At 47.2% G+C, this 57,671-nt stretch carries 47 protein-coding genes and 7 pseudogenes (1 of these 54 running past the window's edge); 29 read left to right on the top strand and 25 right to left on the bottom strand.

Features of this window, described 5'->3' with window-relative positions; all coding sequences use genetic code 11:
* The 6 genes and pseudogenes from phaC to CS022_RS15080 all read right to left on the bottom strand — a co-directional run.
* On the bottom strand, nucleotides 1-1,739 hold the 5' portion of the coding sequence (gene phaC / locus CS022_RS15105) for a class I poly(R)-hydroxyalkanoic acid synthase (protein ID WP_129122996.1). Its footprint begins 73 nt before the window's first position; only the first 1,739 of its 1,812 coding nucleotides appear in the window; its start codon is at nucleotides 1,737-1,739; the stop codon falls past the left edge of the window.
* 60 nt (nucleotides 1,740-1,799) lie between these two features.
* Nucleotides 1,800-2,147 carry a phasin family protein gene (locus tag CS022_RS15100; RefSeq protein ID WP_129122995.1) on the bottom strand — a complete coding sequence of 116 codons (348 nt, stop codon included), beginning with the start codon at nucleotides 2,145-2,147 and terminating at the stop codon, nucleotides 1,800-1,802.
* A gap of 56 nt (nucleotides 2,148-2,203) precedes the next feature.
* A pseudogene (locus CS022_RS15095) lies at nucleotides 2,204-3,417 on the bottom strand (acetyl-CoA C-acetyltransferase).
* An 11-nt stretch (nucleotides 3,418-3,428) separates the two neighbouring features.
* Nucleotides 3,429-4,169: an SDR family oxidoreductase gene (locus CS022_RS15090; protein WP_129122994.1), complete on the bottom strand. Its 741-nt coding sequence runs from the start codon at nucleotides 4,167-4,169 to the stop codon at nucleotides 3,429-3,431.
* A 538-nt stretch (nucleotides 4,170-4,707) separates the two neighbouring features.
* A complete protein-coding gene (gene csdE / locus CS022_RS15085) occupies nucleotides 4,708-5,130 on the bottom strand; it encodes a cysteine desulfurase sulfur acceptor subunit CsdE (protein WP_129122993.1) in 423 nt (140 codons plus the stop codon).
* A gap of 26 nt (nucleotides 5,131-5,156) precedes the next feature.
* A complete protein-coding gene (locus tag CS022_RS15080) occupies nucleotides 5,157-6,377 on the bottom strand; it encodes an aminotransferase class V-fold PLP-dependent enzyme (RefSeq protein WP_129122992.1) in 1,221 nt (406 codons plus the stop codon).
* 379 nt (nucleotides 6,378-6,756) lie between these two features.
* Here CS022_RS15080 and CS022_RS15075 point away from each other — a divergent pair, with 379 nt between their 5' ends.
* The 4 genes and pseudogenes from CS022_RS15075 to rlmM all read left to right on the top strand — a co-directional run bounded on the left by CS022_RS15075 (nucleotide 6,757) and on the right by rlmM (nucleotide 9,871).
* Complete coding sequence (locus CS022_RS15075) at nucleotides 6,757-7,662, top strand: transcriptional regulator GcvA (protein ID WP_129122991.1); 906 nt, start codon at nucleotides 6,757-6,759, stop codon at nucleotides 7,660-7,662.
* 96 nt (nucleotides 7,663-7,758) lie between these two features.
* Nucleotides 7,759-8,302 (top strand): annotated as a pseudogene (locus CS022_RS15070) (alpha/beta family hydrolase).
* A complete protein-coding gene (locus CS022_RS15065; protein WP_129122990.1) occupies nucleotides 8,302-8,676 on the top strand; it encodes a DUF423 domain-containing protein in 375 nt (124 codons plus the stop codon). Before CS022_RS15070 ends, CS022_RS15065 begins: the two are co-directional and overlap by 1 nt.
* 127 nt (nucleotides 8,677-8,803) lie before the next feature.
* Nucleotides 8,804-9,871: a 23S rRNA (cytidine(2498)-2'-O)-methyltransferase RlmM gene (gene rlmM / locus CS022_RS15060; RefSeq protein WP_129122989.1), complete on the top strand. Its 1,068-nt coding sequence runs from the start codon at nucleotides 8,804-8,806 to the stop codon at nucleotides 9,869-9,871.
* 48 nt (nucleotides 9,872-9,919) lie between these two features.
* On the opposite strand, the gene CS022_RS15055 is transcribed toward rlmM, so the two are convergent.
* The 8 genes from CS022_RS15055 to CS022_RS15020 form a co-directional block, all read right to left on the bottom strand.
* Nucleotides 9,920-10,381, bottom strand: coding sequence for a hypothetical protein (locus CS022_RS15055; RefSeq protein ID WP_129122988.1), 462 nt, complete (start codon nucleotides 10,379-10,381; stop codon nucleotides 9,920-9,922).
* Nucleotides 10,382-10,416: 35 nt separating this feature from the next.
* Nucleotides 10,417-11,196, bottom strand: coding sequence for a flap endonuclease Xni (gene xni / locus CS022_RS15050; protein WP_129122987.1), 780 nt, complete (start codon nucleotides 11,194-11,196; stop codon nucleotides 10,417-10,419).
* 69 nt (nucleotides 11,197-11,265) lie between these two features.
* A complete protein-coding gene (gene ppnN, locus CS022_RS15045; protein ID WP_129122986.1) occupies nucleotides 11,266-12,636 on the bottom strand; it encodes a nucleotide 5'-monophosphate nucleosidase PpnN in 1,371 nt (456 codons plus the stop codon).
* 179 nt (nucleotides 12,637-12,815) lie between these two features.
* Nucleotides 12,816-14,384 carry a GGDEF domain-containing protein gene (locus CS022_RS15040; protein ID WP_235869534.1) on the bottom strand — a complete coding sequence of 523 codons (1,569 nt, stop codon included), beginning with the start codon at nucleotides 14,382-14,384 and terminating at the stop codon, nucleotides 12,816-12,818.
* 109 nt (nucleotides 14,385-14,493) lie between these two features.
* Nucleotides 14,494-16,764: a tetratricopeptide repeat-containing diguanylate cyclase gene (locus CS022_RS15035; protein ID WP_129122985.1), complete on the bottom strand. Its 2,271-nt coding sequence runs from the start codon at nucleotides 16,762-16,764 to the stop codon at nucleotides 14,494-14,496.
* 66 nt (nucleotides 16,765-16,830) lie between these two features.
* Nucleotides 16,831-17,676, bottom strand: coding sequence for an NADPH-dependent 7-cyano-7-deazaguanine reductase QueF (gene queF, locus CS022_RS15030; RefSeq protein ID WP_129122984.1), 846 nt, complete (start codon nucleotides 17,674-17,676; stop codon nucleotides 16,831-16,833).
* 221 nt (nucleotides 17,677-17,897) lie between these two features.
* Entirely contained in the window at nucleotides 17,898-18,194 is a 297-nt protein-coding gene (locus CS022_RS15025) for a hypothetical protein (RefSeq protein WP_129122983.1), read from the bottom strand.
* A 28-nt stretch (nucleotides 18,195-18,222) separates the two neighbouring features.
* Nucleotides 18,223-18,456 (bottom strand): DUF2789 family protein, encoded by a 234-nt coding sequence (locus CS022_RS15020; RefSeq protein WP_129122982.1) that lies wholly within the window; start codon nucleotides 18,454-18,456, stop codon nucleotides 18,223-18,225.
* A 255-nt stretch (nucleotides 18,457-18,711) separates the two neighbouring features.
* Here CS022_RS15020 and CS022_RS15015 point away from each other — a divergent pair.
* A pseudogene (locus tag CS022_RS15015) lies at nucleotides 18,712-19,484 on the top strand (Zn-ribbon-containing protein).
* A 1,275-nt stretch (nucleotides 19,485-20,759) separates the two neighbouring features.
* Here the strand turns inward: CS022_RS15015 and CS022_RS15010 are convergent.
* Both CS022_RS15010 and CS022_RS15005 read right to left on the bottom strand, forming a co-directional pair.
* Nucleotides 20,760-21,068: a DUF3301 domain-containing protein gene (locus tag CS022_RS15010; protein WP_129122981.1), complete on the bottom strand. Its 309-nt coding sequence runs from the start codon at nucleotides 21,066-21,068 to the stop codon at nucleotides 20,760-20,762.
* The gene (locus tag CS022_RS15005) at nucleotides 21,061-22,107 is read right to left on the bottom strand and encodes a DUF3549 family protein (RefSeq protein WP_129122980.1); all 1,047 of its coding nucleotides are present in this window, start codon (nucleotides 22,105-22,107) and stop codon (nucleotides 21,061-21,063) included. The genes CS022_RS15010 and CS022_RS15005 overlap by 8 nt, the downstream gene beginning before the upstream one ends.
* 282 nt (nucleotides 22,108-22,389) lie before the next feature.
* Here CS022_RS15005 and CS022_RS15000 point away from each other — a divergent pair, with 282 nt between their 5' ends.
* Together CS022_RS15000 and truC are read left to right on the top strand one after the other, a co-directional pair.
* On the top strand, nucleotides 22,390-22,713 hold the full coding sequence (locus CS022_RS15000) for a YqcC family protein (RefSeq protein WP_235869533.1): 324 nt from the start codon (nucleotides 22,390-22,392) through the stop codon (nucleotides 22,711-22,713).
* Nucleotides 22,713-23,474, top strand: a complete 762-nt coding sequence (gene truC, locus CS022_RS14995) for a tRNA pseudouridine(65) synthase TruC (protein ID WP_268967904.1) — start codon at nucleotides 22,713-22,715, stop codon at nucleotides 23,472-23,474. Before CS022_RS15000 ends, truC begins: the two co-directional genes overlap by 1 nt.
* A gap of 45 nt (nucleotides 23,475-23,519) precedes the next feature.
* Here truC and CS022_RS14990 read toward each other — a convergent pair whose 3' ends face one another.
* From CS022_RS14990 to map, 3 genes are all read right to left on the bottom strand, one after another.
* The gene (locus CS022_RS14990) at nucleotides 23,520-23,897 is read right to left on the bottom strand and encodes a DUF3461 family protein (RefSeq protein WP_129122978.1); all 378 of its coding nucleotides are present in this window, start codon (nucleotides 23,895-23,897) and stop codon (nucleotides 23,520-23,522) included.
* A 61-nt stretch (nucleotides 23,898-23,958) separates the two neighbouring features.
* Nucleotides 23,959-26,580 (bottom strand): bifunctional uridylyltransferase/uridylyl-removing protein GlnD, encoded by a 2,622-nt coding sequence (glnD, locus tag CS022_RS14985; RefSeq protein WP_129122977.1) that lies wholly within the window; start codon nucleotides 26,578-26,580, stop codon nucleotides 23,959-23,961.
* 69 nt (nucleotides 26,581-26,649) lie between these two features.
* On the bottom strand, nucleotides 26,650-27,447 hold the full coding sequence (map, locus tag CS022_RS14980; protein WP_129122976.1) for a type I methionyl aminopeptidase: 798 nt from the start codon (nucleotides 27,445-27,447) through the stop codon (nucleotides 26,650-26,652).
* Nucleotides 27,448-27,763: 316 nt separating this feature from the next.
* Here map and rpsB point away from each other — a divergent pair, with 316 nt between their 5' ends.
* From rpsB to CS022_RS14875, 21 genes and pseudogenes are all read left to right on the top strand, one after another.
* Nucleotides 27,764-28,492: a 30S ribosomal protein S2 gene (rpsB, locus tag CS022_RS14975; RefSeq protein ID WP_129122975.1), complete on the top strand. Its 729-nt coding sequence runs from the start codon at nucleotides 27,764-27,766 to the stop codon at nucleotides 28,490-28,492.
* Between the two features lie 131 nt (nucleotides 28,493-28,623).
* Entirely contained in the window at nucleotides 28,624-29,463 is an 840-nt protein-coding gene (tsf, locus tag CS022_RS14970) for a translation elongation factor Ts (protein ID WP_129122974.1), read from the top strand.
* A gap of 87 nt (nucleotides 29,464-29,550) precedes the next feature.
* A complete protein-coding gene (pyrH, locus tag CS022_RS14965; RefSeq protein ID WP_129122973.1) occupies nucleotides 29,551-30,279 on the top strand; it encodes a UMP kinase in 729 nt (242 codons plus the stop codon).
* Nucleotides 30,280-30,335: 56 nt separating this feature from the next.
* The gene (gene frr, locus CS022_RS14960) at nucleotides 30,336-30,893 is read left to right on the top strand and encodes a ribosome recycling factor (RefSeq protein ID WP_129122972.1); all 558 of its coding nucleotides are present in this window, start codon (nucleotides 30,336-30,338) and stop codon (nucleotides 30,891-30,893) included.
* Nucleotides 30,894-30,967: 74 nt separating this feature from the next.
* Nucleotides 30,968-31,737 (top strand): annotated as a pseudogene (locus tag CS022_RS14955) (isoprenyl transferase).
* A gap of 9 nt (nucleotides 31,738-31,746) precedes the next feature.
* The gene (locus CS022_RS14950) at nucleotides 31,747-32,595 is read left to right on the top strand and encodes a phosphatidate cytidylyltransferase (protein ID WP_129122971.1); all 849 of its coding nucleotides are present in this window, start codon (nucleotides 31,747-31,749) and stop codon (nucleotides 32,593-32,595) included.
* 55 nt (nucleotides 32,596-32,650) lie between these two features.
* Nucleotides 32,651-33,846 (top strand): annotated as a pseudogene (ispC, locus tag CS022_RS14945) (1-deoxy-D-xylulose-5-phosphate reductoisomerase).
* Nucleotides 33,843-35,198, top strand: a complete 1,356-nt coding sequence (gene rseP / locus CS022_RS14940) for a sigma E protease regulator RseP (protein ID WP_129122970.1) — start codon at nucleotides 33,843-33,845, stop codon at nucleotides 35,196-35,198. The pseudogene ispC and the gene rseP overlap by 4 nt, the downstream one beginning before the upstream one ends.
* A gap of 57 nt (nucleotides 35,199-35,255) precedes the next feature.
* Nucleotides 35,256-37,633: pseudogene (bamA, locus tag CS022_RS14935) on the top strand (outer membrane protein assembly factor BamA).
* A 21-nt stretch (nucleotides 37,634-37,654) separates the two neighbouring features.
* Complete coding sequence (locus tag CS022_RS14930; protein ID WP_235869532.1) at nucleotides 37,655-38,164, top strand: OmpH family outer membrane protein; 510 nt, start codon at nucleotides 37,655-37,657, stop codon at nucleotides 38,162-38,164.
* Between the two features lie 11 nt (nucleotides 38,165-38,175).
* Nucleotides 38,176-39,201, top strand: coding sequence for a UDP-3-O-(3-hydroxymyristoyl)glucosamine N-acyltransferase (lpxD, locus tag CS022_RS14925; protein WP_129122969.1), 1,026 nt, complete (start codon nucleotides 38,176-38,178; stop codon nucleotides 39,199-39,201).
* Nucleotides 39,202-39,298: 97 nt separating this feature from the next.
* Nucleotides 39,299-39,751 (top strand): 3-hydroxyacyl-ACP dehydratase FabZ, encoded by a 453-nt coding sequence (gene fabZ, locus CS022_RS14920; protein ID WP_129122968.1) that lies wholly within the window; start codon nucleotides 39,299-39,301, stop codon nucleotides 39,749-39,751.
* A gap of 2 nt (nucleotides 39,752-39,753) precedes the next feature.
* Nucleotides 39,754-40,542: an acyl-ACP--UDP-N-acetylglucosamine O-acyltransferase gene (gene lpxA, locus CS022_RS14915; protein ID WP_129122967.1), complete on the top strand. Its 789-nt coding sequence runs from the start codon at nucleotides 39,754-39,756 to the stop codon at nucleotides 40,540-40,542.
* Nucleotides 40,542-41,699, top strand: coding sequence for a lipid-A-disaccharide synthase (lpxB, locus tag CS022_RS14910; RefSeq protein ID WP_129122966.1), 1,158 nt, complete (start codon nucleotides 40,542-40,544; stop codon nucleotides 41,697-41,699). Before lpxA ends, lpxB begins: the two co-directional genes overlap by 1 nt.
* Nucleotides 41,700-41,703: 4 nt before the next feature.
* A complete protein-coding gene (rnhB, locus tag CS022_RS14905; RefSeq protein ID WP_129122965.1) occupies nucleotides 41,704-42,303 on the top strand; it encodes a ribonuclease HII in 600 nt (199 codons plus the stop codon).
* A gap of 78 nt (nucleotides 42,304-42,381) precedes the next feature.
* A pseudogene (gene dnaE / locus CS022_RS14900) lies at nucleotides 42,382-45,860 on the top strand (DNA polymerase III subunit alpha).
* Between the two features lie 57 nt (nucleotides 45,861-45,917).
* Entirely contained in the window at nucleotides 45,918-46,880 is a 963-nt protein-coding gene (gene accA, locus CS022_RS14895) for an acetyl-CoA carboxylase carboxyl transferase subunit alpha (protein WP_129122964.1), read from the top strand.
* Nucleotides 46,881-46,957: 77 nt separating this feature from the next.
* Nucleotides 46,958-48,268, top strand: coding sequence for a tRNA lysidine(34) synthetase TilS (tilS, locus tag CS022_RS14890; RefSeq protein ID WP_129122963.1), 1,311 nt, complete (start codon nucleotides 46,958-46,960; stop codon nucleotides 48,266-48,268).
* Between the two features lie 134 nt (nucleotides 48,269-48,402).
* Nucleotides 48,403-49,293, top strand: coding sequence for an alpha/beta hydrolase (locus CS022_RS14885; RefSeq protein WP_161569650.1), 891 nt, complete (start codon nucleotides 48,403-48,405; stop codon nucleotides 49,291-49,293).
* A gap of 186 nt (nucleotides 49,294-49,479) precedes the next feature.
* Nucleotides 49,480-49,791 carry a c-type cytochrome gene (locus CS022_RS14880; protein ID WP_129122961.1) on the top strand — a complete coding sequence of 104 codons (312 nt, stop codon included), beginning with the start codon at nucleotides 49,480-49,482 and terminating at the stop codon, nucleotides 49,789-49,791.
* Nucleotides 49,792-49,958: 167 nt separating this feature from the next.
* Nucleotides 49,959-51,305, top strand: a complete 1,347-nt coding sequence (locus CS022_RS14875; protein WP_129122960.1) for a sodium-dependent transporter — start codon at nucleotides 49,959-49,961, stop codon at nucleotides 51,303-51,305.
* Between the two features lie 52 nt (nucleotides 51,306-51,357).
* Here CS022_RS14875 and CS022_RS14870 read toward each other — a convergent pair whose 3' ends face one another.
* The 6 genes from CS022_RS14870 to tsaA form a co-directional block, all read right to left on the bottom strand.
* The gene (locus CS022_RS14870; protein ID WP_129122959.1) at nucleotides 51,358-51,546 is read right to left on the bottom strand and encodes a DUF4250 domain-containing protein; all 189 of its coding nucleotides are present in this window, start codon (nucleotides 51,544-51,546) and stop codon (nucleotides 51,358-51,360) included.
* Nucleotides 51,547-51,657: 111 nt separating this feature from the next.
* On the bottom strand, nucleotides 51,658-51,999 hold the full coding sequence (locus CS022_RS14865) for a GGDEF domain-containing protein (RefSeq protein WP_129122958.1): 342 nt from the start codon (nucleotides 51,997-51,999) through the stop codon (nucleotides 51,658-51,660).
* Entirely contained in the window at nucleotides 51,897-52,517 is a 621-nt protein-coding gene (locus tag CS022_RS14860) for a GGDEF domain-containing protein (protein WP_129122957.1), read from the bottom strand. The genes CS022_RS14865 and CS022_RS14860 overlap by 103 nt, the downstream gene beginning before the upstream one ends.
* A 91-nt stretch (nucleotides 52,518-52,608) precedes the next feature.
* Nucleotides 52,609-53,709 (bottom strand): patatin-like phospholipase family protein, encoded by a 1,101-nt coding sequence (locus CS022_RS14855; protein WP_235869539.1) that lies wholly within the window; start codon nucleotides 53,707-53,709, stop codon nucleotides 52,609-52,611.
* 233 nt (nucleotides 53,710-53,942) lie between these two features.
* Nucleotides 53,943-55,688: a proline--tRNA ligase gene (locus CS022_RS14850; protein WP_129122955.1), complete on the bottom strand. Its 1,746-nt coding sequence runs from the start codon at nucleotides 55,686-55,688 to the stop codon at nucleotides 53,943-53,945.
* A 66-nt stretch (nucleotides 55,689-55,754) separates the two neighbouring features.
* A complete protein-coding gene (gene tsaA, locus CS022_RS14845) occupies nucleotides 55,755-56,459 on the bottom strand; it encodes a tRNA (N6-threonylcarbamoyladenosine(37)-N6)-methyltransferase TrmO (RefSeq protein WP_129122954.1) in 705 nt (234 codons plus the stop codon).
* Between the two features lie 161 nt (nucleotides 56,460-56,620).
* On the opposite strand from tsaA, the gene gmhB reads away from it, so the two are divergent.
* Nucleotides 56,621-57,172 (top strand): D-glycero-beta-D-manno-heptose 1,7-bisphosphate 7-phosphatase, encoded by a 552-nt coding sequence (gene gmhB, locus CS022_RS14840; protein WP_129122953.1) that lies wholly within the window; start codon nucleotides 56,621-56,623, stop codon nucleotides 57,170-57,172.
* Nucleotides 57,173-57,671: the final 499 nt, after the last annotated feature.

Below are 57,671 nucleotides of genomic sequence, written 5' to 3'. Positions count from 1 at the left end.
TCACCTGGCGCATTGCAAAGCACCGGCAGTGCTGCCGAACCTTGTTGGTAAGGATCAACTTTCTCTTTCGGGTTATATGCCGACAACCATTTGTCCCAGTGCGACCACCAAGACCCCTGATTGTGCTCAGCGCCTTCGAACCACTCTTCAGCTGTATCGGACAGGGTTTCATTTACCCAATATCCGTACTTACCTTTCGCAGGGTGGTTAACGATACCAGCAATGTGGCCTGACTCGCCAAGAACAAATGTCTTATTACCGCCGAGGTTTTGCGCACCACGGTATGTGCCTTGCCAAAGTGCGATGTGATCTTCCTTGGTCGAAATAAAGTAGCTAGGTACTTTAATCTTGTTCAAGTCAATCCAAACACCGCCCACTTTTACCCCTTTTTCGCGAACCAGTTTGTTCTTGAGGTAAAGTTCACGCAACAGGAAGTTGTGGCAGCTAGATGTCACGTTTGTGCTGTCACTGTTCCAATACAGAAGATCGAAGTCTACCGGGCTGTTGCCCTTGAGGTAGTTATCGATGTAGTAGTTCCAGTAAAGGCTATTCTCTCGCAGCAAGCTGAAAGTGACACTCAGAGAGCGGCCATCCATGTAGCCTTTCGCTTCGTTTTGAAGCGTCATGGCGTCTACAACGTTCTCGTTGATGTAGGCTCCGACTTCGCCTGGCTGACTGAAGTCCAGCAGTGTTGTGAAGAACGACGCTGATTTGATGCGTGCTTTCATGCGCTTCGCTGCATAGTAAGCAATCGTTGTTGCCAGTGCAGTACCACCGATGCAATAACCCGCAGCATTAATTTGCTGTTGGCCAGTGATGTCTTCAATCGCATTGACGGCTTTTACCACGCCTTCTGTCACGTAATGTTCGAAGTCAATGTGGCGCTGTTCTGCAGACGGGTTTCTCCATGACATCATGAATACGCAGTGGCCTTGTTCAACCAGCCAGCGAACCATGGAGTTCTTCTCGCGTAAATCGAGAATATAGTATTTGTTGATGAACGGAGGAACAATTAACAGTGGCGTTGCATTGACCTTTTTGGTCAGTGGACGGTATTGAATGAGCTCAAACAGCTCATTGCGAAATACAACGTCACCCGCCGTGTTCGCCACGTCTTCACCAACGCGAAATGCGTTATTGTTTGTCATACGGACTTTAAGAATGTCCGCACTTGACTCCATATCTTCATGGAGTGTCTCGAGGCCTCTCAGCAAGTTCTCGCCGTTCTTCTCGAGTGTTAGCTTCAGAAGCTCAGGGTTGGTGCCAATGAAATTACTTGGCGACATTGCATTGATAGCCTGACGTGAGAAAAACACGAGGCGTTCTTTTGCTTTATCGTCGAGCCCTTCAACGGCATTGATGGTATCCAGGAAGCTGCGTCCGAATAGGAGATAAGACTGCTTGATGAAATTATAGAATGCATCATCTTGCCAGCTCTTGTCCTGAAAGCGTTTGTCATCTTTCTCGGGACTGACAATATCTTGTTGGTTGGCTTGCAGTGCAACGTTTTGCCATATTTCGAGTTGTTTTTGCCACCACTGCATTTGTACTTCGAGCATGGCCGCAGGCTGCTTAGCTGCATTTTCCATGAGTTTGGCAGTATCTTCGATACTGATCTCTTGCATCGCTTTGCTAAGCGGTGAGTTTACGGCTGCCTTGCCCTGCTCAAGATCCAGCCACCATTGCTGGTTACCCTCTTGGAGTTTTACAAGGTAGTCCGAGAAGAAGTTTTGAAACATGAGTAAACCCTCTTGATCGGAAACTAAACCACCCTGCGGGCGCAGGGTGGTGGACCTAAATTATGCCGGAGTAGCAGCCTTCAGGTTTTCAGTAGTCATGTGATCAAGTTCGTCTTTGAACTCTTTAGCAACGTTTTGCAGCTTGTTGCTGTCGTCGATCAGCTGTTGAGAAAGCTGAGTCATTGCAGCCATTTGTTGACCAGTGAATGCAGTTAAAGACGTCACATCTTTAACATCGCTTGCAGCTTTCAGCTGAGCCAGGCCCATTTCGCTGTAAGTGCGCATTGCATTCAGTTGAAGTTCAGTCAGTGTTTCAACGTTCTTAGTAACCAGCTTGTTGAATTTAACAAATGGTGCCAGGTTCTTTTCAGTTTGCTCTGAAAATGTTTTGAACATTTCTGTGTACATGGTGTTTCTCCTGAGTATTTGTATTGCGTGCAAGGGATAATTGGTAAAGCTTCGTTTTACTGATCTTCTACACGTTTAAGGACAACGGCTGTTCCCATACCACCACCGATACACAGTGATGCGACGCCATAAGTGCCTTGGCGTTTCTCCAGCTCGTGGACAAGGGAAACAAGAATACGGTTGCCTGACGCACCCAGTGGGTGACCCAGAGCGATAGCGCCGCCATTAACGTTTGCTTTTTCTAGGATGCTGTCTGGTGATACGCTGTGCGTGTCAGCCAGTTGATGAACAACGCCCAATGCTTGCGCAGCGAAAGCTTCATTCAGTTCGAAAAGATCCATGTCACCGATAGCGAGTTCCGCTTTTTCAAGTGCTTTGGTTACTGCGCCAACTGGCCCCAGTCCCATGATTTTTGGATCCAAGCCAACTTGTGCATAGCTGGTGATTTCAGCAACAGGCTTCAGTCCAAGACGCTTAACCGCAGATTCTGATGCCACAACAACAGCACTCGCACCGTCGTTCAGGCAGATGCATTACCTGCAGTGACTGTGCCTTCACGGTCAAATGCTGGACGCAGTTTTGCCAGACCTTCAACAGTACAATCTGCTTTCGGGTACTCGTCGGTATCGAAAACAAAAGACTTACGACGTTGCTGAACTTCAACTGGGATGATTTCGTCTTGGAAGCGACCCGCTTCAACGGCTGCAACGGCTTTTTGTTGGCTGTTACGCGCGTATTCATCTTGCTGATCGCGGTTCAGGCCCACTAATTCAGCAACGTTTTCGGCTGTCACACCCATGTGGAAGTTGTTGTAAACATCGGTCAGACCATCAGCAATCAGCAGGTCTTTCATTGCTACATCACCCATTTTCTGTCCCTGACGCATAGAGCCAGATACTGCAAATGGAATCTGTGACATGTTTTCAACACCAGCAGCAACGACAAGCTCAGCATCACCACTACGGATGTGTGAAACCGCGTCCATCACTGCTTTCATACCACTACCGCAAACCATGTTGATGCTGTATGCAGGCACGGTTTCTGGCAAGTCTGCAAAGATAGCGGCCTGACGACCAATACCCATGCCTTGACCAGCACTTACGACGTTACCAAGGATCACTTCCTCAACGTCATTGCCTGATACATTGGCTGCTTCTAGTGCACCTTTAATTGCCACAGCGGCAAGCTTGCCCGCTGGTACGTCTTTCAGAGAACCTGTGAATGCGCCGATTGGGGTGCGTTTAGCGGCAACGATATAAACCTTTTCCATTTCCATACTCCTTAGTTCATGTACAAGCCGCCGTTGACAGAAAGCGTCTCGCCTGAAATGTACGCGCCTGCGTCACTTGCCAGGTAAGACACCGCTGAAGCAATTTCATCTGGGCGAGCCAGTCGCTTCATTGGGATCTCGCTTTTGATAGATTCCAGAACCTCTGGGCGCATCGCTTCAACCATTGGGGTTGCTGTATAACCCGGCGCAACCACGTTACACGTTACACCTGAGCGCGCACCTTCGAATGCCAGTGCTTTCGTGAAACCAATCATCCCTGCTTTGGCGGCAGAGTAGTTAGTTTGCCCGAATTGACCTTTAAGTCCATTAACTGAAGAGATGTTGATCACGCGGCAGTTGCCTTTCTCGCACATTGCTGCAAAAAGAGGCTGAGTTACGTTGAAAAGGCTGTTGAGGTTGGTGTCAATAACGGCACGCCAGTTCTCTGGAGCCATTTTTTTGAACAGGCCGTCACGGGTGATGCCAGCATTGTTGACCAGAACGTCGATGGTGCCTTCTTCTTCGAGAAGTTTTGGTAGTTTAGCCAGACATTCTTCAGTGTTGGTGACATCCAGTTCGAACAGTTTTACATCATCATGCGAAAACTGCTTTTCTTCGAACCATTGCTCAGCACATACGAGGTTACCAGTGAAATAGGTAGCGATGACACGATAGCCGTCTTTGACTAACTGCTCAGTGATTGCAGAACCGATTCCACCTTTAGAACCAGTGATGAGCGCGAGTTTTTTCATTTTTGACTCCATTCTTAGACAACAAGCGTTAGTAAGTTGACCGAACCGATATATCCAAAAAATTAGACATATTTCAGCAAAAAAATTTTGGGTATTTCGAGGTCTGTCACCTTAATTGTTATTGGGGAATAACTTAATTCTTTTCTGTTATGGTTGTGTGACTGGCTGATAAAGATACTGAAATTTTTTTTTCAAGGCAAAAGGAAAGGGGAGTAATTACCAGAAACAAGACATAGATCGTTTTATGACCACTCATTGTTAACTTGTTGTTAAATGCTGGATCTTAAAAGGTTTTTTAGCTTTCGAGTTGCTGGGAATTGATCGGTATGAATATTTTAGGCCTTTTGAAATAAAGCCTGTAGGGAGGTTTGTTCGTATTTTGGCAGGTTGGATTAAAAAAGGAAGTTTAAGCGTTTTTTATTTGTATCTACACTGTTTATTCGGGTTTAAGGTGGAAATTAAAATATAAATATGTGTATTGTTAATTATCCACCTCGTGAAGTTCACTCGTTGTTTTATTAATAAGGTGGTGCCGAATTTATAGACTTTTTATGAACTGGACAATGGCGTTTAATCCATTGCTTCTGGATTCACTAAGGTGGCTGAGCAGGCCCAGTTGATGGAAGTAGCTCTGAAAATCAAACGATGATAACTCTTGTGATGACTTTCCTTCACTTGCAGCCAACACGACAGCCAGCAAGCCTTTAACAATCCTCGCATCAGAGTCGGCGGTAAAGTGATAAACGCCATTTTGTTCTGTGTGTAGCAGCCATACTTGGCTTTCACAGCCTGGAATCGGAACACTGGATGACTTCGCGTTGTCATCCAACGAGGGTAGACGTTTTCCCCACTTGATGAGTGTGCGATATCGGTCTTCCCAGCCTGCTGTTTTTGACAGAGTTTCAATTACGTCATCAGACGATATTTCACTTCCAAAAGGATGTGAGGGTAATACGGTCATAAAGATCTCTTTCGATTGTTTCTGGGTTACAGTATGTCGCACGCTTTTTCTAGCGCCTCTAAACACTGTGTTACTTCTTCGGCGGTGTTGTATATCGCCAACGATATACGGACGGTACCAGAGAGGTTTAGTGCATCCATCAATGGGTGAGCGCAGTGATGACCAGAGCGGGCCGCAATTCCTTGTTGATCAAGCAACGTAGCAATATCAGATGGGTGCACACCGTCCATGACAAACGATAAAATGCTGCTGCCCGGCTGGTACCCAATAATGCGGATGTCTTCGAGCTTACTCAGTCCTTCATATAACTGTCGTTGGAGATTAGATATGTGTAGTTCTGCGTGTTTTAGATCAATTGCTTGATACCACGTAATTGCCTCGGCCAATGCAATTGCGCCAGCAACATTGGGTGTACCTGCTTCAAACTTGGCGGGTGAGCTGGCGAAATCTGTTCCTTCAAAAGACACTTTCTCGACCATTTTGCCACCGCCATGCCAAGGAGGCATGGCATCAAGTAATGCTTTTTTGCCATACAGCACACCGATTCCAGCTGGTGCAAAGAGTTTATGGCCAGAGAATACATAAAAATCAGCGCCAAGATCTGTAAGATCGGGTGTTTCATGCACGATGCCCTGCGCGCCATCGATGACGGTAATTGCCCCAATGCGATGTGCTGATTGAATGATCTCTTCGATAGGGTTGCGTGTGCCCGTGACGTTATTGATATGGCAGACGGCAACCAGTTTGGTTTTGTCTGAGAGCCTTTCGTAAAAAGCCTGCATATCGAGCTGACAGGTCTCGCGAACAACGGGGATTTTTACCACTTCAGCACCGGTTTGCTCTGCCACGAGTTGCCACGGCACAATGTTCGCGTGATGCTCCATTTCACTCACCAGTATTTCATCCCCCGGTTGCAATGAGTTTCTGGCGCAGCTCTGGGCGATCAGATTCAATGCTTCAGTGGCGCCCCGAGTCCAGACAATGGTGTCTTTACTAACGTTGAGAAAATCAGCAACTGTCTGTCTGGCATTTTCAAAACGTTGGGTTGAGGCACTGGTAAGCGAGTGACTACCGCGGTGAACGTTTGCTTGTCCCCCTGAGTAGTGGTTATTAATTGCGTCGATAACACAAGCTGGCTTTTGAGAAGTTGCCGCGCTGTCGAAGTAGATCAATGGCCTGTCGTTGACGGTGAGTTGCAACGAGGGAAACTGAGAGCGGATCAAATCGACATCAAAGGGCTGACTCATGGTGCTAACGCTTTACACTTTTTGTTATAGATTACGCGATGATCTCTCTTATATCGCGCTAACTCAAGTAAATTGTCGATACTGGGATGATTGCGGAGAGGGGGATAATTTTTACTAAAAGAAAAAAGCACCGAACAAAGGGTTCAGTGCTAAATACTTGATGGTCAAAAAGACCAAATAAATCAGGAAGTGTGACAGTAAATACTACTATCAATCCGGTAGGCCGGAAAAAATTGCAAACACAACATCGCTACCAAGCACAATTAACGGAATGAATCGTCATCTCAGCGGCGTGGTGCAACTATAGGTTGTAACGAGAACCGGAACAACGGACAATAAATAATGTTTCGCATAAGAAAACCTAATGTAAAGGTATGGTATGGCCAGACGACTTCCTCCACTCAACTCCCTGCGTGTTTTCGAAGCTGCAGCGAGACACCTTAGTTTTACTCGAGCCGCTGAAGAGCTGTTTGTTACACAAGCTGCAGTAAGTCATCAAATCAAAGCACTGGAAGAATTCTTAGGATTAAAATTATTCCGTCGACGAAACCGATCACTTTTACTGACTGAAGAAGGCCAGAGCTATTTTCAGGACATCCGTGACATCTTTACCTCTATCTCTGACGCCACGAGTAAAGTGTTGGAGCGAGGGAGTAAAGGGGCGTTGACTATCAGTCTTCCGCCAAGTTTTGCTATTCAATGGTTAGTACCAAGGTTGGCTGATTTTAATAACCAGCACCCGGAAATTGATGTCCGAATCAAAGCGGTGGACATGGATGAAGGATCGCTGACAGAAGATGTCGATGTCGCGATTTATTATGGTCGCGGAAATTGGCAAGGCGTACGCTGCGATAAGTTGTATCAGGAATGTCTGCTGCCTGTTTGTAGCCCAATTCTGATGGACGGTGAGAAGCGTCTTGAATCATTGGCTGACTTAAAAAATCATACGCTGCTCCATGACAGATCGAGAAAAGACTGGAAAGCGTTTGCCCGTCATCACAAGCTCACTATCAGTAACGTTAATCATGGGCCTATTTTCAGCCACTCGACAATGGTATTGCAGGCGGCTGCATTAGGAAATGGCATTGCTCTTGGCAACAATGTTTTGGCCCAACCTGAACTGGATTCAGGGCGTTTAGTCAGGCCGTTCGAAGATGTATTGGTCAGTAAAAACGCCTTTTATCTGGTTAGTCAGGATAAAGACGCGGAATCAGGTCGTGTCACAGCGTTTCGAGATTGGATTTTGGCAAAAGCAGCCTCTGAACAAGAAAGTTATTCCCAGTAATTAAGGTAAAGATTAACGATGGCTGAGGTACTGATAAATCACCCGGAGGGTGATGCTAACTACACCTTTATTTTTGCACATGGCGCGGGTGCAGGAATGGATCACGAGTTTATGGAAAGTATGGCGCTGAGGCTCGCTGAGCAGGGAATAAAAGTGATCCGATTTAACTTCCCTTATATGGAAAAAAGAATGATTGATGGCAAGCGACGCCGCCAGACAGAGCACCAAAGCTGCTTGATGCCTTCAATCAGGTGATTGATGAACATGGCGATGGCAAGGTCGTTATTGGTGGTAAATCAATGGGTGGGCGAATGGCCAGTCACCTTACTGAACGCGATGATGTGTTGGGTGTGGCATGCTTGGTTTTCCTTTTCATCCACCGGGTAAACCAGAAAATGACAAAGGCGAGCACCTTACGGCTGTTGAAAAGCCACTCCTGATCTTGCAAGGCGAGCGAGATACCTTCGGTAATCAAACAGAGCTCACTGACTACCCGCTGTCGGCCTCATGTCGCCTGTCTTTTTTGCCGGATGGTGACCATAGCTTGAAGCCGAGAAAAGCATCGGGGCATACAGAGGAGGGCAACAGGCAGCTGGCTGCGGAGCAGTTGAGTTCGTTCATAAAGGGAGTCTATAGCTGATGAGAGCGACGAAAATCATTGCGCTTGGCTGCGTGTTTAGCGCTTTGTCTGTGATGATCGGTGCGTTTGCCGCACACGGTTTGAAAGCCCACTTGTCAGACTACTCTTTGTCGATTATTCGGACTGGGGTGCAATACCAGTTTTGGCATTCGTTGGCGCTCCTGGCATTGGGCAGTGTGCTCTTACGTATTGATGCGCCGCGTCTTATATTGAGCGCTAAGTTGCTGGTAGCGGGAATCGTCTTTTTCAGTGGGAGTTTATACGGTCTTGCCTTGACTGGGGCTAATTGGTTAGGCCCTATCACGCCAATCGGTGGCGTATTTTTTATTGCGGGATGGTTGATTGCGGCCTGGAGTCTCTGGCGTCACGAATAAGAAATAACATTGCTGTGTAAGACATGAAGAAGGCTTTGAATTGGTTTGGTCGGAAAGCTTGAGCTTGTCGGTCACCTCAAGGATAATGGCGCGTTATTTTTTCCACCGCATCATAAGGCGTGACGTCGTGAACCAGATTTTATTGTATTGCCGTCCTGGCTTTGAAAAAGAATGTGCTGCTGAAATTCAGGACAAAGCCACAGCGATTGAAGTATTCGGCTTCCCCCGCACTGAAAGAAACTCTGGTTTCGTGCTTTTCGAATGTTATCAGAAAGGGGATACAGAAAAGCTCGTGAACGATCTTTCGCTGACATCATTACTGTTTGCCAGACAGATGTTTGCGGTGGTGGGACAGTTCAGTGATTTGGATCCGGGTGATCGTATTTCGCCTTTGCTGACGGTAGCCGATGATTTGCCAAAGTGTGGCGATATTCGTGTTGAAACCCCTGATAACGACAGCGCCAAAGAGCTGTTGAAATTCTGCCGCAAGTTCACGGTGCCGCTTCGTCAGGCGATGCGTAAACGTGGTGTGATGTTGGCAAAAGATAACCCGAAAAAACCTGTGCTACATGTTTGCTTTACTGAGCCTGGCTGCTGTTTTGTTGGTTATTCGCTGACAACCAATAATTCATCCCATTACATGGGTATTCACCGCCTTAAGTTTCCCTCCGACTCACCGAGCCGTTCTACGTTGAAGCTGGAAGAGGCGTTCCATGCTTTTATTCCAAAAGACGAATGGGATGAGCGCTTAGCCCCCGGTATGTGGGCGGTAGATTTGGGTGCTTGCCCGGGCGGCTGGACCTATCAGCTGGTAAAACGCTCCATGTTTGTTCACGCGATTGATAACGGTTTGATGGCCGATAGCTTGATGGAGACTGGTCAGGTTAAACATCATGCCGTTGACGGGTTCAAGTTTGAACCACCGCGTAAAAACGTGACTTGGTTGGTGTGTGATATGGTTGAAAAGCCATCACGAGTTGCGCAGTTGATGGGACAGTGGATCATCGATCGGTGGGCTAAAGAGGCAATTTTTAACCTGAAACTTCCGATGAACCGTCGTTATGAAGAAGTGAAAGAGGATATTGAAAACCTCAAGCACTTCCTGATTGAGAATGGCGTAAAGTTCGACATCCAAGCTAAACATTTATATCACGACAGGGAAGAAGTGACCGTTCACCTGAGACGCACTAACTGATTTCGAGAAACTCTGTCCGGTCACCTCTCAGCTTGAGCTGTGGCCGGGTTACTCCATTTTGATTCTAAATCTCGCCATAAACACGATAACGGCATCAGCCTGATCACCGACAGCTGGGATGGCCATCAGACTCAGGCCGACAGGACCGGTATACCCTTTTACATAAGGTGCGACGAAAGGTAACAGATCTGGATATCGCCCTATTCCACCGTATCCGTATGCCGCTCCCACCTTTACACCAACCCACAAATGATCATCAATCAAAGGGTGCTGAAAGTTGATATCACCAGCATAGCTTCGTACACCATAGCTATTAATAAACGTCATCAACTCGACATTTTTAAAGCCGATCCCTATTGCATTGTGTTCTTCGTGAAACTGCGATTTCGCATTCACGTGGTGTGATACAGCATCAAGCACAAATTCAATTTCACTGGCTTTTGGTGCGGCAGCAAAATAAAAAAGGGCAGCGGAGAAAGCGATTAATTTTATTGATAATTTTAATATCATGTCTCAATAGTAGGACATGATATTATTTTTACGAGTTAACTCTCGTTATTTTTGTTGAATCTAATATCTTGCAGGTTGAATCCAAGAACAACATCAGTCTTGAGTGTGGCGACCTGTTTGCAGTTCACTGCTAGCTCTTTCTGGCCATCTAATTTTTTTTGCCACTTTGTGGGAATATCTTCCGCACTGAATACTGTGTCCAATGTGCCATAAGTCTGGAGCAAAGACGATGCAGTTTTTGGTCCGATACCTGGCACGCCGGAAACGCCGCTTGAGCTAATACCCACCAAGCCCCAATAATCAGCCAGTTGTTCTGGTTTCACAGAGAACTCTTTTTCAACAAAGGGGGCATCCAACCATCGTTGCTGAAAGTAGTCACGAATTCTTATCATAGGGTGTAGAAGCTGACAGTATCCTTTGTCTGTTGAGACGATGGTGACCTGACCTTGTTTTTCCGCCACTTTACTTGCCAGCGTGGCAATCATGTCATCGGCTTCATCACCACTGGATAGAAGAGAATCGATATTCATTGACCAAAACGCATCCTGAATGGTATCAAGGCCTTCTGCTAGCGCCTCTGGCATCGGTTTTCTGCCTTGCTTGTATTCTGGAATCAGTTCTGCCCGCCATCCTCTGTCTTGCCCAACATGATCGAAAACGGCCACCATATGGGTCGGCTGCGTTGATTTGATTATTTTTCTCAGTGCCTGACAACAAACCTGAGCAGTTCCAGCAATATCTTCAGGGTTGGGTTGTACCGCATGAACACGTCGGATGAGGTTCATGGCATCAATGATCACGAGGTTTATAGTCATGAAAGTGTCGATTTCAAAAAGAATGGCCAGTTAAGGCCATTCTAAAGGGATCATAGGGAAATGAAAGGGTTAGCGTTTCCCGTTGTCCTGCACAATTTCATAACAGGGAACGTAAGCTGTGCCCGGAAGTTTCATCCGTTGTTGCTCAACGAAACCGCGCAATAGCTTATCCATTTTCTTCATCAAGATAGCATCACCGTTAATTTTGAACGGACCGTTACGCTCAATCTCTCGAATACCTTCTTCTTTAACATTACCCGCAACAATGCCTGAAAATGCCTGTCGGAGTGCAGAAGCAAGCAGTTCTGGTCGCTGATTCATGTGAAGGTCAAGGTTAGCCATATTCTCATGTGTCGGCTCGAACGGTAGCTGGAACTCCGGCGCGATCTTCAAAGACCAGTTGTAGGAGTAAGAATCCCCGGTCGCCTTTCTGTGCTCCTTAACCGCGGGCATTCCACCTTTAATCAGTCTTGCGGCCTGAACTGGATCACCAATAACAATTTCGTAGTATTTCGTTGCTTCCTCACCAAGCACATCTCGGATGAAATCATCAATGACTCGGAAATAGCTGGCGCTTTCTTCTGGCCCGGTCAAAACAACTGGCATTGGCTGATCAGCATTTTCAGGATGCATCAGGATACCAAGGAGATAGAGCAATTCCTCTGCTGTCCCTGCACCACCGGGGAAGATAACAATCCCGTGAGCCATGCGGACAAACGCTTCAAGGCGCTTTTCAATATCAGGCAGGATCACTAATTCGTTAACAATTGGGTTTGGTGGTTCGGCTGCAATAATGGAGGGCTCTGTGAGACCTAAGAAGCGGCTTTCGGTGATCCGCTGTTTGGCATGACCAATCGCGGCACCTTTCATCGGGCCTTCCATTGCGCCCGGCCCGCATCCGGTACAGATACAAAGCTCTCGCAGCCCCATTTCATGGCCAACTTCACGGGTATATTGATACTCAGTCTGGTTGATTGAGTGTCCGCCCCAGCACACAACCAGATCAGGATCTCTCCCCGGGAGCAAGACCTTGGCATTACGCAGAATATCAAAGATCAGGTTAGTGATGTGGTTTGAGTTCGTCAGGTTGAATACACTGGCGTGCTCTAATTGTACGTTGACGTGAACGATATCCCGCAGCACAGAAAACATGTGCTCTTGAATACCGCGGATGATTTTGCCATCAACAAATGCATGCTCAGGGGGATTTGTGAGTTCAAGTTTGACTCCCCGCTCACGACGCATAACACGGATATCGAAGGTGTTGTATTGTTCGAGTAACTCTTTTGAACTGTCAGTGTGGCTACCAGAATTAAGCACCGCGAGCGAACAGTTGCGGTACAAGCGGTAGAGATCACTTTTGGCAGTGTTTTTTAGACGATCTACTTCTAGTTGAGACAGAAGATCCATGGCCCCGACCGGGCTGATATGAGTGATCATAGTCACCTCCTGTGAAGGTCAAACACACGTCAGAGATAATGAAAAGACCTCATTAAAAATCAGTGTGTTAATTAACCATACACACGGAAATGCACTTTGACCAGCCGAATATGAGATCTGCTCCTCACTATACTGCGAAGCTATGAAAGAATATGCGCTTTCTGTGGTGACAAAGAGGTTTACAGCCAGACGACTTGATCGCGTCCGTATGACTTAGCAGTAGAGAGGGCTGTGCTAACACGTTCCTGCATGATTTCAGGGTTGTCTTTATCTCTAAAGTGGCTAACACCGATGGAAACGGTGACTTTTATTCGCTCACCATTGCATTTAAACGGTAATTTAGCGACGGTCTCACAGAGAGTCTGGAGTGCGCGCTGAATATCATTTTTGTCAGAATCTGGGATCAGGACAATAAACTCTTCACCACCAAAACGGGCGATGAAGTCCGTTTTCGATACAGACTGGTGAATGGTGCGGGCAACAACTTGTAAAATTTTGTCGCCCACGATGTGCCCATAATTTTCATTGAGCTGGCGGAAGTTATCGATGTCGACCATCGCCATAGACAGAGGCGTCTGATAGCGAAGCCAGTTAGTGTACTCATGGTCGAGGCGGGTTTTCAGCGCATCTCGGTTATACACCTTTGTCAGAGGGTCGAGCAGTAACTTGCGCTCTTGTTCGCCGAGTCGACGTCTATGCTCTGTGGTTTCCTGAGAAAGTACTGCCAGCTTCTGCTCTGAATTCTTGAGCTGACCAATCAGACGCTCTTCCCGTTGCTCCATTTGCAGGTTCAATCTGGACAGGGAGGCTAGTTTCTCTGTGAGTCGAAACAGTTCGGGTCTGGCTTCTTCCAACGTTTTAAACCTATCGAGGCCGTTATTGATCGCATTGGCTGCGCTGGCAAGCTCAACACGCATTTTCTCTCGCTGCTGGATCAACGAGTTCGCCTGCTCAAGCGCAATCCCGGTATGACTCGAAAGCTCAGACAGGTCTTTGTTGAAGCGATTCAGCAGTGCTTTCGACCCGTCTCTTTCCTGCTTAGTACCTGTGAGGATAAGCTGCATGGCAGTCAGTGTCAGCTCAAGCAGTTTTTGCGGCTCTGGACTTAACATCAGCTGCTTGCGGATATCCAGAAGCTGCTGCCCTGATGTTCCCTCAAAGTCGAGGCCACTGATTAGTGTTTGAAGCTCTGAGGATAATTGATGGAATCGGTCAATATCATGCTGACTGTTTGCCAGATCTTCAGGTTTCTGGATAGACAGCAGTCTCACTGCTCTATCATACAACTTGAGCATTTCTGTCACAGCGTGATGCCGAAGATAGCCCTCACTTTGCAGTGAATCCATCACTTGTCTAACATCACGCTTCAATTGAGCTGGAAGATTAAACAACGACTTGAGGTGTTCAGCACAGGCTGCAATTTGATCCGCCAGCGCTTTTTGATGGGAGTCTGTCTCATGCTGATACTTGATGACCGCGCGTTCAGCGATAGCCAGTTGTGGTATCAGTAAGCTGATATCAGTTTGTGTGTCGATGCTGTGTTTAATTTCCCGGAGGATGTGTGTCTGTGAGGAGTTTTCTTTGCTGTGTGACGCGATAAGACGGGACAAGAGCCGTTTAAGAATGGTGGTTTCCCGCCGCGATTTTAAAGATAAATCCCTGAATGCGAGTTGCGCGTGTTCCAGCTGCATATCGGAGGGCAGCTTATCATCAACGGGATGAATTGAAGGAAATTTCGCTGGATGCATCTCTTAACCAAGGGAATATGCCCATATTGGGCGGTTTCAGGTATAGCTTCTCACGACAGTAACTAAAATCTCACTTGTGATAAAGGCGGAGAAGTGTTTTATCAATTATTCAGTGGTAAATTTTCTCAGAACCGTGAACCATCTGCCAGTTAATGCTGTCGGTTGAGGAGGTTCTGACTTTTACCAGCCCTGAGCTGATGCACTCCAGACAAGCTTTTCGGATGTCAGTATTGACGAAACTTGCCGCTGGCGCAGACTCAATGGCACTCAGGTGAACCCATTGGCTTTCCGTGTCATCGATACCGAGTTGGTGCGAGGCACTGGTCGCCATTAGCAAGATGTCCAGAAGGTCCTGATCATTGATGGTGGTATACGCTCTCGGGACAAACGGATATTCCGCCATACCAATCGTTATCCGGCTATCAATGCCCGGATTGCCGAGCTGTTCAAGGAAGCTTTCAATGAGTCCTTGCACTTTATCGGCAAGAAGCGACGGTTCTTGATTGCTATATGCCTGCGGTTCTATCAAAACGAACATATTGTCAGAAAAATGATAAATTCGGGACGGCTCGACGACTTTGGTTCTGAGAAAATCGCCAAGTTGGCGCTCCAGCTTAATACCTTCTTGATAGCCGTATTTCAAATGAATCGTTTTTAGAAACGGGACTTCAAACATTGCGAAGCGTAATCGATCACTGAGCGGTTCGTGGATCATTTCGCCCAGATACCATTGCTCAAAGTGTGCGTTACTTTTTTCAAGCGAACTGGGGAGTCGCTCATTGAGCATTCTCAAGTTTCTGAGCCCGCTGTGAGGGTGCGTGTAGTAGTCTTTTCTTAGCTCACTGAGCTGTTCACGACGATAATTAGCAGAGCGGTGCCTTAGCACTAGCAACACCAACAGGACACAAAGGCTTGCGAACAGGAAGTAGTTAACTTTCTTTTGTTCAAGCAACGAATGCTCGCTCTCTTCCTGACGTCTTTCGATATCTTCAAATTGCAGCTGGCGTTCAATCACTCGCTCACGTTGCTTGAAAGACTTTGCTTCCTGCAGTTGCTGTCTGTCACGATCACGCTCTGCCAGCTGGTCGAAGCGGCGTTGGATCAGCAGTGCCTGATAATAGTCGCCTTTCACCTCATAGCCAAAAGACAGTTTCTTCAGAGCACGTGCTAACAGTTTTCTATCGCTTCCCTTCTCGACGATATTAACCGCCTGATTAAGCACTTTGATGGCTTCATCGACTTTTTGAAGCTCCATCGACAGCTCACCTTGTAGAATGTAAGCCTGTGCCAGCCTTGAAGGCTCATTAGCGGCAATCGCAGCCGCAATTGCATCAGAAACGTATTGCTCAGCTAGCGGATAGTGCAACAATTCGAGATAGGTACTGGCGATAGCCACTTTGATGGCTGCTTGCTGACTGAGTCGGCCAAGGTCTCTTTCAATATCTAGCGCATTGAAATAGTGCACCAGGGCAAAATTATATCGACGTTGACCTTCGTAGATGCTGGCAAGTAACCGTTGCGCACGAGATAGACCGCGCATCAACTTAAAGTGCTCATAAAATTCGGCAGCCTGATTGGCATGAAGGAGCGCTTTATGAAGTGCACCACGTTGTTTATAGAGTTCCGCCAAGTTGATATTGGTGGTTGCAATATCAGCGACAAATTCGTTTTCACTGGCGATCCAAAAAGCGCTTAAAAGCTCGGATAGGGCTTTCTCATATTGTTGTTGGGACAGGAAATATTGCCCCAGTTGGATTTGTAGGCGCACTTTAAGCTGTAAATTTGGGTCGTTGCCGAGTTCCTGCTTTGCAGCGTCAAACTGTGCAAGGATGACATCTTCCTGCTCTTTTTCTGACAGGATATTGGCTTTCAGCAGGGCGGCTTCAAAAGCGAGGTCCGATTGAACCACTGAGCGGGTTCCTCTCGCCGGTAAGCGTTGCTGTAATTTATCGAGGAGAAGTAGGGCCTCAGAGTGATTATTGGCCAGTTGGAATTTGAGCAACGCTTCGGTGTAGATGAGATCGACCTGTGTCGAGACAAGGTTGTTTTTCTCTGACATTTGACGCGCCTGCTCAAACGCCTTCCACGCTTCACCTGGGTTACCGAGAAGGCTATAGGCACGAGCAATGATCAGATATGCATAGGTAGAATTAAGCGGTGTTCTGATTGTCCTGTCGGTTTCGTTGGTGGCATGAGGGCGTTTGGGGTTTAGGGATAAACGGCGCTGATCAAGAAAGCTCTGAGTCATTTTCAGGGCTTTATCAGGGGCTGTTGTCAGCATATCTTCCGCTTCACTCAATACCGGCGCAGAGTAGGGCCTGGCTAAAATACCCGAGCTGAAAACCAAAGAAATGAGAAGAACAAAGATCCCTAAACGCATAGTGATTATCTTGTAGCCCTAGTGTTGTTAAAGGGACGGCACCGAGGTGTTCGGTGCCTGAGCTGGTTACTGTCGAGCCAGACGATTATTTTCGCTGGGCGTTTTACCCATATTGGTGCGGTATGGGTTGATATCCAGACCACCTCGGCGGGTATAGCGCGCGTAAACCGTCAGTGACTCAGGCTGACAATACTTCATCACATCGCAGAAAATGCGTTCTACACACTGCTCGTGGAACTCGTTGTGGCGTCGGAACGAGACGATGTATCGCAGCAACTTCTCACGGTCAATTTTTTTCCCGGTGTAAGCAATACGTACCGAGCCCCAGTCAGGCTGATTGGTGATCAGGCAATTAGACTTCAACAAGTGACTGTTCAGTGTTTCCGTGACGGTTTCTCCACTCGCCGCGTTTTCGAGCAATGCAGGGTCGAGTTCATAATCGGAAATGCTGATGTCTTGGTCATCAATATTTTCACCACCAAAAGGCACGATCGGCTGGTTATCAAACTCATCTACAGGGACGATGGTCACGTCGACATCGGCGCCCGCACACGCGGAAAGGTCTTTGGCTAATGTTTCGACCACCTCTTGCCATGATGCAAATTTTGTTTGATTAAAGCTGTTCAGGTAGAGTTTGAACGACTTTGACTCAATCAGATTTGGGCTGGTGACGGGCAGCCTGACTTCACCAATTGCAACTTGCGGTAAGCCTTTGCTGTTAAGCCATGACAGCTCATAAAGCGTCCAGATGTCGTAACCAGTGAAAGGCAGCTCTGTATCTAGGCCCAGCTCCTGCCGATTGAGAGTGCGCGGAACGGCCTGAAGCAGTTCAGGTGCGTATTGTTCCTTGTAATCAGTCTGTTGACCCAGAGTCAGGCCTGCCAGTTCGCTGGCATTGTCGTAGTTGCTCATTGCGATGTTGCCACGTGTGTGAGTTTATTGCGGTGAGTGTACTTAAATTTGAAGTTGCATGCTAATTGAAAGCATATCAATAGTCAGAATGAAAGCGTTGAAAACCCGATATAGAAACTGCCTGTCTCATAGCACTCTCTGGTTATGAGATTTTCCAGCAGGTACTTTATCGGGTGTGCGTTGATTGGCAATGAACGATAGTAAGATTACTTTCGTTACATTTAGTGAGGCTTATCAGCTATTTTCGTTTCAAGCTCTGCAATCTGTTTTTCCAGTGCGTAGACTTTACTCTCTAGTTCAGAAATTCTTTGGCTGTCCGACTTTTCTGATGCCACTTTTTCCACTTTAGGCACCACACCGTTTTTCTTCCAGCGCTGTAAGGCGGTGATAATGAGTGGCATGGGGACGGCAACACCGAGACGGCTTTTAACCAATGCCACTGAGGGCTGTTTCCCCTCAGCGACTAATGATGAAATGGCTTCTTCCAGTGACTGTGTAAAGTCGGTTCGATTGTCCATAAAACCTGTATGTCCTTCTTTATATCCTTCACTGACGCCTTAATCGGGAGTCGAGAAGATCGATTTGTTCGCTCCAGTCAGCATCCTGTAACAGAGCTTCTCGGAGAAATTGCTGTTGTGATTGAGTCCAAAACGTCGCATCTTGCAAAGAGGTTGACGCTGGCACAGAGTGCTCTGAAAGAAAGAGTTCTATGGAATCTTTGTCAGATGCCAGACCCAGTTGACTGAAGAGGTTTTCGAGATCGTGTTTGAATACTTCCATAATCGCGTTGTCTCCTTTCTTTATTAGAATGCCGACTCTTTTTTATTGGTCGTTGTTAAGAATACGTTGAAGCTAAATATATCGGCAAGCCCATTTATGCCTGTCCTCGTCATCCGATAGCGAATCCGAAAAGCGGAACGTCAGATACGACGGTGAGCTTTGCGGTCAGTTTAGATAGAATGGCGCATCTTTCCTGCGTCGACAATGTTGAAGAGTCCTGCGCAAGAAAACCCGAAAACAGTATAGGTAGGAATCATGTTTGTTGTTGAGCTGACCTTTGAATGCTTTGATAACACCACAATCACGGCAGTTGATAAAAGTGTTAACGGCTTACTGGATGCGCTGAGGTATAACGGTCAGGTACTTGGGAGAGAGTTTCCAATGGTAATGGGCGACGGTATTTTTCAAGTCAGGGCAGTGTGCCCAGAAGAAGACAGCTTAAGCGGTGAATATCATAGCGTCCAAGTGAAAGCGGCGTTAAACAGGCTGACAGACGCGTGTTTGTTGTCGCCCAAAGTCAAAGTGCTGGGTAGAGATATCAACTCAGAAGCCAGTGCCGAGGGCAATGAGCGGCCTTGGCAGGTTTTATACACGACCTATGTGCATACATGCTCACCTCTTCGATGTGGGGAGACATTGTTGCCAATTCCTTTATACAGACTTCCGGCTACATTTAACGGCGACCATAAAGCTGTGGTGAAGTGGCAGACGGAGTGGCAGGCCTGTGATGAAATTCAGATGGCAGGGGCGTTTAAAGCCGAACATGCCGCATTGGCTGAAATATCAAATATAGATAGCTTGCTCAGTATTAAAGGCTGGGATCTTCGTGGTCGTATTGAATACCTTTCAGGAATACCGACCTATTACTATTTGTACCGCGTAGGTGGCGGTGATGCTGAATCGGAAACGAATAGATATTGTCCCAAATGTGGCGGTGACTGGCGTTTAGAAATGCCTCTGCATGAGGTGTTTGATTTTAAATGTGACAGCTGTGTCTGGTGTCGAACATATCTTGGGATTTTCAGTGATTCGTCTTGCCATAAAGTCTTCATTAAATGAGTACAAGTCTTGTAAGAGAAATCTCACAACTCTGTAGGAATAATTAGCGTTATTTGTGAGTTGTTAATTGTTCTATTGATTATAAAACAAGGATTTAAAGGTTTTTGGTTGGGCTGATGCATAATATTACGCTGAAAATTTTTTCTGATGCATTGTTCTGAATTATCAATCCTGTAATCTTATTTCCGTCGACAGGGAGATGTGCTCAGGGACCAAGAGCATTAATCAGTCGAAGGGAACAACAAGGAAATTAGGACAGTGTTGGCACGTAGGACGCGTTGCTTGCCAGGAAGGCAAAGGACACCCTCAGGACGAGGATGTGTTGCGAGAAATGAATTTTCGCTTACATGGAAAGATGAAAAGGATATCGGCTTAGGGAATCAGCGACAGCATCACGGAGTGAAGCAGGGAGCACCTAAATTAGCACGGTAGCTAAAAAAGCCACAGAGGCGCATCCGAAAGGATGCGCCTTTTTCGTTAATGGTTGCATTTATGACGGTTTCCTCGTTGTTTAACATCAATGAGTTACTTCTTGCCAAAGAGTAAAAGGCGTCAAATCTGCCAAAAGCTTGTGAGAGATCTCTTACAAAGGTGTGGGACAAACCTGATTCAGCATTGAGAAAAGTATTTTTCTCAATAATAAAACACTTTAAAAACAGCACCTTGTGTTTTTTGGCTGAATTGGCAGTATTTTCTGTGATCTTTGTTCATGGGCAGTTGGTTGTTTATTTATCTTCTTCGCGTAAAGTGTGCGTTGTCAGTCGGGGATGACTGATGAAAGGGACCTCACCAAGATTATTGGTTATCCGAGTAAAAATAATTGATTCAGGATGAAACAGTTATTGGTATCGGGAACATGGATTGGAAGGAACCGCTGCAGTAAATAGGATGTTTACTGATCAGGATGATACAAGGATACAGCCCGGGATGGGTTTAATGGACACCCTCAGGATGAGGATGCGAGTCGAGACAGGACTTCTCGATGGATCAGGATTGATCGCACGGACACCTCCAGGACGGAGAGTTAAGGATAGCGCTGAAGGATACAGCGACTAATCAAGGATGGTGCAGGGAGCACATTGCGTAGCAGGATAGCTGCAAGTAAGACCTCAGGGCGCGACGATTGTCGCGCCCGTTCTCTTTTAGTCTGGCAGAAAATATCAACGTTGCCAGCTATTTAAACCGCATACTGTCCCATCTCAACGTTATATCAAAAACCACCAACCTGCCTTGTTTGACCTTTCTTATCTGCCCTCAGGCATTGGATGTGGCGGGATATAGACGTTTTTCAAGCGTAACCCAGCCATAAGCGCGTAACCCTCATAGTTATCAGCGCCATTTACGGAAAACTCAAAAAAGTAGCGGGTCTCAATTGATAATGGGCCTTTTGGCCAGCCGATAGAGTGCTCGCCACGAGCAACTGACAGCAGTTGAAGATCTAACTGCTGACAACGTTGTTTGATATAAAGCTGCGCATTTTCGCTTTGTCTTCTCTGCTGCCAGAAAAGGAAGCAGAAAAACGCGACACCAAGTATCAGAAGTAAATCAGTCATTTCCGGCCTTCACTGCATTTTGGAGTTCGTTAACGGCGTTAAGTAATGTCGGGCTCGCATTGCCGTGCAGCATATTCAATACTTGTGGACGTAGAGCAGGGATCATCACCAAATCCGCGATTATCTGACGAAAAAAGGTGGCATCATCACAGGCGGCAACCCTAATCAAAAAGGCGTCAAGAAGCGCTGGGTTGTCCAGGACGTGCCAGCAACGTCCAGCAATAGCGATAAGCATTTCTCGGTGCGCCAGTTTCTCGCTGTCGATTAATAACTGAACGCGTTCACTTAACAGTGTTTTGTCGGCACCTGACAGGGCTCTGACAAAAGCGGTAAGTAAGAAAAGGTCAACTTCGGGCCTTTCGAGTAACTCACCAATGGTTTCATTCACGCGCTTGGCAAGGCTTGCGGGTAGCTCACAGTGTTCAAGGCAACCTAATAGAGCATATTTGGGAGTGTCTGGCATGTTGCTGAGAGCTTTCTTTATCAACGCCAAGTTGTTGTGGCTACCCATTCGCGCGCAGATATCAGCTAAACCCTGTAGGCCTACTCCTTGCCAGTTATCCCAGCCAAGTTCACCCGCAGTGTAGTGCTGGGTATGATCAAAATACTGACTGGCAGGCAGATTGAGGTTTTCCGTCAACAGGGCATGGAAAATAGCCTTTTTGTCATCGGTAGGCGCAAAGGTATAGGGGTTATTGACGAGTTTTTCCCTTTCTTCCTCTGTTGGTTTTTTGTCGAGTGTTGCGCCCATTGCTTGTGCGACAAACTGAATAAAGTCGCCAAGTGCAGCCTGATTGAGAAGACCGCGCTCATCCAGAGGCATCTTTAAAAACCACACCCATGGTGTTTGGCCTGCCTGTGAGAAGGCAACGCCAAGCTGCGCATGTTGCTGAATAGGAAATGGATACGGCTGGTGATTATTTTCCACCGCTTCAAATTGCTCATTGGGGATTTCTGTGACTCGTCGGCTGAGGTCATAAACCAGATAATCACAGCCAGCCTTATTCAGAATGGCACTCAGGGTCAGCGCATTTTCCATTGTCGTTTACATCTAATTCCAAAACAGAAAGTCGAGTATATCAAATCACAAGATTGCGTCTTGGAATTTGCATGCTGGGAATAAAAAAACCGGAAAGCATTGCTATCTGATGTAACGGAGCTCTCAAGTATTGCAGCCAGTGAGGAGCGGCTCACTGTTAATATGTCATTCAACCGCTAATCGTTCGGGGGTGTCCAGAATATGCTGCCATGCTATTCTTGCTCCCTTTATTCATTTGCACTGAAAGTGAACACTGACTTTCAGTTAAATTTGGAGTTTGCCTTGAATACTCACCAACATGCTTTGCAGCTTCTCGATGATCTAGAAGTTGCACTTAAACAACATCAACATTGGCAAGAAGTACCTCCGTCTGATGAGGCATTGGCCAGTACCGAGCCGTTTGCGGTTGATACGCTAACGTGTGGTGAGTGGCTGCAGTGGATTTTTCTGCCGAAAATGCGCTTTATGCTGGAGCAGGAAGCGCAGATTCCGTCGAATTTTTCTATTTCGCCTTACGTCGAAGAAGCGATGAAGCACAGCATGGGTCGTGATGATATTGCGGCGATTCTATTGAAATTCGATAAGCTGTTTCAGGCAGGCTCGTAGTGACGGGTGATGAAACGCCTCCAATTCTGGAGATTGTCTATCAGGATGAGTGGCTGGTGGCCGTCAATAAACCATCAGGCATGCTGGTCCACCGCTCATGGCTGGATAAAGGCGAAACCCGCTTTGTCATGCAAACACTGCGTGACCAAATTGGCCAGCATGTTTTTCCCCTTCATCGCCTCGATAGGCCCACGTCGGGGGTTCTCCTCTTCGCGCTTTCATCAGAAATTGCCTCTCAAATGATGCCAATGTTTGCAGGCCGAGATGTGAAAAAGACTTATCATGCTGTGGTACGAGGGTGGGTTAAGGAAGCTGCTTTGCTTGATTACCCGCTAAAAGAAGAGCTTGATAAGGTCGCGGACAAACACGCTACCGCTGAGCCAGAAGCAAAAGAAGCGGTGACGGAATACCGGCCTGTTGCAACGGCAGAATTACCGATTCCGCTTGGCCGCTATCAGAGTTGCCGGTACTCGCTGGTGGAGATGAAGCCCCATACAGGCCGAAAGCATCAGTTACGGCGACACATGCACCACTTAAGTCATCATATTATCGGTGACGTAAATCATGGTGATGGAAGGCATAACCGACTGTTTAGGAGGGAATTTCATTGCCACCGATTATTGCTGCATGCCTCTGAGTTGCGATTTACGCATCCGGTGACGGATGTCGAAGTAACAGTCACTGCCGATTTGGATGAAACATGGCATCGTGTGCTGAAGGGGCTTGGGTGGACGCCTGACGACCTAGCGTCAGAGATATAAATAAAGCCTGCGCGCAGGCTTTACATAAAGTGATTCAGGGAAAAATCAAAGCTTCTCAAGATCGGCTTCAATTTCTGCTATTTTCATTGCTACCACTTTTTCTAAATGGCGGAGATCGGTGAGGATTTTCTTCTTCACGTCCTGCTCGGCCTGAACAGGTTTAACAATTTTATCCAGCTCATCAATGACCAGCGACAAACTGCGGTTTATCTCTGTGATCTCCCTAAACAGGCCGCTGCCACTGTCGACAACCACATTCTTGCGCTGTCTCGGATATTTGAATTTGATGCTTTTAGCGAAGAGTTCGCCTTTCTGGCGGGTGAAGTAGATTTTTAGTGTATCTGAATGCGCTTCTTGCCTTAACGAATAGCGCTCGATTTCTTCTGGCTTTTTGATACCTAACTGACTCAGATGTTCATACATTGTGTTACCTCCTTGAGAATGTGGAGGGGCACCGCGTAAGTTGCGATGCCTAAAACCACGGTTACTGAGGGATATGTAATGCTTCGATCAGTGTCTGTCGAAGCGCATCTTGCATGTCTTCATTCAATGCCTTGTTGTCGTTGTCGGCAATGATGAAAAAATCCTCCGCGCGCTCACCTATGGTGGTGATTTTTGCAGACTGAACGGAGACGCCTTGTTTCGCGAAAACGGTACCTACTTTTGCTAGCAGGCCTGGCGCATCCAGTGCAACAAGCTCCAATAAAGTTCTCTTACCTGACTTGGCAGGAAGAAAATGCACGGTTGTTTTGACGCTAAACGCCATCAGTTTTCTTGGGGTACGGCGACGTGAAAGTGACAAGCTCTTTTCTTCCTTCATCGCTTTTATTACCCCTTTACGAATGGTCTCATGGCGATCTAGCGCAATGGCGTGACCATTCGGGTCGAGGACCATAAAGGTATCCATAGCGTGACCGCTTTTACTGGTCATGATTTGTGCATCGTGAACGCTTAGATTGTATTTGTCGAGTGTAGATACGACGCGGGCAAATAAACTCGGTCTATCTTTACTGTAAATGAAGATTTCTGTGCCACCCCGGGTCGCGTTCTTACTCACTAACACCAAAGGGCCGCCGGTGTGGTTGAGTAAGTGATGACTATGCCATGCAATTTGTTTGTGTGTGTTGCGAAGAAAATAATCGGCTTTAAATCCATGCCAGAGGTCGTTGACTTCCTGTTGTGTATGGCCTTCTTTGCGCAGAATAGCGCCTGCCATGTGTTGGTTGTGGCGGATTCTGTCACGAATGTCTGGTGGGTTTTCCAGCCCGCGTCTCAGTGCTCTTTGGGTCGCATAGAACAAATCGGAGAGCAGGGTGCGCTTCCAACTGTTCCAAAGTTCTGGATTGGTCGCGCAGATATCGGCGACGGTGAGGCAAACTAGGAACTCTAAACGCTCTTCATCGCGAACGGTTTTCGCAAACTCAGTGATCACTTCTGGATCGTAAATATCTTTTCTTTGTGCCGTGACTGACATCAGGAGGTGGTTTTCGACCAGCCAACTGACGAGCTTGGCCTCAGGCCGTGAAAATCCGTGTTCGATACAGAATGTATACGACTCTTTGGCGCCAATTTCTGAGTGGTCGCCACCTCGTCCTTTGCCGATATCATGAAAAATAGCAGCGAGGATCAAAAGTTCCTGCTTCTTGATACGAGGTAAAACATCGCAGCATATTGGATGTTTGTCTTTGTTTTCTTCGTAGGCAAAGGTATCAATCTGTCGCAGTAACCTGAAGGTATGTTCGTCCACGGTATAGGTGTGGAACAGGTCGAATTGCATCTGGCCAACAATTCGACTCCACTGTGGAAAGTAAGCCGCCATCACACCGTGTCTGTGCATCAGGGTAAACGCTTTATGTAATGCGTTTGGGTGGCGTGTAAGTGCGACAAATTTGTCGCGGGCAGAAGGAAGTTCACAGAGGAAAAGGTTGAGTCGTCGTCTGGCAGTGCGTAACTGCCTTAGGGTGGCGGCAGATATGGCATCTATGGATTTATCATCGGCGACATGCAAGAACATGTCGAGGATGGTATCAGGGCGGGCCTGGAACAGAGCAGGCTTTCTTGCTTCAATTTTGTTGCCGCGACGCTGAAAATCTTCACTCAGAATTTCAATCTTTTGGCTTTTAACATCATTCGGGTGAATAGCCTGATCAAACAGCTGCAATAACATTTTGTTGAGTTCAATAACACGCCGGGTGGTGCGGAAGAAATCTCGCATCATCATCTCAACGGCGTTATTGCCTTCACCCTGATAACCCAGCAACTCAGCAACACCTGGCTGGTGGGCGAAAGTAAGTCTGTTGTCGTAGCGTTTGATTTGTAAATGCAGGGCAAAGCGTATACGCCATAACATATCCTGACATTCGGTCAGTTCACGGAACTCTGCGTCGGTGAGAAAGCCAAACTTACTCATTTCACGAAGGCTTGTTGCACCAAAATGCCTCAGTGCAACCCAGCTGAGCGTGTGAATATCACGCAGGCCACCAGGGCTAGATTTTACATCGGGCTCAAGCTTGTAGGCCGTATCGTGATAATGCACATGCCTATCTTTCTGCTCCTTCACCTTTGCTTGAAAAAATGTCTCACTTGGCCAAAAACTCTCGCTGCGTATTTCTGTTGTCAGGCGGTCGAATAACCGTTCACTGCCGCAAAGTAGTCTTGACTCTTGCAAGTTGGTGGCGACGGTTAAATCTCCGAGGCCGACTTCCAAACATTCACTCAGCGTTCTGACGCTATGCCCAATTTCAAGACGCAAGTCCCAAAGCAAGGTGATGAATTCGCTGATTTTATTACAGTAAGTCGCTTCGAGAGGGGCTTCGCTCAGTAACAGTAAGTCGATATCAGACAGTGGGTGAAGCTCTCCGCGTCCATACCCCCCTACGGCAATCAACGAGATATTGGGGTGACGTTCGAAACCATAATACAGCCAAAGCCTACGCAGGAGTCTGTCCATGAATGCGGCCTTTTCTTCCACCAGTTCTGTGACAGCAACATTTTGTGAAAATAAGATTTTCTGTTGTTCGCTGTGGGCGTCTAGCTGGGCTCTGATAAAGGCTGCATCGAGCTGTTCGTCTTTTAATGTCTCGGGTTGCAGCAGTACATCTGTCATAACTGTCCTTAGTCAATCAAACCGGCGCTTCAAATAAAAAAGCCGACAACATGTCGGCTTAATCGCGAATCAGGCATTCACCATGATGCGGGGTAACTCTTCTTCTTCACGTAATGTGAGAATTTCACAGCCTTTGTCGGTTACGACGAGGGTGTGCTCCCACTGCGCTGAGTTTTTACCATCGACTGTGTAAACCGTCCAGCCATCGTCATCGTCCAGCACAGTGCCAAACTTTCCTGCGTTGATCATTGGCTCAATGGTAAAGCACATACCCGGTTGTAGAAGGGTACGATCATTATTCTTGTAGTGAACGATTTGCGGATCCTCGTGGAATTCAGACCCGATACCGTGGCCGCAATAATCTTTGACGATTGAGTAGCGTCCCGTTCCGCCTTTAATGAACTTTTGGATAGCCGTGCCAATATCACCGATTCGCGCCCCGGGTTTGACCTTTTTAATGGCATGGTAGAGGCTTTCCTGCGCAACACGACAAAGGCGTTTGTCTTCAAGTGACACTTCACCGACAAAGAACATCTTCGAGGTATCACCATGGTAGCCATCTTTTATCACGGTAATATCGATATTGACGATATCGCCATCTTTAAGCACATCACCGTCACTTGGAATGCCATGGCATACGACATGATTGATGGATGTACAGATTGATTTCGGGAAACCATGGTAGTTGAGCGGTGCAGGGATAGCGTCTTGCTTCTCAGTGATATACTGATGGCAAATATCGTCAAGCTCCTTGGTGGTCACTCCGGGTTTAACGTGTGGACCAATCATTTCTAATACTTCTGCAGCTAGGCGGCCTGCAACCCGCATTTTTTCAATTTCTTCGGCCGATTTTATTTTGGCGCTCATGGAATTCTCTCAACAGCAAACCCGCTATATGCAGGCTTTAATGGTTCGGTATGCTTTACATATTAACAACGGACGCTGGCGTAGGGAACCTTCATCCATCTGTATTGATAAAACTATACTGGATTATAGGTGTGTTTTTATGGTATAAAGCGCGCCGAAATACGCCTTATTGATCAATCCTTGAAAAAGGGTTTCGATTCGGTGTGTTCTAATACTGATATTTTAATTAACTCACACACATATCGGCACATACGCCGGGGTGCCCTAGGGTCGGCAGTATGGGATATGTGGAGGCCTAACCCCAAGAGGATGTAAAATGGCTACTGTTTCAATGCGCGACATGCTTAAAGCTGGTGTTCACTTCGGTCACCAAACCCGTTACTGGAACCCAAAAATGAAACCTTTCATTTTTGGTGCTCGTAACAAGGTGCACATCATCAACCTAGAAAAAACTGTACCAATGTTCAACGAAGTACTGGGCGAACTGACTAAAGTTGGTGAGCGTAAAGGTAAAGTACTTTTCGTTGGTACTAAGCGTGCCGCTAGCGAATCTGTAAAAGCTGCTGCTGAAAGCTGTGACCAGTACTACGTGAACAACCGTTGGTTGGGCGGTATGCTGACTAACTGGAAAACTGTTCGCCAGTCAATCAAGCGTCTGAAAGACCTTGAAGCTCAGTCTACTGATGGTACTTTCGACAAGCTGACTAAGAAAGAAGCTCTGATGCGTACCCGTGAAATGGAGAAACTCGAGAAGTCTCTGGGTGGTATCAAAAACATGGGCGGTCTGCCTGACGCACTGTTCGTAATCGATGCAGATCACGAGCACATCGCAGTTAAAGAAGCGAACAACCTGGGTATCCCTGTATACGCAGTTGTTGATACTAACTCTGACCCAGACGGTGTTGATTTCGTTATCCCTGGTAACGATGATGCGATCCGTGCAGTTCAACTGTACCTGAACGCAGCAGCACAAGCATACGGCGAAGGCCGCAGCCAAGACATCGTCGCTCAAGCTGAAAATGAGCTGGTTGAAGTCGCTGAATAAGACATCTGCTCCTTGTGAGCGTTCTTAGCCATCAGTCTGTCACAAACAGTACTGTAAGCTAAGTAGGTTAACAGGGGCCGTATTATGGCCCCTGATTTTTACCCAAATAGTTTCGAATCGAGGAATGAACAATGGCTGTTACCGCTGCCCTGGTAAAAGAACTGCGTGAGCGCACTGGCGCAGGCATGATGGAATGTAAAAAAGCACTGGTTGAAGCAAACGCTGACATCGAGCTTGCGATTGAGAACATGCGTAAGAGCGGTGCTGCTAAAGCTGCGAAAAAAGCTGGCCGTGTTGCTGCTGAAGGTCTGATCCTAGTTAAAGAAGACGGTGGCAAAGCAGCTATCGTTGAAGTTAACTGTGAAACTGACTTCGTTGCTAAAGATGCATCTTTCGTTGCTTTTGCAAACGAAGTTGCTGAAGCTGCTCTGGCTGAAAGCCTGCAAATCGAAGCACTGCAAGCGAAGTTCGAAGAACAACGCTCTACTCTTGTTGCTAAGATCGGCGAAAACATGAGCATCCGTCGTGTTGAGTTCATCGAAGGCGTGAAAGTGGGTTCTTACCGTCACGGCGACCGTATCGGTGTTGTTGTTGCAGCAGACGCTGAAGCAGAAGTGATCAAGCACGTTGCAATGCACGTTGCTGCTTCTAAGCCTGAGTATGTTACTCCAGAAGATGTACCAGCTGACGTTGTAGAAAAAGAGAAGCAAATCCAAATCGACATCGCGATGCAGTCTGGCAAGCCAGCTGAAATCGCTGAGAAAATGGTTGTTGGCCGCATGAAGAAATTCACTGGCGAAGTTTCTCTGACTGGTCAGGCGTTCGTTATGGATCCTTCAGTAACTGTTGGTCAGATGCTGAAAGAGAAAGGCGCAACTGTTTCTAACTTTATCCGCTTTGAAGTGGGTGAAGGTATTGAGAAAGAAGAAGTCGACTTCGCTGCTGAAGTTGCTGCAGTTCAAAAAGGTTAATAACCCTTTTGAACCCAAAAGACCGCAGTTCCCTGCGGTCTTTTTACAACCCCATTCCCCCTAAAGTACGTGCCAAAGGTACTGATAATGACGACAAATCCAAAACCAGCGTATCAACGAATCCTTTTAAAACTCAGTGGCGAAGCACTTCAAGGTGATGAAGGTTTCGGTATTGATCCTGCGGTTCTAGATCGTATGGCGCAAGAAATTAAAGAACTGGTCGAGCTGGGTGTTCAGGTTGGTCTGGTTATCGGTGGTGGTAACCTGTTCCGTGGAGCTGGCCTTGCAGAAGCTGGAATGAACCGGGTTGTGGGCGACCACATGGGTATGCTTGCCACTGTGATGAACGGTTTGGCAATGCGAGATGCGCTGCACCGTGCCTATGTGAACGCTCGGGTTATGTCTGCAATCCCGTTAAACGGGGTGTGCGACAGTTACAATTGGGCTGAAGCAATCAGCCAGCTGCGCAACGGTCGCGTGGTGATTTTCTCTGCGGGTACAGGTAACCCTTTCTTTACCACTGACTCTGCAGCATGCTTACGCGGTATTGAGATCGAATCTGATATTGTGATCAAAGCAACCAAAGTTGATGGTGTATATACTGACGATCCGGTAAAGAACCCCGACGCTGAATTGTATAGCCACCTGAATTATCAGGTTGTATTAGAAAAAGAGCTTAAAGTGATGGATGTGGCTGCTTTCACTCTTGCTCGCGACCACAAGATGCCTATTCGTGTTTTCAATATGAATAAGCCAGGTGCGCTGCGCCGTGTTGTGATGGGTGAACAGGAAGGCACACTAATTAATAACGGTTAATCGATTTTAGTGGCATAATCCCAATCGATAGATAAAGAATCTTCAAGGATATTCTCGTGATCAACGACATCAAACAAGATGCGCAGTCGCGCATGGAAAAAAGTGTTGAAGCACTAAAAAATCAGATGGCAAAAATCCGTACAGGTCGTGCACACCCGAGCCTGTTAGATACTATTTCGGTTGAGTACTACGGTACTAATACACCACTGAACCAAGTCGCCAATGTAGTGGCGGAAGATGCCCGCACTCTGGCGATCACAGTATTCGATCGTGAGCTATCGCCGAAGGTAGAAAAAGCGATCATGACATCTGACCTTGGTCTGAACCCAATGTCTGCGGGTAACGTTATCCGCGTTCCTCTGCCACCGCTTACAGAAGAACGTCGTAAGGACATGGTTAAGATTGTTCGTGCTGAAGCAGAACAAGGCCGTGTTGCTATTCGCAATATCCGTCGTGACGCTAACAGCAACCTCAAAGCGTTGTTGAAAGACAAAGACATCTCTGAAGATGAAGAGCGTCAAGGTCAGGAAGAAGTCCAAAAGCTGACTGACGCCGCTGTTAAGGATGTCGATCTGGTTCTTGAAGCGAAAGAAAAAGAGTTGATGGAAGTCTAATTCTGACTACACTCTGATTCATTTGCAAAGCGCTGTGCTGGCAGTACAGCGCTTTTTATTTTTAAAGGCACCCAATGAGTTCCAAACTGACTGACACCCATATCTCCCAAGGTTCCCTGCCCAAACATATTGCTATCATCATGGATGGCAACGGACGTTGGGCAAAGGCACGTGGTAAAGCGAGAATGTTCGGTCATAAAGCGGGTGTGGAGTCGGTACGAAAAACAGTCTCTGCTGCCAATCGACTAGGGATTCAGGTTCTCACCTTATTTGCTTTTAGTAGTGAAAACTGGCGTCGCCCACAGGAGGAAGTCAGCCTCTTAATGGAGCTGTTTGTCACTGTTTTGGGCCGAGAGGTGAAACGTCTGCACAAAAATGGTGTCAGACTTCAGGTGATTGGCGACAAGTCGAGATTCAGTCGTTCACTTCAGGATAAAATTGCCCGAGCTGAAGAGCTGACTAAGGATAATACCAAGCTGGTACTCAATGTGGCTGCGAATTATGGCGGACAATGGGATATCACCCAGTCTGTTAAAAAGCTCGCACATCAAGCCGCGCGCGGTGAATTGGACCCTGATTCCATTACCGATGGCGACATTGCTGTGCACCTCAGCACGGCAGGACAACCTGACGTTGATTTGATGATCCGCACCAGCGGTGAGTGCCGAATCAGTAACTTTATACTCTGGCAGGCTGCCTATGCCGAACTCTACTTCACCGATGAGTATTGGCTGATTTTAATGAAAAAAGCCTGTCTGATGCCATTGCCTGGTATATAAATCGTGAGCGCCGTTTTGGCTGCACCGGAGAACAAATTCAGGCGATGCTAGAAACAGAAAATTAGAGGTTTCGTTTGCTAAAACAACGAATTTTAACGGCAGCAGTTCTCGCTCCCTTAGTTGTCGCAGGCATCTTTTACTTACCGTTTGAGATGTTTGTTGGCGCTATCGCTATAGTGACGCTGTTGGGACATTGGGAATGGACAAAATTTGTCACTCCCCTCTCAAGGATTAAGCATTTCATCACTCCAGCTATTTTATTGGCTGTGTCTCTCGTAGCACTCCCTTTTGATGTCAGCAGTTTAAATTTAGTGGTATCCGGGGCAACGGCTGTCGCGCTTATAGGTGCGCTATGGTGGTTATTAGCATCTGGCATGGTGTTAAGTTATCCAAACAAAACCGCATGGTGGCGCGACAGCGGTGTGATGCGGCAGGTGTTTGGCGTACTTACGTTGTTACCCTTTATGTGGAGCGTGCTTTACCTTCGTGCTCAGGAATATAACGTTGACAGTTTGATGGGTGCAAAGCTAGTCCTGCTGGTTTGCCTGCTGGTTTGGTCGGCTGACTCTGGGGCTTACTTTGCCGGTAAACGTTTCGGTAAGCGAAAAATGGCGCCAAATGTCAGCCCGAACAAAACCATCGAGGGTTTACTTGGCGGTATGTTGGCGGCCATGGTGGTCACAGTTACGTTTGCTGACTTGCTGGATATCCCTTTCTCATCACTTCCTGTATTGGGTTTGATTGCTCTCGTCACCGCATTTGCATCTGTACTTGGTGATCTGGCTGAAAGTATGTTTAAACGCGTCGCTGGCGTGAAAGACAGCGGTAACATACTTCCGGGGCATGGCGGAATTTTAGATCGTATTGATAGCCTAACGGCAGCTTTTCCCGTATTTACCGTAATGTATTCATTACTTTCATGAACATGCCTGTCAGCACAGCCTGTCAGGTGGATAAGAAGCTGAGGCAGAATATCCAATGCAAAAAGTAACGATTCTTGGTGCGACGGGTTCAATAGGAAGCAGCACTCTCGCTGTCATCGAAAAAAACCCTGAGTCATTTTCGGTTGCCGCGCTGGCAGCAAATGCCAACGTCGATAAGATGTTGGCATTGTGCGTTAAGTGGCGACCTGATTTTGCTGCGATGTCTGATGAACAAGCAGCAATTCGTCTTCGCGATTTACTCAAGGAGCACGGTCTTGCGACTGAGGTGTTGAGTGGCGAGCAAGGTATGTGTCAGGTTGCTTCACTCGATGAGGTGACCACTGTCATGGCTGCGATTGTTGGTGCAGCTGGTTTAATGCCCACCATGCTGCGGTAAAAGCCGGTAAACGCGTCCTTCTTGCCAATAAAGAAGCACTGGTCATGTCAGGTCAGTTGTTTATTGATGCGGTATACCAATATGGCGCGGAACTGCTGCCTGTTGACAGCGAACACAATGCGATTTTCCAGTGTCTACCTCAGGGTGTTCAAACCCAGCCAGGTAAATGTGACCTTGATGATGCGGGCATAAACAAGATTCTTCTTACGGGCTCCGGTGGTCCCTTCAGGTATACCGATATTGCCAGTTTGTCATCAGTGACACCCGAGCAGGCGATAGCTCACCCTAACTGGTCGATGGGCCCGAAAATCTCTGTCGATTCGGCCACAATGATGAATAAAGGCCTCGAGTATATTGAGGCGCGGTGGCTCTTCAACGCATCCCGCGACCAGCTTGATGTGATTATCCATCCGCAATCTGTGATTCACTCTATGGTGCAGTACAAAGATGGATCTGTACTGGCGCAGATGGGACAACCAGACATGTGTACGCCAATAGCTGCGGCTATGTCATATCCAACACGAGTGGACGCCGGTGTATCGCCCCTTGATTTCAGCAAAGTGGGAGAATTCACGTTTCTGTCACCAGACTTTGCGCGATACCCCTGCTTGAAGTTGGCCATTGATGCTTGCTATTCGGGACAGGCGGCAACGACAACATTGAATGCAGCAAATGAAATATCGGTTGCAGCCTTCCTCAACCGTCAAATTGGCTTTACGCAGATTGCTGAAATCAACGATGCTGTGTTACAAGAAGCAAATCTCGTCGAACCAGATGGCTTTGATTGTTTGATGGAATTGGATAAGTCAGCCCGTGATATGGCGTCACATTGGGTGAAAAGGATATCTGAATGATTGGAATTTTATGGAACCTCGCCGCTTTTCTGGTCGCGCTGGGACTGCTGATTGCCGTTCATGAATATGGTCATTTTTGGGTAGCCAGACGCTGCGGGGTTCACGTTGAACGTTTTTCTCTCGGTTTTGGTAAAGCTATCTGGCGAAAAATGGGCAAAGACGGCACCGAATATACGCTGGCGATGATCCCGCTTGGGGGCTATGTGAAAATGCTTGATGAACGTGTTGAGGAGGTTCCCGAACATCTGAAACATCAGGCATTCAATAACAAACCCCTTTGGCAACGCAGCGCGATAGTGGCGGCTGGCCCTGCCGCTAACTTCATTTTTGCATTTTTCCTTTACTGGTTGGTCATGATGATAGGCACGCCCGCTATCAAACCAGTAGTTGGTGACGTAGCACCAGATTCTATTGCCCAGAAAGCGGGAATCACCGCCGGAATGGAACTTACTGGGGTTTCAGGTATCAAAACCGCTGATTGGGATTCGGTTAATTTACAGTTAATCGGTCATATTGGTGACCCCGAGTTGACGATCACAGCGATTCCGGAAAATAGTCAGGGCTTTGAGGTCAATAAGCGCCTCGATCTGGAAAATTGGACCTTTGATCCCGAAAAGGAGTCACCACTCAGGACCTTAGGTATCATACCGTTTAGACCTGCGGTGTTGATGAGTGTTGCGCAAGTAACCGAAGGATCGCCTGCTCAAGCTTCTGGACTGCAAGCTGGCGATAAGATTATTGCTATCGATGGAACAGAAATCAATCAATGGCAACAAGCAGTTGAGGCAATAAGACAAAGTCCAAACAAACCACTCTCAGTGAGTGTGCTGCGCGCGGGAGAAACGCTAACACTTGAGTTAACGCCGGGTTTACGTAAACAAGGTGATATTGATATTGGATTTGCCGGTGTCGCTCCAGAGGTTGAACCATGGCCAGAATCTTATCGATTCAACATGCAATATGGCCCACTGGAGGCAGTACCCGCAGCCTTGACAAAAACTTGGCAAATTGTGGTGTTAACCGCTGAGATGGTGAAGAAACTGCTGACAGGTGATGTCGCAGTGAAGAATTTAAGCGGCCCTATTTCGATTGCGAAAGGGGCTGGTATGACGGCACAGATTGGCCTTGTTCATTTTCTCGGCTTTTTAGCTTTCATTAGTGTGAATTTGGGGATCATTAACCTTTTCCCTCTCCCTGTGCTGGATGGCGGACACCTGCTGTTTTTTGGCGTGGAAGCGGTAACCCGTCGACCTGTTTCTGAAAAAGTGCAGGAGTTTGGTTACCGGATTGGCTCGGCATTACTCGTAATGCTTATGGCCGTTGCATTATTTAACGATTTCGCCCGACTATAAAGTGTCGAACGGGATGAATTTTCGAACAGCGTATAGCAAGGAATAATCAGAACAGCGATGGCGATAAAAAAACTTCTACTGGCCTCTCTTCTGTTTTCGAGCAGTGTTGCTGCATCAGATTTTAAGATCAGTGATATTCGATTTGAGGGGCTGCAGCGCGTAAGTGTCGGCGCAGCATTACTGGCAATTCCGGTCAGAGTCGGCGATACGGTCGATGATGATCAAATTTCAGGTGTTATCAAAGCACTGTTTGCCAGTGGCAACTTCGAAGACGTGCGAGTCTTCAGGGATGGTAATGACTTACTGGTTAAGGTCATTGAAAGGCCCACTATTGCCAGCATCTCTTTTTCTGGTAACAAAGCCATAAAAGAAGAGCAGCTGAAAGGTAACCTCACGTCGTCAGGTTTATCTGTCGGTGAAGGCCTAGACCGTTCACGTCTCTCCGTGATTGAGCAGGGCCTTGAAGACTTTTACTACAGTGTGGGTAAATACAATGCCCGAGTAAGCACAGTTATCACGCCGCTTCCTCGAAACCGTGCCGACGTCAAATTTGTCTTCACCGAGGGCGTATCGGCAAAAATCCAACAGATTAACTTCATCGGTAATGAGAAAATTTCTGATGAAGAGTTGAAATCAACGTTCAAATTGCGTTCTGACGTGCCTTGGTGGAACTTCATTGCCAATGAAAAGTACCAAAAGCAAGCATTGGCGGGTGACCTCGAGAATTTAAGAACGTTTTATCTCAGCCGCGGTTATCCAAAGTTCAAAATTAACTCAACACAAGTGTCTATTTCACCCGACAGAAAGGGCGTTTACATTACGCTTAATATCGATGAGGGTGATATCTATACCGTTAAAAATGTGCGCTTCATCGGTCAGAAAAATACAGAGAAGTTCCATGAATTGCTTAAGATTCAGCCGGGTGACGCATTTGATGGTACAAAAGTCACTGCACTTGAAGAGTCCATCAAGCGAGTGTTAGGCGAGTCAGGCTATGCGTACCCAGATGTCACTACGATCCCTGAATTTGACGACAAGAATAAAACCGTCTCTCTGTCTGTGAAGGTAGATCCGGGTAAACGGGTTTACGTGAGAAATATCCGCTTTAACGGTAACCAGGTCACTAAAGACGAAGTGTTGCGCCGTGAGATGCTCCAGATGGAGAGTAGCTGCTGAACGCCAAAGCGGTGGAAGACAGTAAAACTAAACTGAATCGCCTTGGTTTTTTTGAAAACGTAAATGTTCAGACCGTCCGTGTGCCGGGTACCGACGATCAGGTTGACGTGATTTACTCAGTCAAAGAAGCAAGCGTTGGTAACTTTACCGGTGGTATCGGCTACGGTACGTCGCAAGGCGTCAGCTTCCACTTAGGTGTTACGCAGAATAACTTTGCTGGTACGGGTAATCAGGTCGGTATTCGCACCATGTTTACCGAGGCAGAGAAAGAGCTGAACCTTGACTACCGTGACCCTTACTGGACACTGGATGGTGTCAGCCTTGGTGGTAACGTCTTTTATAACGAGTTTACCTCGAAAAACGCCAACCTCGCCGAATACACGAACACCAGTTACGGTACTGAGCTGTCGTGGGGTTTCCCGTTCGATGAAATCAACTACTTCGATTTCTCGGTAGGTTATCAACACAACACCATTGGTAACCTGAGCGACTACTTCCAGCTCAAAAATTTCTTGGACGTTCAGCGCAAGAACGTAACCAGTGATTCGAGCCTCGACGTAGATAACTTTGACTGGTCTGTGTCTTGGACCCGCAATGCTCTCAACCGTGGCATCTTCCCAACGGAAGGTAATTATCAGCGTGCCTCTTTCCGTATGACGGTACCAGGCTCTGATGTTCAGTTCTTCAAAGCTCAGTACAACATTCGTAACTACATTCCTTTAACGGATGACCACAGCTTTACCTTCCTAACGAGAGGCAGACTTGGCTACGGCAATGGTTATGGCGATAAAGATGGCAGTGATTATCTGTTGCCTTTCTATGAAAACTATACGGCGGGTGGTTTCACCACGTTGCGTGGTTTCCGGAGCAACACGGTAGGTCCAAGAGCGGTTCACAAGGCTGGCTCGTCGGCAAGAGATGAGTCTATAGGTGGTAACGCGACGGCAGCAACAAGCGCTGAGCTTATCTTCCCGCTACCATTTTTGTCTGAGGGTGCTCGCAGGCAAGTGAGAACCAGCTTCTTTGTCGATGCTGCGTCGGTCTGGGATACGGAGTTTGACGTAGATGCAGCTCGTCAGTTCTCAGGTAACCCTAATTTGCTCGATTACAGCGACCCAGCCAACTATCGCGCTTCATATGGTGTCTCTTTGACCTGGCAGACCTTTATTCCGCTAGTCTTTACCATCTCTAAACCGATCAGGAAGTTCGACGGGGATGAAGAAGAGTTCTTTAACTTTACACTTGGACGTTCATTCTAATAATTATTTCAGGAGATAGCTTTGAAAAACCTTTTTAAAGTGGCTGGCTTCAGCGCACTGATTCTAATGGGGACAGCATTTTCGCAAGTAGCGTATGCGTCACAGAAAGTTGGCTATGTGATGGTTGAGCAGGTGCTCGAGCAACTGGCACAAAAAAGCAGAATCAAAGAAAAGCTGACCAGTGAATTCAAAGGCCGAGTGGCAGAAATCACGCGCCTAAAAGTCAAACTTGAAAAAGGCGTTCAAAAGCTAAATCGTGATGGTGAGTTGATGTCTGATAAAGATCGCGTCAAACTGCAGCGCGATCTTCAATCTATGGATGCAGACTACAAGTTAAAAGTAAAAGCCATTCAGGAAGATCAGCGCAAGCGTGGCCTTGAAGAAGAGAACAAACTCATCAAGAAGGTCAAAGCGGCGATTGATTCAGTGGCTAAGCGCGAAGGTTATGATGTTGTCATTGATGCTAAGGCAATCCTTTTTGCCAGCCCGGGTGACAATCTTTCGGAAAAAGTTATCAAAGCAGTACGTTGATAAGGTAAAAAATGGCTTCTATAACTCTCGCTGAATTGGCGAATGAATTGGGTGCTGAGCTACACGGTGATGGTTCAGTCACTATCTCTGCAATCGCAGGTATGGATAAGGCAGGCGAGGGAGAGATTACTTTCCTTTCCAGTAGCAAGTATCGGGAGCATCTAGAAGCGTGTCAGGCAAGCGCTGTCATGGTCAAGGAAGCCGACCGTGCGTTTTGTCAGGGTAACGTATTGGTTGTTGCAGACCCTTACTTAGCCTATGCGATGACTGCTCAGCTTCTCGATACGACGCCGGCCTGTGCCAGTGATATCGCGCCAAGCGCGTATATTGCGCCGGATGTACAGCTAGGCGAGGGCGTATCTGTTGGACACAACGCTGTTATTGAGTCAGGCGTAATACTGGGCGATGGCGCGCAGATTGGTGCTGGAAGCTTTGTGGGAAAGAACGCAAAAATTGGCGCAAACTCCCGCCTTTGGGCAAATGTCAGCGTTTATCATGATGTTCAAATTGGGGCAAACTGCTTGATTCAATCAGGCGCTGTTATTGGATCTGATGGATTTGGCTACGCACCGAACAAAGGAAAGTGGGTTAAAATTCCGCAACTTGGCAGTGTTATTATCGGCGACAGAGTTGAAATTGGTGCGTGTACAACCATCGATCGTGGTGCCTTGGACGACACCTTGATCGCTGATGGCGTTATCATTGATAACCAATGTCAGATTGCACATAACGTCTCGATCGGTGAAAATACCGCAATTGCTGGAGCCACTGTGATGGCAGGAAGCCTGAAAGTAGGCAATCACTGCTTTATTGGCGGTGCCAGTGTGTTCCAAGGCCATATGGAAGTTACTGATGGCGTCACCGTCACCGGTATGTCCATGGTCATGAAACCGATTTCCGAGCCAGGGGTGTATTCGTCGGGTATACCAGCTCAATCAAACCGCGAGTGGCGGAAAACAGCTGCTCGGGTAATGAAAATTGATGACATGCATAAGCGACTGAGAGCGGTTGAAAAACAGCTGGAAGTAGACGAATAGTCATCGCTATTGTCACAAAGTGGCCCGCCCACGAGCGGGCCGTTTTTCGTTATGCATTGACAGAAAAGAATTAACATTTATTCATGGGAATAAGATCTTGAACTGCGAAAAGAAAGTTCTTCATATAAACGAAATTAAAGAGTTGCTGCCGCATCGTTATCCTTTTCTTCTGATTGACCGTGTTACGGATTATGAAGAAGGTAAATATTTGCACGCTTTTAAGAATGTGACAGTTAACGAACCACAGTTTACGGGGCACTTTCCGCAGCTTCCTGTGTTTCCTGGTGTGTTGATCCTTGAAGCAATGGCACAGGCAACAGGCCTTCTTGCATTCAAAACATTTGGAAACCCCGCTGAAAACGAGCTGTATTATTTTGCCAGCGTTGACAGTGCGAAATTCCGTGCACCTGTAGGGCCGGGAGATCGTTTGGATATTGAAGTTGAGTTCCTGAAAGAGCGTCGTGGTATTGCCGCTTTTTCCTGTGTTGCAAAAGTTGATGGCAAAGTCGTGTGTGACGCTGAACTTAAGTGCGCAAGAAGAGAGTTTTAACTGTGATCCATGAATCCGCTCAAATTCACCCAACGGCGATCGTCGAGGAAGGTGTCATTCTCGGTGCTAATGTCAAAATCGGTGCATTCAGTATCATCGGTAAAGATGTTGAGATTGGTGACGGCACTGAAATCAAGACTCACGTGGTGGTGAAAGGGCCAACCAAAATTGGTGAAGACAATGTCATTTTCCAGTTTGCGAGCATTGGTGAAGACTGTCAGGACCTGAAGTACACTGATGAGCCGACAACGCTCGAAATTGGTGACCGAAATATCATCCGTGAAAGCGTGACTATGCACCGTGGTACAGTCCAGGACAAAGGTAAAACCATTGTTGGTAGCGACAATCTGTTTATGATTAATGCCCACGTTGCCCACGATTGTGTGATAGGTAATAGGTGTATTTTTGCTAACAATGCCACGCTTGCTGGTCATGTCATGGTTGGAGACTTCGCAATTATTGGTGGTATGTCGGCTATTCATCAGTTTTGTGTGGTGGGTGAACATAGTATGCTGGGCGGTGGCTCTATCGTTGTTCAGGACGTACCGCCGTTTGTGATGGCGCAAGGCAATCACTGCCAGCCGTTTGGCATTAATGTTGAAGGTTTGAAGCGCCGTGGTTTCGAAAAGCCGAGCATTCGCGCAATTCGTGCGGCCTACAAAGAAATATACCGCTCAGGTATGACGTTGGAAGAAGCTAAAAAGCGTATTGCAGAAATGGCGGAGGACGAACCTGCGATTAACCATTTCGTTGACTTTTTTACGCGTTCAACACGAGGCATCATCCGCTGATGACGGTTGCTGAACTCGGTAATAAGCCACTCAGAATAGGAATTGTCGCCGGGGAAGTCTCCGGCGATATTTTAGGTGCTGGCTTTATAAAAGCCATTCGAGAAAAGTATCCTGATGCCGAATTTGTCGGTATTGCGGGCCCAAGGATGCAAGCGGAGGGCTGCGAGACACTTTTTGATATGGAAGAGCTGGCTGTCATGGGTATCGTTGAGGTACTCGGTCGATTGCGTCGCTTATTCTCTGTCAAACATCAACTTGTTGAATATTTTACCTCCCATCCTCCTGATGTATTCATTGGCATTGATGCACCAGATTTTAACCTGCGTTTAGAAAAAGACCTGAAAGATCGTGGCATCAAAACCGTTCACTATGTCAGCCCAAGTGTATGGGCATGGCGACAAAAACGTATCTACAAAATAGATGCGGCGACTGACTTAGTGTTGGCATTCCTGCCCTTCGAAAAAGCGTTTTATGACAAGTTTAATGTGGCCTGTGAGTTTGTGGGTCATACCATGGCGGATGCCATTCCAATGGACAATGACGCCAATGAGGCGAAGTCATTGCTTGGTCTGGACACTGCGCGGCGTTATCTGGCTGTACTTCCAGGAAGTCGCGGTGGTGAAATGAAAACCATGGCACCGATATTCATCGAAACCTGTAAGCGTCTTCATTCCTTATATCCTGAACTTAGTTTTGTCGTCGCGTTGGTCAATCAAAAACGCCGTCATCAATTTGAGGAAATCTGGCAGCACACTGCACCAGAGTTACATTTTGACTTGGTGGATGATACGGCGAGAAATGTGATTGCAGCCTCTGACGCTGTGTTGTTGGCCTCGGGTACTGTAGCACTGGAATGCATGCTGGTGAAACGCCCGATGGTTGTGGGGTATAAGGTCAATGCCATTACCGCATGGCTTGTCCGTAAAATGCTTAAAACGGAATTTGTCTCTTTGCCCAATATCCTTGCGGGAAAAGAATTAGTGCCCGAAGTTATACAAGAAGAGTGTGTTCCTGAAAAATTGGCAGCCTTGGTAAGCGAACGTTTGGATGGTGAGAATACACAGTTACTTGACGAGTTTTCCTCGCTTCACCAGCAAATTCGTTGTAATGCTGATGTATCAGCGGCTAACGCTGTGCTCAAACTAATAGGTAAATAACCTGATGGATTTTGAACCCTTTGTTTATCCTGATGCACAATGTATTGCAGGCGTTGACGAGGTGGGTCGTGGGCCGCTTGTCGGCGCAGTAGTGACTGCAGCAGTGATACTTGACCCGAATAACCCTATTGAAGGACTGACAGACTCAAAAAAGCTCACTGATAAGAAACGTGAAAAGCTGTTTGTTGAAATAAAAGAGAAAGCGCTGGCATGGTCACTCGGCCGTGCAGAGCCAGAAGAAATCGATGAAATCAACATTCTGCAAGCGACCATGGTGGCGATGCAACGCGCTGTGTCCGGGCTACCAATAAAGCCTGACTACGTGTTAATCGACGGCAATCGCGTGCCCGAACTGCCTGTTGCTTCACAAGCCGTGGTGAAAGGTGACCTAAGAGTGGCAGAGATCAGTGCCGCGTCTATCCTTGCCAAAGTTACCCGCGATCGCGAAATGGAAGCTCTGGATGCTGAATACCCAGAATACGGCTTTGCCAAGCACAAAGGTTACCCAACAAAAGTACATTTTGAGGCTTTGTCCGCTCATGGTGCGATAGACCAACACCGCAAGAGTTTTAAACCTGTTAAGAAGGCACTTGGCATAGCATAATACCAGCTATGTAAGTTGCTTTAGGTGGACCATTGGTTCCCCTAAATTCAATTCGACAACCAGAAACACAAGAGATCTATGGCTGACCCACGATTTATACACCTCCGAGTACACAGTGACTTTTCGATGATTGATGGGTTGTCGAAAGTGCCACCTTTGGTGAAAAAAGTGGCCGAGATGGATATGCCAGCCATGGCGCTGACTGACTTCACCAACCTCTGTGGTTTGGTCAAATTTTACAATACGGCACAGGGCTCGGGCGTCAAGCCGATTATTGGCGCTGACTTTCATATTCAGTCCGAGCTGTTCGGTGACGAGTTGTGTAAGCTCACTGTGCTGGCGGCCAATAATCAGGGCTATAAAAACCTTACTCTTTTAATTTCGAAGGCGTATTTGAGAGGGCATGTTCAACACCAGCCTGTTATCGACCGTGAGTGGCTTCAAGAGCTCCGAGAAGGCTTAATTGTTCTTTCCGGTGGGCACAGTGGCGATCTTGGTAAGGCGTTGTTGAAAGGTAATAAGAGCCTTGCTAAGGCCTGCGCAGACTTTTATCAGACGCATTTCCCTGATTCGTATTACCTTGAATTAGTCAGAACAGGCAGGCCGGATGAAGAAGCTTATCTTCATTTTGCGTTAGAGTTTGCCGATGAAAATGACCTCCCAGTTGTCGCGACCAATGATGTTTGCTTTCTCAGTGCCGACCAGTTTGAGGCACATGAAATTCGGGTTGCTATTCATGACGGTTATACGCTCGAGGACCCGCGTCGCCCGAAGAAATATAGCGAACAGCAATACTTGCGCACAGAAGACGAAATGTGCGCGCTGTTCGATGACATTCCGGAGGCACTGGCAAACTCAGTTGAAATAGCCAAACGTTGTAATGTCAGTGTACGCCTTGGTGAATATTTCCTGCCGAATTTCCCGACCGAAGGCATGGAAATCGGCGACTTCCTTGTCAAAAAATCGTTGGAGGGGCTCGAAGAGCGTCTCGAGTTTCTGTTTCCAGACCCCGATGAGCGCCTGAAGCGCCGCCCTGAATACGATGATCGCCTGAAAATTGAACTCGGTGTTATCAACCAGATGGGTTTCCCCGGTTACTTCCTAATTGTGATGGAATTCATCCAGTGGTCGAAAGCCAATGATATTCCTGTTGGGCCAGGCCGTGGTTCTGGTGCGGGATCCTTAGTTGCTTATGCACTATCAATTACTGATCTGGACCCGCTCGAGTTTGACTTACTGTTCGAACGTTTCCTGAACCCTGAACGTGTTTCCATGCCCGACTTCGACGTCGATTTTTGCATGGATAAGCGCGATCAGGTGATTGACCACGTTGCCGAAATGTATGGCCGTGATGCGGTTTCTCAGATCATTACCTTCGGTACCATGGCAGCCAAAGCGGTAATCCGTGACGTTGGTCGTGTGTTGGGTCACCCGTATGGGTTTGTCGATCGCATTTCAAAGCTTGTACCCCCGGATCCGGGAATGACGCTGGAAAAAGCGTTCAAGGCAGAGCCGCAGCTCACCGAAGTGTATGAGGGCGATGAAGAGGTAAAAGCGCTCATCGATATGGCCCGTATCCTTGAAGGTGTCACCCGTAATGCGGGTAAACACGCAGGGGGCGTGGTTATCTCGCCTACCACGATCACCGATTTTGCCCCGCTTTACTGCGACAGTGAAGGCCAGTTCCCGGTCACCCAGTTCAACATGACCGATGTTGAAACCGCTGGTCTGGTTAAATTCGACTTCTTGGGTCTTCGCACACTGACCATCATCGACTGGGCGCTAGGTATGATAAATCCGCGCCTGGCGAAAGAAGGCAGAGATCCGGTTCGAATAGATGCGATCCCGATGGCCGATCAGACCTGTTTTAACTTGCTTCAAAGGGCCGAGACCACAGCGGTCTTCCAGCTCGAATCCAGAGGCATGAAGGAGCTCATCAAGCGACTCAAGCCCGACTGTTTCGAAGACATGATCGCACTGGTTGCGCTTTTCCGTCCCGGCCCGCTGCAATCAGGCATGGTAGATAACTTTATCGACCGTAAGCACGGGCGAGAAGCCGTTTCTTACCCTGATGAAAAATGGCAGCACGAGTCACTGAAAGAAATCCTCGACCCGACTTATGGCATCATCCTGTATCAGGAGCAGGTGATGCAGATTGCACAGGTATTGGCGGGCTACTCACTTGGCGGCGCTGATTTACTTCGCCGTGCAATGGGTAAGAAGAAACCTGAGGAGATGGAGAAGCAGCGTTCGACCTTCGAAAGTGGCGCGATCGATAACGGTGTCGATGGCGAACTGGCGATGAAAATCTTCGATCTAGTGGAAAAATTCGCCGGTTACGGATTTAACAAATCTCACTCTGCTGCATATGCATTGGTTTCCTATCAGACGTTATGGCTGAAAACACACTTCCCGGCAGAGTTCATGGCTGCGGTTATGACCGCGGATATGGACAATACCGACAAAATTGTCGGCTTGGTGGAAGAGTGCCGTCGCATGCGCCTGACAATACTGCCGCCAGATGTGAACTCAGGCTCTATCGCTTTAATGTTAATGAAAAAGGCGAAATCGTTTACGGTATTGGTTCGATAAAAGGGGTCGGTGAGGCGCCAATCGAAAACATTATTGCTGCTCGTGAAAGTGGCGGCTATTTCAAAGACCTTTTTGATTTCTGTGCCCGCATTGACACCAAAAAAGTTAACAAGCGGGTCATCGAAAAACTGATTATGTCTGGTGCACTTGATCGTCTCGGCCCACATAGGGCGGCGATGACAGCAACATTGGATGACGCGATAAAAGCGGCGAGCCAACATCATCAGGCGGAAGCCTTTGGTCAGGCAGACATGTTTGGTGTTTTGACTGATACTCACGAAGAGGTTGAGCACAAATACGCACAGGTAAACCCTTGGCCTGAAAAAGTCTGGCTTGAGGGTGAACGAGAAACATTAGGTCTTTACCTGACCGGGCATCCGATAAATAGCTATATCAAAGAGCTGAAACATTACACCACTTGGAAAATGGAAGATGCACATGCCACTAAGCGTGATGTGGTATCAACGGTCGCGGGGCTAGTTATTGCCGCCAGAGTAATGACAACCAAAAAAGGAAACCGTATTGGTATTCTGACGTTGGACGACCGCTCCGGACGAATGGAAGTGATGTTATTTTCGGACGCTTTGGACCGTTATTTAGATTTGATTGAAAAAGATCGAATTTTAGTGGTTTCGGGACAGGTCAGCTTTGATGACTTCAACGGTGGGCTTAAAATGTCTGCCCGCGAAGTTTTGGATATCTCTCAAGCTCGCGAAAAATACCTCAGGGGGCTTGCTATCTCTGTTTCAGATGGGCAAATTGATAACCAATTTTTTGAAAAGTTCAGTGGTGTTCTTGAACCATGGCGGGCAGGAACCGTACCAGTGAACCTCTATTATCAGCGTAAAGATGCCCGTGCAAAGCTGGTTTTAGGTACAGAATGGCGGGTAACGCCAACTGATAAACTAATCGACGAATTAAAAGAACTGCTCGGCGAAAAACAGGTCGAGTTGGAATTTGACTGAACACATTGCCTCTCTGGATAGGGAGGCGATTTACTATTTTGACAGGATTCTTAGTCTATGAGTCTTAACTTTCTTGATTTTGAACAGCCTATTGCAGAGCTGGAAGCGAAAATTGAAGCGTTACGAAATGTATCGAAGCGTGGAGAGAGCCCAGAGGCTGTGAATTTGGATGAAGAAATTGCGCAACTTGAAAACAAAAGTGTTGAGCTAACTGAAAAGATCTTCAGCGATTTAGATGTATTACAAATCGCTAAATTGTCGCGCCACCCGCAGCGTCCTTACACCCTTGATTATATCAACAGCATCTTCACCGAGTTCGATGAACTGGCTGGTGACCGCGCATTTGCGGATGATAAAGCCATTGTTGGTGGTATCGCGAGACTGGAAGACAAGCCAGTAATGGTTATCGGCCACCAAAAAGGCAGAGAAACCAAAGAAAATGTCATGCGTAACTTCGGTATGCCACACCCCGAAGGCTACCGTAAAGCATTGCGTTTAATGGAAATGGCTGAGCGTTTTAAAATGCCGATCATCACCTTTATTGATACTGCGGGTGCATTCCCAGGTAGCGGTGCGGAAAAGCGTGCTCAAAGTGAGGCCATTGCCCGTAACCTAAAAGTCATGTCTGGTCTGAAAGTGCCAATCATCTGCACTGTAACTGGTGAAGGTGGCTCTGGTGGCGCGTTAGCTATCGGTGTTGGTGACTATGTGAATATGCTTCAGTACTCCATTTATTCGGTTATTTCTCCAGAAGGCTGTGCGTCTATCTTGTGGCGTGACTCGAGTAAAGCGTCGCAGGCTGCTGAGGCGATGGGTGTTAACGCACAGCGTATCAAGGAGCTTGAGCTGATTGACTCTATCATTGAAGAGCCGATGGGCGGTGCGCATCGCGATCCAGAAGCAACTGCGCGTAACTTGAAAGAAAGCTTGGTAAAACAGCTTGCTGATCTCGAAACCATGGACAGCGAAAGCCTGCTTGCCAGACGATACAGTCGCCTGATGAATTACGGATACTGTTGATTAAAAAGGGCCGAATGGCCCTTTTTTGATTCTGTTTGCTATGATTGGCACAATGTCTTCTTTCCTCAGTTACTCATATGCTTTTCTCCCGTTTCGAAAACTGCCTTGATCGCTTTCTTTCCTCACCAACTCAAGTCATCCTTGCTTTCAGTGGCGGGCTTGATTCTCGCGTCATGCTCGACCTCCTTGCCACTTACCGAGATGTTCATCCACAACACAACTACCTCGTGGTACATGTTCATCATGGCTTAAGCCCGAATGCCGATGACTGGCAGAAACGCTGTCAAGCATGGGCGACAGAAGCGGGTTTTCCGTTTGTATGTCAGAGGGTGAATCTAGAACTGAAAGGCAAAAGCCTTGAGCGTGAGGCACGCGAAGCGAGATACAAAGCAATATCCTCTCTGATGGAAGCGGGTGCGGTGGCGCTAACAGGACAACACGCCGATGACCAGGTTGAAACTTTCATGCTGGCATTAAAGCGGGGCAGCGGACCAGCAGGTTTAGCATCTATGCCGGAAAGGCGACCAATGCAAAGTGGCTGGCTGCTTCGCCCTCTGCTCACTGTGAGCCGGGCAGATATTGAAGACTATGGCGAAGAACAGGGGCTGAGCTGGCTGGAGGACGAAAGTAACTCTGACCTCAGGTTTGACCGAAACTTTTTGCGTCATCAATGGCTGCCTGTTGCGAGAACGCGTTGGCCGGGTATGGACAAAGCAATCCAACGAACTGCTGCTTTGTGTGCAGAGCAGGAGTCTCTGTTGGATGAAGTCTTGTCTCAATTCGATAATGCGCTTTTCGCTGATGATGGTGCTTTATTACTGTCCCCATTGACGGGGAAGTCCGAAAACATGGTTAACGCGCTTATTCGTCGCTGGTTCAAAATATCAAATGTCCCCGTGCCGTCACAGGCGCAACTGACGCAAGTGAAAAGCACGGTGATTGATGCGGCTAAAGATGCCAATCCACTTTTGCATCTATCTGGCCACCAACTGCGACGTTATCACGACAGACTCTATTTACTCCGTGAGATGCAAGATATCTCGCATTGGCAGGGAGTTCTGGCTCCACATCAGGCCTTAAAGCTTCCCGATGAGCTTGGACAACTACAGTTAATTGAGCCGGATGGTTCTGGATTGTTGATGAGAGCGCCAGCAGCAGATGAAAGGATCACTGTATCGTTTAATCCTGAAGGATTGTTTGCTCGCCCATTGGGACGCCAAGGTAAGCGTAAGCTCAAAAAGCTGTTTCAGGAATACGGGGTTCCAAGTTGGAACCGCCGACGGACCCCTATTATCTTCTACAACTCAGAACTAGCAGCTGTGGTAGGTCTTTTTGTTTGCCAGGGGTTTGAGGGAAATGAATTAGCATTGTCGCTACTCAAAGATTAAAGCGCCTACAACGTTTGCCGATGCTCGTTCACATAGTGTTAGTCTCTAAAGTAAGAATACACAAGCACACATCTGACCAGTTGTTTTTTTCGCGATGGCTGAGTGTTAGGTGGGTGATATACAAGGCGAACAACATGAAGTCTTATAAATCACAGCCTAAAAATAACAAATCTGCTGTGCCTTTGATGAGCTTGGGGAGAAGCATTGTGCAATCAGCAAAATGGTCATTGAACTTAAAAACGTCTGGCGATCCTAGTCGACAACCCATTGTTTTCCTTCATGGTTGGCCTGATGATGATACGCTCTGGCAACCGTTTATCGACAAACTCTCCTCACGCTATTACTGCATTACATTGTGTTGGCCAAACTTTGCTGGTCGAGTTTCCCGCCGCTTGGGGTATCGAATACCAGAGCTCGCTGATCTGGCTGTACACGCCCTTGAAGAGCATGGAATTAAACAGAAAGTCATCCTAGTCACCCACGATTGGGGAGCTCTTATCGGCTATCACATAGAGCGAAAGCATCCTGACAAAGTGGAATCTATGGTCTCGATGGATGTGGCATTGCGATTCAAAAAGAACGTTGTAAATTTAGCGCTCATGGTTAGCTATCAAGCTCCTCTGGTTATTTCATGGGGTATTGGTCTGGTATTGCCTCCATTAGGAACTCTCCTTAATAAAGCGGTGGCGATGATGGTCAGAGCCCCTAAACACAGAGTAAAGAAAACAACTTGGGCGAATGGCTACTTGTACTTCTATCTTTCTCTTGACGGTTTGCTACCCGACAGATCGCCACTATTAGATGGCAAAGTGCCACGTTGTCCAACCCTTTTCCTCTACAGCACTAAAAGTCCCATCGCTTTTCATGACTCTAAGTGGCTTAGTGACATTCAACGCAGTGGTGGACAATCAAAGGGCATTAAGGGAGATCATTGGTTCTTTCTTTCTAAATTTGATGAGGTGTTTCCGCTAGTTGAAAACTTCATTGGTAAAGATGACCCAGTTGTTGAGCGAATTCTGGCTTGAATTAACGACAGCCATCTATCTTTTTAAACTATGCACAGTACGACATAGTAACAGTGTGAACTATACGTTCAGTAAACACATAACTCTCTTTACGAACTGGTAAATCAGTGCCAGCCTTGAAAAATAAAAATATTCGAAGCAAAGATTTCGAAAACATCAATGTGAAGCAATAAGAGAGTATTTGAAATGAAAAAACTACTACCTGTTATCTGTGTGGCGTTGGGGATATCTTCGCCGACATTCGCGGCAGGAGATGCTGCAGCTGGCAAAGCAAAAGCGGCTGTGTGTGCTGCCTGTCATGGTGCTGATGGTATCGCTTTAATCCCCGGTTATCCGAACCTCAAAGGCCAGAATGAGCAGTATCTGGTTTCGGCACTGCAAGCTTACAAGGCAGGACAACGTACCGGTCCAAACGCGATGATCATGCAAGGACAGGCAACGGGCTTGTCAGATGCAGACATGTCGAATTTAGCGGCGTACTATGCATCAATGAAATAATAATCAACATCCATAAACATTGGCGCAATATGCTAAAAACCAGTCTTTGAACTGGTTTTTTCTTTTTCACTGTCTGTAATTTAACCAATCAAACTCTGTCGTATTGTAATCTTCATTTCGTTACTCTACTGTACTAGCCCGCTGGTACATATTAAGAGGTAATGTACATGTCCGTCGAACGCGAGCAATTTAGTTCTAGAATGGGATTTATTCTTGCGGCAGCAGGCGCTGCTGTGGGGCTTGGGAATATTTGGGCTTTCCCTACACAGGCAGCAAGCAACGGCGGTGGTGCCTTCGTTTTTGTCTATCTGTTAATGATACTGATCGTTGCTTTTCCGATGCTGGTGGTCGAACTGGCGATAGGTCGTCATGGCCGGGCTAATCCCATCGATAGCATGAAAGCACTGTCTGATAACCCTATTTTACAACGTGCTGGTGCGGGTGTTGGTTTTCTGGGGCTTTTGGTCCCATGCCTTGTTCTGTCTTTCTATGCCATTGTGGGTGGCTGGCTGGTTTGCTTTTTACTCGCAGCAATGTGTCAGATCATCGGCGCGCCAGATACGGCTAGTTGGTTAATGGGCTTTTCTGCCGAGCGAAATGTTTTTGGCGCGGTGATCTTTTATGTTCTCACTTTACTCATTGTGCAAGCTGGCGTGAAAGCAGGTATTGAAAAATGGTCTCGCCGATTAATGCCAACCCTTCTGATCATGTTTGTGGCGATGTTCTGCTACGTAATGACGCTGGAAGGCGCTACTGAAGGGCTGAAGCACTTTCTGGTACCTGACTTCAGTAAAATCATGGACAAAGACCTTATCCTTGACGCGATGGGACAAGGCTTCTTTTCATTGACGATCGGCGGTTGCTCGATGTTGATTTATGGCTCTTACCTGAGCAACAAAGAAAACTTGCCCAGGATTGCTCTCAAAGTTGCGTTTGTTGATACCTTAGTCGCGGTCATTGCTGGGCTTGTCATCTTACCTGCGATGTATGCTGCGATGGCGAATGGCGTTGAGATATTCGATCAGGCGGGTCAATTGAAAAGCGCATTCACACTGGTGTTTGATGTATTACCCAACCTTTTCGGTAGCTTGGGGGATGTTGGTCCTTATGTCGCAGTTCTGTTCTTCCTACTGATGACGGTAGCAGCTCTGACATCGTCTATTTCTATGCTGGAATGTCCGGTGGCCTTGGTTTCAGAGAAAGCTTCAGTGAACCGAAAGAGGGCTAGCTGGCTACTTGCTGGTGTCATTGCAGCGGCCAGTATCATCATTATTTATCACTTTGATCGCTTGTTTGGCTTGGTTGCCATGGTCTCCACGCAGTACATTCAGCCGTTCACTGCCTTATTGTTTTGTTTATTCGGCGGCTGGGTTTGGAGCCGTTCTCGAAAATTGAAACAAATCGGTGATGGTATCGACGGGTTTGAGCAAAGCGTATTTTGGAAAGTTTGGCCGACGTATGTGAAATTTGTCTGCCCACTGTTAGTCTTCACTGTGTTGTGGATATCGGTTTAATTCATGCAATCACAAAAGGGCGCTCTACTGACTTGGCAGTGCGCCCTTTTTGTCACCTGAACTGTCGCTGTTCTTTTTGATATTCAAATCCAGCATCGGCAAGTGTGGTACACAGCGTGATAATGTCGATATCAAAGTACTTCACTAAATCTTCCAGCGAACTGAATTCATCCCTCAGTTTCATGTTCACAATGCTCATCAACATAATGGGATCCATGCTGGCGAAGTTTTTTAAATCCATCGTATTTCTCCGATCAGAGGCTGTATGGTTTTGCTCAAGGGCACAGGGATATATAAAGTCATTTTTAAGACGGTTGCAATCATGATGGTGCGGATATAAGACAGCGGTGGTTCAGCGTTTGTTATGTTTGCTGCGATACATACTCTGATCGGCACGTTCGAACATGGAGTTACGGTTGTCGCCACGTTGATATAGGGCGTAGCCCGCTGAACATTCTACATTGTGTTCACTGAGCATACCGTCGTTGGCAATCAGGGTTTGGAGTCGGTGGTAAATAATGGAAGCAGGTTTAGGGTCGTTGCATGGAATAATGGTGGCAAACTCATCCCCACCCAAACGGAAGCAGTCGGCTACACCGTTAACGGCAACTTCCAGCAATCTGGCATAGCGGCGCAATACCTTGTCGCCTTCCAAGTGTCCGTATTGATCGTTAACGCCTTTGAAGTTATCCATATCAAAGACAATGAGGATAAGCCTTCCTCATTACTGTTGGCACGCATAATAGCTTTATCTAATTGTACGTCAAAGCTATAGCGGTTTTTAAGGCCAGTAAGACGGTCGTAGAAGGCCATTTGCTGCAGACGGATGATTTCCACCACGCTGTTTAATGGACCTGCCAGCATTTTATGGAATGTATGTATTACCGTTATTTCATCGTGGTCGAGCGGATAGGCCGTTTGATACCTGAGTGTACCGAGACAATTGCTGCCGAACTTAATAGAGAAGGTTTGGTTAACGCTGGCGCGTTGGCGTCTGGCGACAGTATGGGTGATGTGTTCGAATGTCCACGTTAGTTCGTTAATATCAATGTGCTTTTGAATTTCGTTAACGAGAGTTTCAAGTAGAGTTGCGGGATCGGTTTTACCTTGCAGTTTCTGCAATACCAATAAGCGTTGATCGGCACTAAACGGAACGCGATGCGTTCTTAGCGAGGAAGCTTTCGCTTCTTTTATGCTTTGTGTCGATCGCATGTTGTTAGCCCCGAGTGTGTATTATCGGGAAAAATTCATACGAATTTAGAGGATTGAAACCGGAATTCCTTGTCACAGCTCAGCTTTTCACCTAGTCAAACAGGAAACACATCAATTCAGATTGTCGATTCTGAGCATCCTTGTACCCCATGTCAATCAGCTGTCTGATATATTCTTGTTCAAATAGTAAATAGCTGGTAATGGTCGCATCGTTTACTGGACTAAGGCCTAAAATCCGCATAAGCCCTCTTGTTGCGAGAGGCATTTTGGCGTAGCACTCCTGCGCGATAGGCTCAAAAGGCATTGAGGGAGCGAGGTAGAAAGGCTCGACTTTGCGAAGCTCTAGCTCTTGGGCTTTCTCTGCTGGTAAGGCGTCTGTGATGGTATTCATCCGATGTAAGTGCTCTAAATCGGCCGAAAGTGTGTCGGCAAAAATAGCATCCATCAGGTGACCGCCGAGTGCGGCTAACCCCGGTGCATGGGAGAGCCCGCGTGCTTCTTCGCCATTGCTTGCGCCTAAATCGATACACAGTACTTTGTCTGCTCCCAGCTTCAGTGCTGGGCGTAAAGGCGAGATCAGGTGTATAGCCCCATCGCCATAAAAGCTATGTCCAATACGAGATGCTGGAAAAACAATGGGGATGGCGGAGGACGCCAGCAAGTGTTCGGTGTTTATTTGGCAATGTACGCCGGATGAACGCGCCCGTCGCCAAGGTTTTAAGTCGCTGTGCCCCTGAAAAAAAGTCACCGATTTACCGGACTCGTAATTGGCGGCTGTGACAGCAATTCCCCTGAGATTCCCAGACAGGATTTGCTGTTCAAGCCGATGATAATGGATGACTCTTTGCAGCAGCCTGCGGAGAGGACGGTTATCTAGCAGAGCAAAAGAGGGGGCAACGTGAAAACTTGCCTGCATGCGAGAAAATGACTGACGCCCAATATGGCCTAACATGCCCTCAAATGAACTGCTGAAGACATCTTGAGTGGATAGGTTTGTCCAAAGTCTGTTGAGTTTCTTAGCACCAAGCGTAAAGCAGGATGCATGACACGCCAGTGCGGTGATATTCAAGGCACCGGCAGATGCGCCGCAGTAAATAGTAAAGGGGCTGACACTCGCTCTTGGTAGCCATTCTGAAATGGCTTTGATCACGCCAACCTGATACGCCGCCCGAGCGCCACCGCCACTCAACATCAGAGCGATGTGTTTCTGAGGCTTTTTCGGTCGTGTTGGCACGTTGCAGATGGCTCCATAGGCTGTGGAACAGGGCAACATCTTTATACTGATGTCTGTAAAGTATGAACTAAATTAAGGGCTTCCGACGGGATAGTTCAGACAAAATAGCCCCGTACTTCTGAATTGACCGGATGTCTGACTGATACTTGCATAAAAAAAGCCCTCCAGGTGGAGGGCTTTCTCAATGTAAATTACACATTTCGTCGGCGAGTTTTTTTCTCAGGTTGAAATGCATCTTTCAGGTAATCGACCATGTTTTCCATATCAACAGCGATTTTCTCGCCATCGCGTCGGTGTTTGTACTCGAATACACCTTTGTCCATGCTGCGTTCACCGATTATCACGGTATGTGGAACGCCAACCAGCTCCATGTCAGAGAACATGACACCCGGACGTTCTTTACGATCATCAAACAGCACTTCTACACCCGCAGCTTTCAGGTCAGCATAGAGTTTTTCAGCCGCTTCACGAACGCGCTCAGATTTATGCATATTCATCGGTACAATCGCAACGGTAAACGGTGCAATTGCATCTGGCCAGATGATGCCGTTTTCATCGTGGTTCTGCTCAATTGCAGCAGCAACGACACGAGAAACACCGATGCCGTAGCAGCCCATTTCGAGAATCGTGTTTTTGCCGTCAGCACCCAACACGCCACAGTTCATTTTTTCTGAGTAGTTAGTGCCCAGTTGGAAGATATGGCCAACTTCAATACCACGTTTAAGCTGAATCGTACCTTGACCACAAGGGCTTGGGTCGCCTTCAACCACGCTGCGGATATCAGCAACTTCACCCAAAGTAACGTCGCGATCCCAGTTGATACCGAAGTAATGCTTACCATCAACGTTAGCACCCGCACCAAAGTCACTCATTGCCGCAACACTGCGGTCAGCAATAAATGTAACCTTCAGCCCGACAGGTCCCAGAGAGCCCGGACCTGCACCGACAGCCGCGCGGATTTCTTCTTCAGTTGCAAACTCTAGTGGCGCAGCGACCTGAGGAAGCTTCTCCGCTTTGATTTCGTTAAGTTCATGATCGCCACGAACCAATAACGCAACCAGTTCGCCGTCAAAGTTTTCATCTGCTTTCACGAAAAGCGTTTTGATGGTCTTTTCAACGGGCATGTCGAATTGTTTCACCAAATCTGCAATGGTTTTCGCGTTCGGGGTGTCTACCAACGTCATTTCTTGAGTGGCTGCCTGACGCGCTTCAGCTGGTGCCAGTGCCTCTGCCATCTCGACGTTTGCGGCGTAATCCGACTTAGTAGAGAAGGCAATAACGTCTTCACCGCTGTTTGCGAGTACATGGAACTCGTGGGATGCAGAGCCACCTATCGCGCCTGTATCTGCAAGAACCGGACGGTAGTCCAGACCCATACGGTCAAAGACTTTGCAGTAAGCTTCATGCATTGCTTCATAAGAGGCGTTCAGGCCATCTTTATCAATGTCAAAGCTGTAAGCATCCATCATGCAGAATTCACGTGCACGCATGACACCAAAACGTGGACGAACTTCGTCACGGAATTTGGTTTGGATTTGATAAAGGTTCAACGGAAGTTGCTTATAAGAGTTAACTTCGTTTCGCACCAGACTGGTGATCACTTCCTCAGCGGTCGGGCTTAATGCAAATGCACGATCGTGACGGTCTGTGAAACGCAGGAGCTCCGGCCCCATTTTTTCAGAACGGCCAGTTTCTTCCCAAAGCTCAAACGGTTGAACGACGGGCATCAGTGTTTCCACTGCGCCTGCTTCATTGATTTCTTCACGAACAATATTTTCGATCTTTTGCAGCACCCGCAGGCCAGAAGGCAACCAGGTATAAAGACCTGAAGCCAGCTTGCGGATCATACCTGCACGCAGCATCAGCTGGTGGCTGATAACTTCTGCGTCGTTTGGCGTTTCTTTCAGCGTAGAAAGAAGGTATTTACTGGTACGCATTTACGCTTATCCGTTATTTAATAAAGGGGTGATTGGGATGAACTGGCCATAGTAACAGTGACAATGCTATTCGCCAAAGTCTTCTAAGGCAGTTACTCGAATATCCTGACCTGACACTCTAAATCTAACATTCCAGTCAAACAAGTGAACGCCATATTCTTTGTCGTCAGTTTTTCCTTTTTTGTAAGCCGGTCTGGGGTCTTGCGCCAGTACCTCTTTTATTACGTCTCTTTGATATTGGCCGTCATGAGTAGCAGCCAATAGACTTGAAACCTTGTCCTCAAAGATAACATTAAGCGTCACGGGCGGCTCAGACGCATAGCCGCCAGCGCTATTAGGAATAGCGTCTGAATAGGGGATATAAGGTTTGATATCAACAATGGGTGTGCCATCTACCAAATCACAGCTCCCGATATCAATGAAGATCTGCCCGCGTTCCTTTCTTACCTCTTTCAATGGAACGGCTGACATACCTATGCCATTTGGTCGAAAGGTTGCCCGGCTGGCAAAAACACCAATACGCTCATTTCCGCCCAGTCTTGGAGGCCTTACTGTTGGCGTCCATCCTTTTTCAATGTTTTGGTCAAAAAGAAAAAGTAACCAAAGATGACTGAATTGCTCAAGACCCCGGACAGTATCTTCATTATTGGCGTCGGCTGTTAAGGCAACAGATGCCACAGCACTCGGCGCAAGTCCCGGTTGTCGCGGAACCGCAAACTTTTCTTTATAGGGAGAACGAATATATCCGACGGGAGAAATAGTATGATTCATATCATCGAGGGTGTGTTGTTGGGTAAGCGAACTTTACCACACTTGCAGTCTTACCCAATAAAGTGTCGGTGAAGCTTTAAATGGGTAACTCGGTGTGGAGGGATGAACCATCTTGTCAGCCGTGTCATAATTGCGGCAACTGATACACAGAGGGCATCATTTTGGCTAAACCAGCCGTATTTATAGATCGTGACGGTGTTATTAATATCGATCATGGCTATGTGAGTAATGTAGATGATTTCGAATATATCGAAGGCGTCTTTGAAGCATGTCGCGCAATAAAAGACATGGGATATCTGTTGGTACTGGTCACCAACCAGTCTGGTATCGCAAGAGGCTATTATTCGGAAGACGATTTCCTGTCTTTGACAGAATGGATGGATTGGAATTTCGCTGACAAAGGCGTGGACTTTGACGGTATCTACTATTGCCCTCACCATCCAGACTCTGACAGCGAAAAGTATGGTCAGGATTGCGAGTGCAGAAAACCAAAACCGGGAATGTTTCTTTCCGCTAAAGACTTTTTGAAAATTGACATGGTCAACTCTGTCATGATTGGCGATAAAGCTGATGACATGCGTGCAGCAGATGCTGCTGATGTGGGCACAAAAATATTGGTTAGAACGGGTAAAAACGTAACAGAAGACGGAGAAGCGTTAGCAACTGTGGTTTTAGATAGTATTGCTGACGTACCGAGCTACCTAAAACGATAAACCTTATCGAGTTTTCAATAACGATAAATTCATTGCAAGCGGCCTTAATTGGCCGTTTTTTTGTTTGAATTGATTGCATTTTGAGCGCTTAAACGGTTTTTTAAAGAAAAATACATATTTTTGTCATTTAACTATTGCCAAAGAAAAAACGTTCTCTATAATGCGCTCCTCGTTGGCACGGAGAAATTCCGCGCCATCCCAGAGTCAACAAAAGTTCTTGACTCAAAAGAGGAGTTCAGTAGAATCTGACCCCCTCTGATGAAGCCGAAAGTTATGGCACCTCATCATTGCTCTTTAACAATTTGACCTATGCAATCTGTGTGGGCACTCGTGAATGATAGACAAAAAGATTTATCAATGTTTACTGAGTGACCAAACGAGATAACTTCGGTTATATCGGCACAGTCAATTTATACAGTATTTCATTGAGCCGTTACCTTCGGGTAACAACAAAATTCTAATTGAAGAGTTTGATCATGGCTCAGATTGAACGCTGGCG

It is taken from the genome of Veronia nyctiphanis (genome assembly GCF_004116385.1).
Classification (GTDB): Bacteria; Pseudomonadota; Gammaproteobacteria; order Enterobacterales; family Vibrionaceae; genus Veronia; species Veronia nyctiphanis.
The sequence above is the reverse complement of the archived record's forward strand: the minus strand, read 5'-3'. Positions and strand labels throughout refer to the sequence as shown.

Coding starts and splice junctions, on each gene's coding strand:
- CS022_RS14855 (WP_235869539.1), bottom strand. CDS start 53,709: ATGTTGAGTGGCGGTGGCGCTCGGGCGGCGTATCAGGTTGGCGTGATC.
- queF (WP_129122984.1), bottom strand. CDS start 17,676: ATGAGCAACTACGACAATGCCAGCGAACTGGCAGGCCTGACTCTGGGT.
- ppnN (WP_129122986.1), bottom strand. CDS start 12,636: ATGATCACTCATATCAGCCCGGTCGGGGCCATGGATCTTCTGTCTCAA.
- CS022_RS15005 (WP_129122980.1), bottom strand. CDS start 22,107: ATGGAAAATGCGCTGACCCTGAGTGCCATTCTGAATAAGGCTGGCTGT.
- glnD (WP_129122977.1), bottom strand. CDS start 26,580: ATGACAGATGTACTGCTGCAACCCGAGACATTAAAAGACGAACAGCTC.
- accA (WP_129122964.1), top strand. CDS start 45,918: ATGAGTCTTAACTTTCTTGATTTTGAACAGCCTATTGCAGAGCTGGAA.
- CS022_RS14875 (WP_129122960.1), top strand. CDS start 49,959: ATGTCCGTCGAACGCGAGCAATTTAGTTCTAGAATGGGATTTATTCTT.
- rseP (WP_129122970.1), top strand. CDS start 33,843: ATGATTGGAATTTTATGGAACCTCGCCGCTTTTCTGGTCGCGCTGGGA.
- CS022_RS14860 (WP_129122957.1), bottom strand. CDS start 52,517: ATGCGATCGACACAAAGCATAAAAGAAGCGAAAGCTTCCTCGCTAAGA.
- CS022_RS15100 (WP_129122995.1), bottom strand. CDS start 2,147: ATGTACACAGAAATGTTCAAAACATTTTCAGAGCAAACTGAAAAGAAC.
- CS022_RS14870 (WP_129122959.1), bottom strand. CDS start 51,546: ATGGATTTAAAAAACTTCGCCAGCATGGATCCCATTATGTTGATGAGC.
- CS022_RS15040 (WP_235869534.1), bottom strand. CDS start 14,384: ATGCATCCAGCGAAATTTCCTTCAATTCATCCCGTTGATGATAAGCTG.
- rnhB (WP_129122965.1), top strand. CDS start 41,704: ATGGATTTTGAACCCTTTGTTTATCCTGATGCACAATGTATTGCAGGC.
- lpxD (WP_129122969.1), top strand. CDS start 38,176: ATGGCTTCTATAACTCTCGCTGAATTGGCGAATGAATTGGGTGCTGAG.
- CS022_RS14865 (WP_129122958.1), bottom strand. CDS start 51,999: ATGGATAACTTCAAAGGCGTTAACGATCAATACGGACACTTGGAAGGC.
- CS022_RS15065 (WP_129122990.1), top strand. CDS start 8,302: ATGAGAGCGACGAAAATCATTGCGCTTGGCTGCGTGTTTAGCGCTTTG.
- CS022_RS15080 (WP_129122992.1), bottom strand. CDS start 6,377: ATGAGTCAGCCCTTTGATGTCGATTTGATCCGCTCTCAGTTTCCCTCG.
- CS022_RS14990 (WP_129122978.1), bottom strand. CDS start 23,897: ATGTATGAACATCTGAGTCAGTTAGGTATCAAAAAGCCAGAAGAAATC.
- map (WP_129122976.1), bottom strand. CDS start 27,447: ATGAGCGCCAAAATAAAATCGGCCGAAGAAATTGAAAAAATGCGGGTT.
- tsf (WP_129122974.1), top strand. CDS start 28,624: ATGGCTGTTACCGCTGCCCTGGTAAAAGAACTGCGTGAGCGCACTGGC.
- CS022_RS14850 (WP_129122955.1), bottom strand. CDS start 55,688: ATGCGTACCAGTAAATACCTTCTTTCTACGCTGAAAGAAACGCCAAAC.
- CS022_RS15075 (WP_129122991.1), top strand. CDS start 6,757: ATGGCCAGACGACTTCCTCCACTCAACTCCCTGCGTGTTTTCGAAGCT.
- rpsB (WP_129122975.1), top strand. CDS start 27,764: ATGGCTACTGTTTCAATGCGCGACATGCTTAAAGCTGGTGTTCACTTC.
- CS022_RS15035 (WP_129122985.1), bottom strand. CDS start 16,764: ATGCGTTTAGGGATCTTTGTTCTTCTCATTTCTTTGGTTTTCAGCTCG.
- CS022_RS15055 (WP_129122988.1), bottom strand. CDS start 10,381: ATGATATTAAAATTATCAATAAAATTAATCGCTTTCTCCGCTGCCCTT.
- CS022_RS14880 (WP_129122961.1), top strand. CDS start 49,480: ATGAAAAAACTACTACCTGTTATCTGTGTGGCGTTGGGGATATCTTCG.
- tilS (WP_129122963.1), top strand. CDS start 46,958: ATGCTTTTCTCCCGTTTCGAAAACTGCCTTGATCGCTTTCTTTCCTCA.
- csdE (WP_129122993.1), bottom strand. CDS start 5,130: ATGACCGTATTACCCTCACATCCTTTTGGAAGTGAAATATCGTCTGAT.
- CS022_RS15010 (WP_129122981.1), bottom strand. CDS start 21,068: ATGACTGATTTACTTCTGATACTTGGTGTCGCGTTTTTCTGCTTCCTT.
- CS022_RS15090 (WP_129122994.1), bottom strand. CDS start 4,169: ATGAAAAAACTCGCGCTCATCACTGGTTCTAAAGGTGGAATCGGTTCT.
- xni (WP_129122987.1), bottom strand. CDS start 11,196: ATGACTATAAACCTCGTGATCATTGATGCCATGAACCTCATCCGACGT.
- CS022_RS15020 (WP_129122982.1), bottom strand. CDS start 18,456: ATGGAAGTATTCAAACACGATCTCGAAAACCTCTTCAGTCAACTGGGT.
- CS022_RS14885 (WP_161569650.1), top strand. CDS start 48,403: ATGAAGTCTTATAAATCACAGCCTAAAAATAACAAATCTGCTGTGCCT.
- pyrH (WP_129122973.1), top strand. CDS start 29,551: ATGACGACAAATCCAAAACCAGCGTATCAACGAATCCTTTTAAAACTC.
- tsaA (WP_129122954.1), bottom strand. CDS start 56,459: ATGAATCATACTATTTCTCCCGTCGGATATATTCGTTCTCCCTATAAA.
- lpxB (WP_129122966.1), top strand. CDS start 40,542: ATGACGGTTGCTGAACTCGGTAATAAGCCACTCAGAATAGGAATTGTC.
- CS022_RS15025 (WP_129122983.1), bottom strand. CDS start 18,194: ATGGACAATCGAACCGACTTTACACAGTCACTGGAAGAAGCCATTTCA.